This is a genomic window from Novosphingobium aquiterrae (assembly GCF_042434435.1).
Classification (GTDB): Bacteria; Pseudomonadota; Alphaproteobacteria; order Sphingomonadales; family Sphingomonadaceae; genus Novosphingobium; species Novosphingobium aquiterrae.
Genome location: NZ_JBHLTL010000001.1, coordinates 560,327 through 614,073 on the forward strand (window position 1 = coordinate 560,327; position 53,747 = coordinate 614,073).

Sequence of the window (53,747 nt, forward strand, 5' to 3'; positions counted from 1 at the left end):
GAACAGCCGTTTTACCACCTGCTCGCCGAAAACGGCGATAACAGCTATGTCGCCTACGTCAGCCAGCAGAACCTGCTGTCAGACGGCGATGGCGGTCCGGTTGACCATCCTTCGCTTGCCGAACTGTTCGAGGATTTCAAGAACGGGCGTTACCGTCTGCGCCGCTCGATGACGCATTGATGTTTTGTCCGGCTGGCGCCGGAAGCAACACCGGCCCGCTCCCCCGGCCCGACCACCCATAGGGTACCATAAACGGGTGGTCGGGCCGGGGGAGCGGGCCGGTGCTGCGTCAAGCCGTCAGGCTTGCAAACAAAGCCTAGCTCTTCAGCTTCCAGCCGCTGCGCAGCAGCAAGTACAGCGCACCGCACAGCACGACGTTCAGCAATCCCAGATAGAGCGCCCCGTTGAACACGGCGGCGTTGGTCGCGCCGATATCGCTTTGCCCCAGGAAGCCATAGCGGAACCCGCTGATCACATAGAAGAACGGATTGACCCGGCTGATGGCCTGGAATGCCGGATGCAGGTTGTGGATCACGTAGAACGTGCCCGACAGCATGGTCAGCGGGGTGATCACGAAATTGGTGATCAGCGCCGCGTGATCGAACTTTTCCGCCCACAGCGATGTGACCAGCCCGACCACCGATAGCAGGATCGAGCCCATCAGCCCGAACCAGACGATCGCCCAGGGGTGCCGCGCGGTCAGCGTGACGCCCGGCCAGAATGCCATGGCCAGGCTTATCGCCAGCCCGACCAGCACCGCCCGCGTCACCGCCGCGCCGATCAGGCCCAGCATCAACTCGCCTTCGGACAGCGGCGGCATCAGGTAGTCGACGATCGTCCCCTGGATCTTGCCGGCAAGGAAATTGAAGCTGGTATTGGCGAATGCGTTGTTGATCATCCCCATCACGATCAGCCCGGGCGCAATGAAGCTGGCGAAGGGCACGCCCAGCACCTGGCGCCCGCCCTGCCCCATGGCGACGGTGAAAATCATCAGGTAAAGCAGTGTCGTCACCGCCGGGGCCCAGATGGTTTGGGTCTGGACCTTGAAAAAGCGGCGCACTTCCTTCATATAGAGGGTCCACAACCCCATCCGGTTGACCCGGTGGATCGTGGGCACTCCCTGGGCCGGAAACGCTGCACGCCCCTTGCTCCTTGCGGGCAGTGGGTCTTGAGCGCTGACGTTTGCAGGAATAGGGTGTTCGGCCATACCGCGGCGACTATCCGCACGCCGCGGACAAGGCAAGTTTGCGGACACACAAAACGGCTCCTATCGTGGGAGCGACAAAGGATTTGGCAACGGCATGAGCTGGACCGACGAACGCATCGAAAAGCTGACCAAGATGTGGGAAGGCGGCGCAACGGCCAGCCAGATCGCCGACGAACTGGGCGGAGTCAGCCGCAATGCCGTAATCGGCAAGGCCCACCGTCTTGGCCTGAAGGCACGCCCCAGCCCGGTGAAGCCCAACGACAAGGACAGCGCCCCGGCTGCGCCCTCGGCTGCCAAGGTGGCCAAGACCGAGGCACCGCCGCGCGCCGCCCCTCCCCCCCGTCCGGCACCGGCTGCACCGGCCGCGCCGCGTCCCGCCGCCGCAGCGCCGGCTGCTGCGGCACCAACCACTCCTTCGGGAACGCCGCAGCCACGCATCGTCTCGGTTGGCCCGGGCGGATTCCTGCGTCAGGGCCCCGGTGATCAGCAGGCACCTATCCCGCCGGCACCGCCGCGCCGCCTTGTTCCGGCCAAGCCTAGCCCGGAAATGGCCGAAAAGACCAGCCTGCTCGAGCTGAACGACCGGATCTGCCGCTGGCCGATGGGTCACCCGGGTGAACCCGATTTCCACTTCTGCGGCGTCGCGGTGAACCCAGGGTTCCCCTATTGCGTCGAGCACTGCGGCCGCGCCTATCAGGCACAGCTGCCGCGCGGTCATCGCCGTCCCCCGCCCCCGTTGCCGTTTGGCGGTCCGCGGGTGCGCTGATACCGAAATCCGGGGCCGCCAGCGCGCGGGCCCCGGCTTAAGCTCTGCATTGCCATGCCGTTAACCATGGCATGACCGTGCACAATCAATCACAATTTCGTTCGGCCGGCCTGCTCGGCTGGCTTGGCCTGGGCCAGCGTCCGAGCGCGGACGCCGCGGACGAGGAGGCTTCGCCGCCCGATCGCCGCGCGGCGGGCCGGATGCGGCAGTTCGACGAGATCGCCTCGTTCCTAGCCTACCACCAGCTCGAGATCAGCGTGCGTTCGCTGACGATCGTGTTCCAGTACCTGTCGGGCGAAGAACCGCACCTGGTCCGCCTGATCGACGGCCGCATGCAGCAACGCCTGCCCCTGACGCTCGACTGGCTCGACGCGGCGCTCGACGCGGTCGGCCACGGCAGCGAGGTGGCGCAGATGGCCAAACTGATGGAGCGGCTGGAAAGCAGCATCGACGAGTTCGGCAAGACCAGCCGCGATGCGCACCGCGCCACGAGCGATTACAATTCCGCACTTGAGGCCCACGTGACCGAGCTTGAGCAGGTAACCAAGGCCGGCGACGTGATCAGCGACCTGGCGACGATCGCCAAGGTCATGCTGAACCGCACCCGCGACATCGAAAAGCAGATGCTACGCAGCGAGGCCCAGACCCGCGCCTTGCGCAAGCGGCTGGAGGAAGCCCGGCGCAGCGCTGACGAGGATCATCTGACCGGCCTGCCCAACCGGCGCGCCTTCGAAGCACGCTTTGAAGAGGAATACCGCGCGGCATTCGCCGCAGCCGAACCGATGTCACTGGCGTTCTGCGACATCGATCACTTCAAGAAGGTCAACGATCTGCATGGTCACGAGGCCGGGGACCGTGTGCTCAAGCTGGTAGCCGACAGCCTGGCCCGGCTAACCGATGACAACTGTCACGTTGCCCGCCACGGCGGCGAAGAGTTCGTCATGCTGTTTCGCGGAACGAAACTGACCGAGGCATTCGAACGGCTCGAAGCCTTGCGCGAACAGCTTGCCGATCGCCGCCTGGTCAATCGCGCCACCGAAATGCCGTTCGGACAGATCACCTTCTCCGCCGGGATCGCCGATGTCTTTGCCTATCCCGATCGCCGCAGTGCCCTGAAAGCGGCCGACGAGGCTTTGTACCGGGCCAAGCAGGAAGGCCGCAACCGCATCGTCGCTGCCTCGGTCGAGGACGGCAAGTGCGCGGCCTAGCGGGCGAGCAGGAACACTACATAGCCGCGGAACAAGGGATCGCGGCGCAGCGCGGCCGGTTCGCGCCATTCGCCGCCTTCGACCAGGGCGACCTTGTGCGGCACCGGGACGCGGGCGAGCCGATCGAGGTAGCGGGCATAGCCGGGGATCGTGCTGCGGCCCTGATAGCTTTGCACCACGACCTCATCGACCACGCCTTTGAGCGATGCCAGCGCCGCCGGATCGGCATTGGCGCTCCAGTCCATCAGACCGGTGACGGAAAGCCGCCAGGCGGGCGGCAGGCGCTGGCGCAGGGCGGCCAGAAATGCCGCGTAGCGATCCAGACCCCTAGTCGAAGCATCGAAGTCGATCTGCAATCCAGCCACACGGTTGCCCGCTTCACGCCACCGCGCGAGATCGGCGATGATCCGCGCCTCGACCGGCGGCGGCCAGTCCAGCGTCTGGCTGCGCACGACCAGCCAGACCTCGTGCTGCGGCGCACGGGGCACTGCGCGCAGCGCAATGTAGCGGCCATCGCGGCGCACTTCTCCGGCCAGCAGATAGACGGTTTCAGCGCTTTGCAGCGCCGCCGGGGCGCGTACTCCGGCCCACAGGTAGAACGCGGTGTAATCTTCGGCCCGGACGCGCTCGGGCGCGGCCGCCCGGCAGGCGGACAGCAGCACGAGGATCAGAAGCAGCGCAGCGCGGTTCACCAGTAATAGCGCAGCTTCTTGGCCCATGCGCTGGCCGGATATTCGCGCTTGAGCTGGTCGTACCACGCCTTGCGCTGGGCCTTGGGCGCTTCTGCACCGCATTCGCTGACCCCGCTGGGGGCATAGCACATGACCGCGCGGTATAGGGCATAGGCCTTGTCATCGGCGCGTGCTGCCGGGCTGGCGATGACCTTCGTGTAGAAGTCGGCCCGCGCCAGCTGCTTGCCGACAAAGCCCTTGGTGAAGCCGCCAAGCTCATCTTTGGCCGGGCCGAAATCGGGATAGCCGGTATCGCCGATCCCGTGGAGACGGAAGAAATCGCCCAGGCACAGCAGCGCTGCATTGTCCTGCGGGTTGGCGGCCAGTGCGCGGGCGCTGACTGCAATCGACGCGCAGGGGTAGGCACCGTCGCCGAACGGACCCTTGCTGAAGATCTTCGCACTGGGCATTTCGCCGCTCAGCGGCAGGGCGGTATCGGCGGCAAATACGGCAAACTGCCCGCGAGAAAGCTCGCCAGACAGCAGATTGTACAGCGCCTTGTCCCGCTCGTCGGACTTGATTGCGCGGTCCTGGGCGACGCGGCGCAGCAATGCCGGCGCCGCCGAATTATCGAGCAGCAGCGCGCGCAGCGTCGGGTCGGTGACGGGTGAGCCCGGTGCGAACACCGCATCGACGCGGCCGCTGCGTTCCCAGCTCATCGCCAGTCCGAGCTCGACCAGCGGGCGCTGCCACAGCCCCGTGCTGCCACCCAGCAGCTCCTGCCAAAAGCCGGCCTCATTGCGGTCCTTCAGCGCCGCCAGCGCCATGCCGCGCAGAACCTGCCGGCTGAATTCCAGGTTGGAAAAGGACGGCCGCTTTGCCTCATCCGGGATCAGTTGCAGCACGCGGGCGTAGTCGCGCGCGACATAGAACGCCTGGCTGGCCTGGAGATAGCCGAACAGACGCGGCGCCCCGGCAAAGCGCGGCGCTTGGGCTTCAAGCGCGGCAGCGGTCAATTCGCTGCCACCGTCACGCAGCGCGATGAGATCCTGTGTTGCCAGCAGCAGCGCGCCCTGGGAGGTCGCGGCAGCGGATTCCGGATTGAACAGGAACTTTGTATCGACCTCCTCGACCAGCAGCGCTGCCGCCTCCTGTTGCGGCGAGACTGCATCGGTCATCCGCGCATAGGTTGCGGCTAGTGCCTGATAGTCGCCCGCCAGCCACAGCCCGCGGCGCAGCAGGCCCTGCGCTGATGCGGCATAGCGGCCCTGCGGCCAGGCTTTGAGATAGCCCGCCAGCGCCTCCAGCCCGCGCTTGACCGCCGCGCGGTCCACCTTCGCGCCGCCGGCATAGCTACCGTATTCATCGAAGGCCGGGGCCTGGGCCGCGGCGAACTCGACCCGGATCGTCAGATAAGCCGCCGTTTCGCGCAGCCACGGATCATTGGCCCGGGCAAGTCCGGCAAAGCCCGAACGCGCTACATCGAAACGCTCGCCATAAAAAGCGTCGGCGGCTTGCAGATAGGCCAGAAAATCGCGTCCCGCCGCGCTGCTCACCGTTGGCCACTGGCCAAAGCTGGGCAAGGGTCCCAGCTTGGCGGCATCGCCATAGCGGCGTTCCCATGACACGCTTTGCTTGCAGGCGTCCTGGGCCGCGCCGCGCGCGGTCAGCAGCGCGTCACGTTCGGCAGGTGGCAAGGCCCGGTTGGCCTGCATCGCTGCGCTCAGCGCCGCGCTGCCAGCGGCAAAGCCGGCGCAGCGCGATCCGGCATAGTCCTGCCCGGTGGCGGCCGTTTCCTCATCGGCCTTGGGAAACAGCGCCTGGCGGTACATCCGCCAATCGACAAAGACCTGGCCGAGATTGTTGTAGTCCGATCCGGCGTCGGGATAGGTCAGCCCCGCGGTGGACCGTCCGCCGCGATCGGCCAGCATCTGCATCAGGTTGAGCCGACTGTCATTGCCGGGTGCAAGCATTGCCCGGCCGCGGCAGCTATAGCTTTTGCCGACCAGACTGAACCCGCCCTCGCAGCCGCCATCCGCGCAGGCGAACGCAGCGGTTGCGGCCAATACCGCGATCACGCTTGCACCTTTGGCCAGCCACCGCGCTTTCATCCCCGCCTCCACCTGTGCCGCTGCAACGATCTGAAAATCGGTCAGCTTCGCAGTCGAGGCAAGCGAAATCGCGCGCTGCTGCGCGGCCGATTGGCCATGGAAAAAGGGCCGCGCTTGCGCACGGCCCTTTTCCGTTCGTCAGATCGGTGTGGCTCAGTCGTCGGACTTGAGGAACGCCGGGATGTGATCGGGAGCCGGACCATCGTCGCGGTCGCGGCGGGGACCACGGTCACCACCTTCACGACGCGGGCCGCGATCGCCACCATCACGGCGCGGACCACGGTCACGGTCGCCGCCGCCCGAACGCGGACCACGGCGGTCGCCGCGATCGCCGCCGGGACGATCACCGCGCGGTTCGCGCGGCGGGCGGGTGTCTTCCAGCGCTTCGCCGGTTTCCTGATCGACGACGCGCATCGACAGGCGAACCTTGCCGCGCGGATCGATCTCGAGCACCTTGACCTTCACGGCCTGGCCTTCGGAGACGACATCGGTCGGCTTCTCGACGCGCTCGTTGCGCATTTCCGAAACGTGGACCAGGCCGTCCTTGCCGCCCATGAAGTTCACGAAGGCGCCGAAATCGACGATGGTTACGACCTTGCCGTCATAGACCTTGCCGACTTCCGGTTCCTCGACGATGCCCAGGATCCAGTTCTTGGCAGCTTCGATCTGCGAGAGATCCGACGAGCTGATCTTGATCAGGCCTTCGTCGTCGATGTCGACCTTGGCACCGGTTTCGGCAACGATCTCGCGGATCACCTTGCCGCCGGTACCGATCACTTCGCGGATCTTCGACTTGTCGATCTGGATCGTCTCGATGCGCGGCGCATGGGCCGACAGTTCGGTGCGGGCAGTACCCAGCGCCTTGGTCATTTCACCCAGGATGTGCGCGCGGCCTTCCTTGGCCTGGTTGAGCGCGGCCGAGAAGATTTCCTTGGTGATCCCGGCAACCTTGATGTCCATCTGCATCGTGGTGATGCCTTCGGAGGTGCCGGCCACCTTGAAGTCCATGTCGCCCAGGTGATCTTCGTCACCCAGGATGTCGGACAGCACGGTGAATTCGTCACCTTCCAGGATCAGGCCCATCGCGATGCCCGAGACCGGGCGCTTGATCGGCACGCCGGCGTCCATCATCGACAGCGCGCCGCCGCAGACGGTGGCCATCGAGGACGAGCCGTTGGACTCGGTGATGTCCGAGACCACGCGGATCGTGTAGGGGAACTCTTCCTTGCTAGGCAGCACCGCCTGCAGCGCGCGCCAGGCGAGCTTGCCGTGGCCGGTGTCGCGGCGCGACGGAGCGCCAAAGCGGCCGACTTCGCCGACCGAATAGGGCGGGAAGTTGTAGTGCAGCATGAAGCTGGAATACGAGAGCCCTTCCAGCCCGTCGATCATCTGCTCGGCGTCCTTGGTGCCCAGCGTGGTGGTGCAGATCGCCTGCGTTTCCCCGCGGGTGAACAGCGCCGAACCGTGGGTGCGCGGCAGGAAGCCGACCATCGATTCGATCGGCCGGACCTGGTTGACCTTGCGCCCGTCGATGCGGGTGCCATCCTTCAGGATCGCGCCGCGGACGATATCGCCTTCGACCTTCTTGACCGACTTCATCGCGACCATCTGGGTCTGCGCGTCTTCGCTGGCGAAGGCTTCCTTGGCCTTGGCGCGGGCGGCGTTGAGCGCGTTCGAACGCTCGGACTTGTCGGTCAGCTTGTAGGCTGCCGCAATGTCCTTGCCGATCAGGTCCTTGAGCTTGGCCTTGATCGCCGAATTGTCCGAAACGGCAACGTCCCACGGATCCTTCGCGGCCTTTTCAGCCAGGTCGATAATCAGATTGACGACCTTCTTGCACTCGTCGTGAGCAAACATGACGGCGCCCAGCATGATCTCTTCCGAAAGCTCGCGGGCCTGCGATTCGACCATCATCACGGCATTGCCGGTAGCGGCAACGACCAGGTCGAGCGCGCCGGCGGCGGCGGCGTCCTGCTTGGGGTTGAGGGTGTAGGCACCGTCTTCGTAACCGACGCGCACGGCGCCGATCGGGCCCATGAAGGGCACGCCCGAGATGGTCAGCGCGGCCGAGGCGGCGATCATCGCCAGCACGTCGGGCTCGCACTCGCCGTCATAGGACAGGACGTGCGCGATCACGTTGATCTCGTTGTAGAACCCTTCGGGGAACAGCGGACGGACCGGACGGTCGATCAGGCGGGAAACCAGCGTTTCCTTTTCGGTCGCGCCGCGTTCGCGCTTGAAGAAGCCGCCCGGGATGCGCCCGGCGGCGAAATACTTTTCCTGGTAGTGGACGGTCAGCGGGAAAAAGTCCTGGCCTTCCTTGACGCTCTTGGCAGCGGTGACCGCGCAGAGCACGACAGTTTCGCCATAAGTGGCGAGGACCGCGCCGTCAGCCTGACGGGCAACACGGCCGGTTTCCAGAGTGAGGGTCTTTCCGCCCCACTCCATCGATACGGTTTTGACGTCGAACATGTGATTTCCTTCAGCCCGCAGGCCCTATTGCGTGCGGGTTTTTCTGCCGGGGATTCCGTCCCGGTCCGGTGTGGGGCACTTTTGGCCCCGTGGCGCCCCGCACCGAATTGCGCGGGAGCCCCAAAGCAAAAGCGGCCCACTGGGGGGCCGCTCCGCTGGATTACTTGCGCAGACCAAGCTTCTGGATCAGCGCGTTGTAGCGGTCCACATCCTTGCGCTTGAGATAGTCAAGCAGGCTGCGGCGCTTGTTGACCATCATCAGCAGGCCCCGGCGCGAGTGGTTGTCCTTGTGGTGATCCTTGAAGTGACCCTGCAGCGTGTTGATGCGGCTGGTCAGGATCGCGACCTGGACTTCCGGCGAACCGGTGTCACCCTTGGCGCGGGCGTTGTCTTCGATGATTTCGGTCTTCTTCTCGGCGGTAACCGACATAGTATCTACTCCGCGACATCGGGAAGGTTGAAACCCCTGACAACGGTGGCGCTGCCACCCGAAAGCTCCACCAGCGCGACGGGAACAGGTCCCAGTCTCGCCCAGTACAGCCCATCGTCCTGGGTCAGTCCGGTCAGAACCCGGCCCTGGCGGACCATGCTTGCCTGTTCCGGACCGAGGTTGAGAGCCGGGATGTCGACCAGCCCTGCCTCCAGCGGCAAGAGTACGTTCTCAAGCGCCGCGCCCTTACCCACTTCGTTCAATTTGTCCAGCGAAATCGCCTGGATTTCGGCGAACGGCCCCGCGCGCAGGCGGTGCAGCATGGTGACGTGGCCGACCGTGCCCAGCGCATGGGCAATGTCGCGCGCCAGGCTGCGGATATAGGTGCCCTTGGAGACGTGGGCGACGAGGGTGGCGGCATCGCCCAGCACACTCTCGATAGTCAGGGAGTGGATGGTCACTGCGCGCGGCTTGAGCTCCACCGCCTCGCCCTTGCGCGCCAGATCATAGGCCCGCTGTCCATCCACCTTGATCGCCGAATAGGCCGGTGGAACCTGCTCGATCGGCCCGGTGAAGCGGGGCAGCACTGCTGCGATTTCGGCCAGCGTCGGGCGGACATCGCTTTGCGCGATCACCGCGCCCTCCAGATCGAGCGAGTCGGTTTCCGTCCCGAACCGGACCGTGAAGGCATATTCCTTGCTGGCATCGAGCATCCGCCCGCACAGTTTGGTCGCCTCGCCCAGTGCAATCGGCAGCACCCCGCTGGCGAGCGGATCGAGCGTGCCGCCGTGGCCGACCTTGACCTTGCCCAGGCCAGCCTCGCGGCAGACCCGCTTGACCGCGCCGACCGCCTGGGTGCTGCCCAGCCCGACCGGCTTGTCGAGAATGATCCAGCCGTCGGGCATCGGTCAGCCGCCCGCGATCGCCCCGGCGATGTCGAGATAGCGCTGGGTCAGCCAGTTCACCGGCGCACCGATCAGCTGGCCGACCGGATTGAACCCGGGAATAACCTGCGGCAGCACCACGATCAGCACGATCACCAGCAGGAAGCCGACCTTGCGCAACTGGCCATAGGCCGCCGCCGCCCGCTCGGGCAGCAGCCCCTCCATGATGTGCGAGCCGTCGAACGGCGGGATCGGGATCAGGTTGAACAGCGCCAGGAAGATGTTGATCTGGATGAACAGCAACAGGCTGAGCCCGACGAAATGCGGCACGGTGTGGACGGCAGGCGCAGGCACGGCCAGCGCCAGCAGCCCAAGCAGCACGGACGACAACAGCGCCATCAGCAGGTTCATTCCCGGCCCCGCCGCGGCCACCAGGATCATGTCGCGGCGCGGGTTGTTCAAGCGGCGGAAATCGACCGGCACCGGCTTGGCCCAGCCGAATACCGGCAGCCCCAGCAGCTTGAGCGCGCCGGGCAGCAGGATCGTCCCCACCGGATCGACATGGCGCAGCGGATTGAGGCTGAGCCGGTTGAGCTGCGACGCGGTCGGATCGCCCAGCGCGCGGGCGACCCAGCCGTGGGCGACCTCGTGAAAGACGATGGCGAAGATCAGCGGCACGATCAGCGCCGCCGCCTGATAGATGGTATCGTTCATAGTCCCAGCCTTTCCCGGTCGCGTTCAACGACCGAGAAGATCGCGCTGTCGCGCTCAAAGCCGGTCCAGGTAATCATGTGGTTGCGCAGCACGCCCTCGAAGGTCGCGCCGTTCTTCTCGCAGGCCGCCATCGAGCGCGTGTTGCGGGTATCGACCGAGAAGAACATCCGCTTGAGCCCGCAGGCGAAACCGTGGGCCTGCATCAGCCGCTTGAGCGGCCCGTTGACCTGCCCGCCGCGAAAGCGCGGGCGCAGATAGGTGTTGCCGATCTCGGATGTGCGCCAGCCGACATTGGTGCCGATCCAGGCGGTCATCCCGGCCATGTCCCCGCCGACCAGAATGGCGAAAGGCAACCGGTCGGGATTGGCCAGCAGTCTGCTGAAGCTCTCGTCGAAATGGTCGGTGTCGTATGAGATGCCGTACATCTCCCAGATCGCCTGATCCTCGCCGCAGGCCTCGCGCAGCGGTTCGCGGTGGCGCTCCTCCAGCGGTTCGAGGCACAGGTCGCCCGCTTCGATCACGACCCAGAGGCCCAGCGGATCGGTGCTCATCGTCCCATCGCCTCGGTGAAATGCTTGCGGCACAGCGCGACATAGCGGTCGTTGCCACCGATCTCGGTCTGGGCGCCGTGGCGCACCGCCGCGCCGTCGGCATCGACCCGCAGGTTCATCGTCGACTTGCGGCCGCAGTGGCACACCGCCTTCAATTCGACCAGACTGTCGGCAATGCCCAGCAACACCTTCGACCCGGGGAACAGCTCGCCCTGGAAATCGGTGCGCAGGCCATAGCAGAGCACCGGGATATTGGCCTCGTCGGCCAGCCGGGCGAGCTGCCAGACCTGGGCTTCGGACAGGAACTGCGCCTCATCGATCAGCACACAGGCCAGCGGCTCGACCTTGTGCGCCGCGGTGACACGCGCCCACAGATCGGTATCGGCGGCATAGCGGTGTGCGTCCGCCCCCAGCCCGATCCGGCTTTCGATCGCCTGCTCGTCACTGCGGTGGTCGAGCGCCGCGGTCCACAACATGGTCGCCATGCCGCGCTCGCGGTAATTGAAATCAGCCTGCAGCAGCGTGGTCGATTTCCCCGCGTTCATGCTGGCATAGTAGAAATAGAGCTTGGCCATCGCCGACCAGATAGGGTGTCTGGCGGCAAAGGCCAGTGCGATTGACAGCGCGGCCGCGAAAGCGCACCTGCGCCCGATAACATGCGGGGCGCTGGAGTATCGGATATGCGGGCCTTGATCGCCCTGCCGCTGGCGCTGCTGTGCCTGGGCGCGGCCGAACCGACCTACCACTATCACCTCGATCCGGCGCATAGCGATGTCGCGGCCAAGGTCGCGTTCTTCGGCCTCGCCAGCAAGACCGCGCATTTTCCGAAGATGACCGGCGCGATCACACTGCAGCCCGGACGGCTGGATGCGATCGATCTGGACGTCGATCTGGATGCCAGGGCGCTGACCGCGGGCGACAGCGTCACTCTTGGCCGCCTGCGCGGGCCCAAATTCTTCGATGCCGAGCGCTATCCCACCGTCCATTTCGAAGGCCGGCGGATGACCATGACCGGCCAGGTTACTGCCAGGGTCGACGGATCGATCACCGCGCGCGGGGTGACCCGTCCCGCGGTTCTCGACGTTGCCTTCCGCCAGCCGCCGTCACGCGCGACCGGGCGCGAGGCGGTCCAGCTTTCCGCCCGCACCACGATCGACCGACGCACGTTCGGGATGACCGCCTACAGCTTCATTGTCGGCAGGAACGTCGCGATAACCATCGATGCGCGCATGGTCCCGGCCCCGCCCGGCGCACGCGACTGAGCACGGGTAAAGCGCCATGGTATGCGACGAACCGCGCCGCGTTAATTTTCGTCGTTAGGGATTTCGAAAGGATGCTTGGCGATCCTGGGTTAACAAACTGACCGGGGGGTCGCCTGATGCGTGCACTGCTAGCTTTCCTGCCCTTGCTGGCCATCGGCGCCGCGCCGCCGGCCTACCGCTACCAGCTCGACAGCAGCCGCAGCGCGATCGACGCCAAGGTGACCGTGCTTGGTTTCGTCAAGAAATCGGCCGCCTTCCCGCGGATGAGCGGCGGCGTGGTACTTTCGCCTGGCCAGCTCGGTTCGATCGATCTGGAAGTTGCGGTCGATGCGCGAATGCTTTCGACCAAGGACCGCACCGTCGGTGAGCAGCTGAAAAGTCCCGAATTCCTCGACGTCGCGCGCCATCCCACAGTCAGCTTTTCAGGCCAGCGCATGACCATGACCGGGCCGAGCACCGCGCAGGTCGCCGGCCTGTTGACCGCCCGTGGCACCACCCGCCCCGCAGTTCTCAGCGTTGCCTTTGCCAGCCCGCCCTCCGAAGTGACAGGCCGCGATCCGGTGCAGATCGTCGCCAAGACCACCATCGACCGCCGCCAATTCGGCATGAACGGCTACGCCGGGCTGGTGGGCAAGGACGTGACGATCACGATCAACGCCCGGATGGTGCCGAACTAGGCTTCGCCCAGGTCCCGCTGGACCTTGGGATCGCGCAGCAGGGTCTCGATCTTCTCCGCCACGTCGAAGCTTTCGTCGGGCAGGAACTTGATCTTGGCCGCGTATTTCAGCCGCAGCTTGCCCGCGACTTCCTTCTGGAAGAACGCGGTGTTGGTGCGCAGCGCTTTCAGCACGACATCCTCGTCCTGGCCCAGCAGCGGCTTCACGAAGACCGTGGCGTGGCGCAGGTCCGGGCTCATCCGCACTTCGGTGACGCTAACCGCGTGGGCGGTCAGGACATCGTCATGGACCATCTGCCGGGTCAGCAGATCGCTGATCACATGGCGCACCTGTTCCCCCACCTTGAGCAGGCGGACCGAGCGGGTTTCAGGCGTGGCGGGTTGGCGGGACATTATCAGATCTGCGGCGGAACGGGCGTGGGGATGGCGGTCGAAGTGGCCCTGGCCATGAGCGTAGCCCCGGCCTCGTCGAACAGTTCGCCCTCTAGGAAGATCGCCCGCTTCCCGCGTCGGATCACCCGACCCTTGCCCATGATCGGTCCTGGCGGAATGAGCTTCAACAATGTCATCGCGATCTCGAGATTGAGCGGAGCTTCAGCCCCGCTCGTTGCCTCGACATGGGCCCGACCCATGACCTCGTCGAGAAATCCCGCGACCAATCCACCCTGCACACCGCCGCGGCCAGTGACGAAGCAATCGGGCACGACGAAGCGCATGGTGATCGTCTCGGTGGCGGGATCGAAGGCCAGCACCTCCGACCCCATCAACTCGGAATAGCTGCACTGCGGCATGGTAGCCGGCATCACAGCGTCCGTTCGCGCTCTTCCACCTCAAACACTTCGAGCATGTCGCCCGCCTTGATGTCGTTGGTGTCCTGCAGCACGACGCCGCACTCCAGGCCCGCGCGGACTTCCGGCACGTCGTCCTTGAAGCGGCGCAGGCTGGCGATGGTGGTCTTCGAAACGATGACGTCGTCACGGGTAAGGCGGGCGAACAGGCCCTTCTTGATCCCGCCTTCGAGCACCAGCAGACCCGCCGCCTTGTCGCGCTTGCCGGCCGGGAACACTTCCTTGACCTCGGCGCGGCCAACGACGTGCTCGATCCGCTCCGGACCCCAGATTCCGGCCATTTCCTTGGCGATCTCGTCGGTCAGATGATAGATGACGTCGAAGTACTTCATCTTGACCTTCTGCCGCTCGATCAGCTCGCGCGCCTTGGCGTTGGGGCGGACGTGGAAGCCGATGATCGGCGCGCCCGATGCCGCCGCAAGGCTGACGTCGCTTTCGGTAATCGCGCCGACGCCCGATTGCAGCACCTTGACCTTGATTTCGTCGTTGGAGAGCTTGTTGAGCGCATTGACGATCGCTTCGGTCGAGCCCTGCACGTCGCTGCGCACCACGACCGGATATTCGATCACATCGGTCTTGGCCTTCAGTGCCGAGAACATGTTCTCGATCGTGGCAGGCGCAGTGGTGGTGCGCTTGGCGGTGGCCTTTTCCTGGCGATAGCCCGCCACTTCACGGGCGCGCACTTCGCTTTCGACCACGGTCAGCGTGTCGCCGGCCATCGGCACTCCGCCGATCCCCAGCACTTCGACAGGGAGCGAGGGCGGCGCGGTCTTCACCTGGCGGCCCTTGTCATCCAGCATGGCGCGGACGCGGCCCGAATGGGTGCCCACGACCAGGATGTCGCCGACCTTAAGCGTGCCGCGGTTGATCAGCACGGTGGCCAGCGGGCCCTTGCCCTTGTCGAGCTTGGCCTCGATCACGGTCGCATCGGCGGCGCGGTCGGGGTTGGCCTTCAGTTCCATCAGTTCGGCCTGGAGCAGGATTTTCTCGATCAGCTGATCGAGGCCCGCACCGGTCTTGGCCGAAACTTCGACGTCCTGGACATCGCCCGACATCGCCTCGACGATGATCTCGTGCTCAAGCAGGCGTTCGCGGATCTTCTGCGGGGTGAACTCAGGCTTGTCGGCCTTGGTGATCGCCACGATCATCGGCACGCCGGCCGCCTTGGTGTGGTTGATCGCCTCGATCGTCTGCGGCATCAGCCCGTCGTCGCCGGCCACCACCAGGATCACGATGTCGGTCACGTTGGCGCCGCGCTGGCGCATTTCGGTGAAGGCTTCGTGGCCCGGAGTATCCAGGAAGGTGATCAGCTCACCGCCCTTGGTCTTGATCTGGTACGCGCCGATATGCTGGGTGATCCCGCCGGCTTCGCCGCGCACCACGTCAGTGCCGCGCAGTGCGTCGAGCAGGCTGGTCTTGCCGTGGTCGACGTGGCCCATGATCGTCACGACCGGCGGACGGGTCTGCAGCGTCTCGGGCGCATCGACGTCCTCGGCAGTGTCGATATCGACATCGCTTTCCGAGACACGGTTGATGTTGTGGCCGAATTCTTCGACCAGCAGTTCCGCGGTATCCTGGTCGATCGTCTGGTTGACGGTGACCATCATGCCCATCTTGAACAGCGCCTTGACCAGATCGGCGCCCTTTTCCGCCATGCGGTTGGCCAATTCCTGGACCGTGATGGCTTCGGGCACGATCACGTCGCGGACCTGCTTTTCACGCGGCTGGCTCTGCCCGGCGAAGTGCGCGCGCTTTTCCTTTTCGCGGGCACGCTTCAATGCGGCGAGCGAACGGGCGCGCGCGCCTTCGTCCTCGTTGAGCGCGCGGCTGACCGTCAGTTTGCCGGCGTGGCGGCGCTGATCGCCGCCGCTCTTGTCGCGCGGATGGGCGGGCTTCTTGGGCGCAGCAGCCGGCTCGGGCCGCTTGGGCGCGGCGACCGGGGTGAACCGTCGCGGTGCCGGGGCAACCGAGGCGCCTTCCTGTTCGGCAGGCTCTTCCGCTTCGGGTTCGGACGCAGGTGCCGCGGCTTCGACTGGCGGGGCTGCCGCTGCTTCGGCTTCGGCCTTGCGGTTGTCTTCGGCGCGGCGGCGCTCTTCCTCAAGCGAGCGGGCGCGTTGTTCCTGCTCGCGCTCGGTCTGCGAGGCCAGCATCTCCAGGCGGGCCTCTTCGGCCTCGCGCTGCATCCGGGCGACGCGCTCCTGCGGGGTCTCGTTCGACACCGCGGGCTTGGGCGCAGCCGGCTTGGGCGCGGCGGCAACAGGGGCCGGCGGCGGCGGGGGCGGCGGCGGCGGAGCGGCCACTTCGGGCGCACCGGGCTTGCCGATCAGCTTGCGGCGCTTGACCTCGACCACAACCTTGTTGGTGCGGCCGTGGCTGAAGGTCTGCTTGACCTCGCCCGCTTCGACCGAACGCTTCAGCCCCAAAGGCTTCCTGCCCAGCGTCGGTTTGTTTTCGCTATCGCTCATTGCTTCGATACGTCCTTCAATCAAAATCGTCGTCAGGCGGGGGCACCGGCAGCATGTGCCGGTCCTTCGCCATTGTTCTGTCCGGTCTTCTCGCCCTGCCCCAGAAAGCGCAGCAGGCGCTGCAGGGGAACGGCCAGCCTTTGCGCGGCATGGGAATCGGTCAGCGCCAGGTGGACGACGTTGTCGCGGCCCAATGCCACAGACAGCGCCGTGCGGTCCAGTGGCAAGGTGACCCCCGCCTTGCCCGTCCCTTCGGCGTCCTCTCCCACCCGCCAGGCCTGGTCGAGCTTGCCGGATCCATCCGTACCCGCATCGGCAGCGTGGGCCAGCCAGGCGACCTTGCCCATCCGGGCATGTTCGCCAATCCGGTCAGAGCCGACCAGCAGCCGGCCGCTTTTCATTTCCAAACCGAGCCGGTCGGTAAAGGCGCGGGTCAGCGCCGCTTCGATCCGACCGGGCAGATCGTTCGGGATGGTCAGCGCCGCACCCTTGTAGGCTCGCGCCAGTGCGCCCTTGAGTTTGCCCTTGGTCAGCGCCGTTTCAAGCTCGACCCGCGACACCGCGATCCATGCCCCGCGCCCCGGCGCCCGCGCCAGGGCATCGGGCAAGACTTCTCCGTCCGGCGAAATCGCCAGGCGGATGAAATCATCGCGCGACCCTGCGACGCCGGAGAGGATGCAGGTCCGCTCCGGCCCGTCGCCGTCAATGTCGGAGCTTAGACGCTCATTGTGAGGAATCCGCATCGGCGGCCTCCTCATCTTCGAACCAGTGGGCGCGGGCAGCCATGATGATCTCGTTGCCCTGCTCTTCGTTCAGGCCGTAATCGCCCAGCACGCCGCCCTTGTCCTCGGCGCGTTCGCTGCGGCGCGGGGCCAGCTTGGGTCCGGTCGGGGCGCTGTCGCGGCGGCGCTGCTCGACGCGCTTCTTGGCGATCAGTTCGTCGGTGGCGAGGTCGGCCAGATCGTCCAGCGTCTTGATCCCGGCCTTGCCCAGCGTGACCAGCATGGCTTCGGTCAGGTGCGGGATTTCGGCCAGGGCATCTTCGACGCCCAGAGCGCGGCGGGCCTCGCGGTTGGCTTCCTCGCGGCGTTCCAGCGCTTCGCTGGCGCGGCTTTGCAGTTCTTCGGCCAGTTCTTCGTCAAAACCTTCGATCGTCGCCAGTTCGCTGATTTCGATATAGGCGACCTCTTCAAGCTCGCTGAAGCCTTCAGCAACCAGCAGCTGCGAGAGGGTTTCGTCGACGTCGAGCTCTTCTTCGAACATCTTGGACCGTTCGGCGAATTCCTTCTGGCGCTTCTCGCTCGATTCGGCCTCGGTCATGATGTCGATCTGGCTGCCGGTCAGCTGGCTGGCGAGACGGACATTCTGGCCGCGGCGGCCGATGGCAAGCGACAGCTGATCGTCAGGCACGACGACTTCGATGCGGCTTTCTTCCTCGTCGATCACCACGCGGCTGACCGTGGCCGGCTGCAGCGCGTTGACCACGAAGGTCGCGGTATCTTCCGACCAGGGGATGATGTCGATCTTTTCGCCCTGCAGTTCCTGCACCACGGCCTGAACGCGGCTGCCCTTCATGCCGACGCAGGCGCCGACCGGGTCAATGCTGCTGTCGCGGCTGATCACGCCAATCTTGGCGCGGCTGCCCGGATCGCGGGCGGCGGCCTTGATCTCGATGATGCCGTCATAGATTTCGGGCACTTCCTGGGCGAACAGCTTCTTCATGAACTCTGGGTGCGAGCGGCTGAGGAAGATCTGCGGACCGCGGTTCTGGCGCTCGACCTTGCTGATATAGGCGCGGACGCGTTCGCCGGTGCGGGCTACTTCGCGCGGGATCTGCTGGTCGCGGCGAATCACACCCTCGGCGCGACCGAGGTTGACGATCACATGGCCGAATTCGACCGACTTGATCACCCCGGTCACGACTTCGCCGGCGCGGTCCTTGAATTCTTCGTACTGGCGGTCACGCTCGGCATCGCGGACCTTCTGGAAGATCACCTGCTTGGCCGACTGCGCATCGATCCGGCCCAGATCGACCGGGGGCAGCGGATCGACGATGAAATCGCCCAGCTTGGCATCCTTGTCGAGCTTCTGCGCGGCCTTGAGGTCGACCTGCTTGAAGTAGTCGTCGACTTCCTCGACCACTTCGACGACGCGCCACAGGCGCAGGTCGCCGGTGCGCGGATCAAGCTTGGCGCGGATGTCGTTTTCAGCGCCATAGCGGTTGCGCGCGCTCTTCTGGATCGCTTCTTCCATCGCCTCGATGACGATCGACTTGTCGATCATCTTTTCAGTGGCGACCGCATTGGCGATCGCCAGCAGTTCGGCGCGGTTGGCGGAAATCGGACTGGCCATCTTCAGTCTTCCTGTTCTTCGAGAATGTCATCGACGCCGCTGGCATCCAGCGGGCGGGTTGCGGCGATCAGCCGGTCGGTCAGGACCAGCTTGGCGGAATGAATATCGGACAGCGGGAATTCGACCCGGCCGCTTTTCTTGTCGTCAAGGGCAACGGTGTCACCATCGATCCCGATCAGATCACCTTGCAGCGAGGTGCGATTGCCGTCGACCGGGTTGTCCAGCTGGACGCGGGCTTCATGCCCGGCCCAGTTGGCAAAATCCTGCGGCCGGGTGAGCGGCCGGTCGATCCCGGGCGAGCTGACTTCGAGGCGGTAGGCATCGGAAATCAGCACTTCCCCCTTTTCCTCCAGCGCGTCGATTGCATCAGACACGCGGTGCGACAGCGCGGCGCAGTCCTCGATCACCAGCTGCCCGGTATCGGGGCGCTCGGCCATGATCTGCAGGGTATATTCCTCGGCGTCGGACAGCGGACCGATCTCGCCGCCCTTGAAATAGCGCACGCGCACGAGGTCGAAGCCCAGGGCCTTGGCCTCAGGCTCGACAACTTCGATAATGCGCGCGATATCCGCCATGAAAACTCCGCTAATCCGGCGCTGTGACAACGAGGTTTCGCGCCGGCCCCTTCCGGCGCCAGCCCCTTCGTTGCGTCACAATGTCGGGATGAGCGCCAAATAGGCGCGCCCCCCGGCAAAAGCAAGCCTGTTTGCCAGCGCGATTGCAATTCCGCGCAATTGCCTTATATAGGGTGCCGCTAACGTCGCCTGCGACGGAACTTCTCGGTCTCTTAACCGGCCCCTTCGTTCCCTATCTCGCCACTAATGCTCCTGCGGCCACTCGGGCTCGCGGGGTCACCTGTTTCGTGAAAGGAACATCTCATGCCAGTAGGCACCGTAAAGTTTTTCAATTCGACCAAGGGTTTTGGTTTCATCGCGCCTGATGGCGGCGGGGCGGACAGCTTTGTCCACATCAGCGCCGTCGAAAAGGCCGGCATGGCCACGCTCGACAAGGATCAGCGCATCAAGTTCGAGATCGAGACCGACAACCGCGGCAAGAGCTCGGCCGTCAACCTCGAAGCCGCGTAACGAGATGGCCAAAGAGGATCTTCTGACCCTTGATGGCCAGATCGACGAAATCCTTCCGGACGGACGCTTCGGCGTCATGTTGGAAAACGAACACCGGATAATCGCTTACACCGCCGGGAAGATGCGCAAATTCCGCATCCGCTCGGTGGTGGGCGACCGGGTTCGGGTCGAGATGACCCCTTACGATCTGTCCAAGGGCCGAATCGTCTTCCGGGAAAAAGGTCCCGGCGGCGGCGCTCCGGGCGGACCACGCAAAGGCGTGCGACGTTAGGTTTCTGCAACCTGACTTACCAAGACGGCGCAAAGACTGCGCCGAGGATACACATATGATTGATTTGATTTTCGCCGCAGCCCGCCGGGCTGTTCCGGTCGCACGCGACCATACCCGTTACATTTCACCGCCTGTCCTGCGCCATCCCGGCGTGCTGACTCGCGAGGAACTGCGCCGGGCCGTGGCCGAGGTCATCGGCTGACACTTTCCGCGGCGCTGCCAAAACGGCGCCGCCCACTCACCAAGCGAGGCCACCATGGCGCAATCGGCAGCATATTACCTGCAACAGGCAGACATCTGCGAGGAAGCGGCGGCGAAGACCGTGCTGGAAAACCAGCGCGCCACCCTGCTGCGTTCCAAAGCCGCCTGGCTGGCCCTCGCCGCCCGTGAAATCAGCATTCAGGAAGCGCGCGCCGAACGCGTGGCCCAAGCCGCCAAGGAGACCGACGATGTCCAGTGATGCGTTCCGCCCATTCCTGATCAACAAGGACGGCGAAGGCAATTTCCGCCTGACCGTGCGCGACGTGCGCTACAATTCGCAAGGCTATCCGCTGGTCACCAATGTCATGCAGGCGCAGCTGTTCAAGACCGCGGCAGAGGCGAAGACCTGGGCCCGCGTCAATTTCCAGGCCAAGGCTGGCCAATACGCCAGCAAGTAGGCCGGCTCAGCCCGGCTTTCCGCGCAGCAGCGGATAGGGGTTGAGCGGCACGGCGGGCTGATACCACTGCTGATCGGGCGCGATCGCGCTGATCGCGAAATGCAGGTGCGGCCCGTCCGGCGAAGCATTGCCGCTGAAACCGACCAGGCCCAGCGGCGCGCCCACCGCCAGCACTTGCCCCTCGGCCAGGCCCGGCGCATAGCTGTCGAGGTGGGCATAATAGTATAGCAGCCGGCGGTCGGGCGATCGGACATAGACCGTGATCCCGCCCTGCGCCGAAAAGTGCAGCTTCTCGACTGTTCCCGCCGCCGCCGCGATCACCGGGGTTCCGCGCGGGGCCATGATGTCGATCGCTTCGTGGACGCGGCCCTCGGCGCGGCTTTGCGTAAAGGTATCAACCAATTGCGCGGCGGTAACGCCCTTCACCGGCATGAGCAGTGTTGACGGCATGGCTTGGTTGGCTGCTACCAGGGCGGCGGGGTCAAGCGCTTCATGAGTGGCCGGAGCGACCGGGGAAACCATCGGCACAAGTTGTCCAGCCGCCTCTTGCGGATTTGCCCGGTCCGCCGCAACGTGGCCCGGACCGACGCGGTAGTACCACACCATTCCGGCCGAGGCCCACAGACCCGAGGTGACGACCGCGGTGATCGCGGCGGTCTTGATCAGCGTTGGCCAGCCGAACTGCGCCATGCTTAAGCCTCGAACAGAACCTTGGTGGATCCGCTGACCATCTGCGCCAGCCGGGCGACGTCCCAGTTGGTCAGGCGCACGCAGCCGTGGCTTTCAGCGCGGCCGATGGTCTGCGGCTCGGACGTGCCGTGGATTCCGTAATGCGGTTTGCTGAGGTCGATCCACACCACCCCGACCGGGCCGTTCGGACCCGGCGGCAGCAGCTGCTTGCTGCTCTTGTCGCTGGCATCCCAGAACAGGTCGGGATTGTAATGGAACGGCGGATTGTGCGCCACGCCCAGGATTTTCCAGTTGCCCAAGGGCAGCGGATCGTGGCTTGATCCCATGGTCGCGGTGAACATGCCGACCAGCACGTCGCCGGCATCATAGACCTTGAGCGTGCCCTTGCTTTTGCTGACCACGATCCGCGCCGCTTTGGGCTGGGTCGTGCCCACGCCCAGCATGGCCAGCGTATTGCGCCATTCGGGATCGCTGACCGTACGCGCATCCATGGCATCGGCGCCGACATTGGGCACGCGGATCTGCTGCCCGGCGGCAAACAGATTGGCCGCGGGTGCGTCACTAGCGGAAGGAAGGGTAGGCTTCGGCGGCGGCGCCACGGCGACCGCGGGGTTGAGCGCTTTCAGCGTATCGATCGTGGTGTGAAACCGCTCGGCCAGTTTTTCCTCCAGCGACGTGTAGCCCATCGTGGCCAGCTTGGCCTGGTCTTCCGGCTTTTCGGGAATCGGCTGAAAGGGTCCGGCCGCGAATTCCGCCGGGATCGTCACCATGCGGGTCGCGGGAATAGTGGCCCATTGCGCCAGCTTGGCCTTGGTCGCCTCATCCAGCTTGCCAGTGGCTTCAAGCTGATTGGCCTCCTGAAAACCCAGCAAGGCATTGCGCGTCGACAAGCCATCCTTTCCGTCAACAACCCCTGGCGTAAAGCCCAGCCGGTCTAGCACGACTTGCATCTGCATGACGGGACGCGGCTGATCGTCTGCGACATCGGTCATTGACGCACCCGGCTGCGGATCGTGCGCGGCAAGCGGATCGGCCGTCGCGGTCACTGCTGCACTTGGCTTGGCCTGTGGTTCCTTTGCAGTGCGATCGCAAGCGGCCAGGGAAACCATGGCGGTCAAAACAAAGGGTACGGCAACAAAACGCATCAGCGATCCTTGACAGCAGGCCGCCTATGCCGACCAGTGCAAGGATCAACGCATCAGTGCGCAGATGGCTCCTGCCGGGTGCGAATTCAGGCTTGGCTGGGCGCGATGAACGCCAGACCGATGTATCCGCCGCTGCACCACCGCAGTTCGGCAGGATGAAGCGTGCCGTCTTCCAGTTCGACGATCAGCTGGCGGCTCTTGAACACCTCATCAAGCGCCACGCCGCGCAATCCGCCTTCCGAAATGTCTTCGATCGAGAAAGCACGCGGAGACCCATCGATGTGCAACGTCAAGACGCGCCCATCGGTTGCTTCGCGCGGCGTTTTGCGTCGCTCGCGCCAGGGTTTGCCGCCTTCAACCATGTGCAGCGCAACCTGGCGGTGGCCGACAGGATCCAGGCCCATCTGTGCCGCTTCGGCGAGCGGCAGCGCGGTGCCGCAGCGGGCGCATTCAGCCGTGATCCGCCCAACCAGCCAGTTGGTCCCGGCGCAGCCGGGGCAGCGGTTGACCGTATCGGTGTGGAACAGCACCTGATAGCCCCGCGCGCTCGGGCCGGACGCAGTGCGACGCATCCCGTAAAATGGTGTGCTGGCGTTCACGCCCGTGGGACCTTGGAAGACTTGTCCATGGCCAAAGCCTTGCACAAGGCTGTTGCCAATCACTTAATTCACGAAAAATCACCTAAAATGAAGCACTTGCGCCCTTCTCGCTGAGTCCATGCTTCTTCATGCAGTGGCGCAGCTGGTCATAGGTCAGGCCCAGCGCTTTGGCGGTTTGCCGCTGGTTATAGCGATTGCGGCCCAGGGCGTGTTCCAGGATCGCCCGTTCATGCGCGTCGACGGCGCCTCGCAGGTCAGTGATGCTGTCAAAATGCGCGGCGGCAGGGCGCGGTGCGGTATCGTCCGTTGCTGGCACGGCATCCCGGTGCGCGCGCGGCAGCGCGGCGGGCTTCCACGGGCTGTCGAAGGGATCGAACTGGATATAGCCCACCGGCTCGTCCCACGAATCCCAGCGATAGACTGCCCGCTCCACCACATTGCGCAGCTCTCGGACATTGCCCGGCCAGTGGTATTCCTCCAGCGCGCGGCGGGCATTGGCGGAAAAGCCGGGCCATTGCTCCCAGTGCAGCTCGGTCGCCATGCGCCGGCCGAAATGGTCGGCCAGCACGTCGATATCGCCTTCGCGCGCGCGCAGCGGCGGCAGGGTGATGACGTCGAAACTCAACCGGTCGAGCAGGTCGGCGCGGAACCGCCCCTCCTCGGCCAAGCGCGGCAGATCCTCGTTGGTTGCGGCGACGATGCGGACATCGACCCGGATCGGGCGGGACGAACCGATCCGCGTCACCTCGCCATATTCGACCGCGCGGAGCAGGCGTTCCTGCGCCCCCATCGACAGGGTCGCCAGTTCGTCGAGAAAAAGCGTCCCTTTGTCGGCTTCCTCGAACCGTCCGGCGCGGGCTCTGGTAGCACCGGTGAAGGCACCCTGCTCATGACCGAACAATTCCGCCTCGATCAGCGTTTCCGGCAAGGCCGCGCAATTCAGCGTGACCAGCGGCTCGCCCCACCGCTTGGACAGGCGGTGGAGCCGTTCGGCGACCAGTTCCTTGCCCGTGCCGCGTTCGCCGATCACCAGCACCGGGCGGCGCATCGGCGCGGCCCGGCTGGTGCGGTCGACCGCATCGAGGAAGGCTTCGGACTGGCCGAGAAACTGGACATCGCGATCCATGCCCAACATGTAGCAAATTTCACCAACACCGCGCAACCTTCACCATATGTCGTTGATCAAAATTGGTGGAATTTGGCGAAAATCCGCAGCCCCAGCGATTTGGCACGCAGCTTGCTGATAGGTGAACAAGCACCAATTCCGCGAGGATACCATGTTCACCAAGACCTTCTCCACCCGCAGCACGCTCGACAAGGCCATCGTTGTTTCGATCGCCGCCATGCTGGCGATGAACCTGTTCGTCCTGACCCAGCAGCACGATGCGCCCGGCCTTGCGGCCGCCCCGGTCGCCGCCGCGACCGCCCAGGCCTGAAGGACGCACGGATGATCAACGAACCCTTCGATAAGGACAACCCGCTTGGGCCGGAACGCGCCGACCCCCCTTCAGGTGAGACCCAGTCCCCTCGCCTGACCCGCGTTCCGGTCCATTCCGACCCCGGCTTCGGCTTCGGCCGCCGCCAGTCGCGCATCGACGACGAAGTCGATCGTTTGCGCCGTTCCCCGACCCCGACCCTTGGAGCACCCTTGATGGGCATTTTCAGCCGCACCCGTGATATCATCGCCGCCAATTTCAACGACCTGCTCGACAAGGCCGACGACCCGTCGAAGATGATCCGGATGATCATCCTCGAAATGGAGGAAACCCTGGTCGAAGTGCGCGCCAGCGCGGCGCGGACCATTGCCGACCAGAAGGAAATGCACCGCCACACCGTCAAGCTCGACCAGCTCCAGGCCGACTGGGCGGACAAGGCGCAGCTGGCGCTGTCGAAGGATCGCGAGGATCTGGCCCGCGCCGCGCTGGTCGAAAAGAAGAAGGCGGCCGACATGGCCGACCAGCTCAAGACCGAGATTACCGTGCTCGACGATGCGCTGCGCGCCTACGAGGTCGACATCGAAAAGCTCCAGACCCGCCTGCGCGAGGCGCGCAGCCGCCAGACCGCGATCGCCGCGCGGCTGGAAAGCGCCGAGAACCGGGTCAAGCTGCGCACCCTGCTGGCCAGCGAACGGGTTGACGAGGCGCTGAGCCGCTTCGACCAGCTGGAACGCCGGGTCGACTATGCCGAAGGCCGCGCCGACGCGCTGAGCCTGGCGGACGGCAGCAAGAACCCGCCGAGCCTGGCCGACGAGATCGCAGCCCTGGCCGGGCAGGACAAGATCGATGAAGAGCTCGAGGAAATGAAGCGCGCGCTGTCGGCTTCGTCGGGCACCGAACCCACCGAAAACAAGGACTGATCGATATGGATGACTGGATTGCAATTGTCGCCATCTTCGTCGGGCTGCCCTGGCTGATCCTCCACTACATTACCAAGTGGAAGACTGCTCCGACGCTGACCAACGACGACGAAGCGCTGCTGGAAGAACTTTTTCAGCTGAGCCGCCGACTCGACGACCGAATGGAAACCGTCGAGCGGCTGGTGGCGGCCGACAACCCCGAGTTTACCCCGCGGCGCCTGCCAGCGCGTGACGAACTTCCCGAAACCAAGCTTGCTGATTTCGATCGCGCTCTATCCCGGAGGACTGCCAAGTGACCACCACGCCGCGCACCCGCTTTTATCGCGATAAGCAGAATGGCAAGGTCCTGGGCGTCTGCGCCGGGCTGGCCGACTACACCGGCGTGGACGTGCTGTGGATCCGCCTGGGATTCATCATGTTCACATTGATGATGGGCTGGCCGCTGCTTGCCTATTTTGCGATGGGTTTCCTCGCCGGGAAGAAGCCGCTGGATTTCTACAGCGATCCGCAGGAGCAGAAGTTCTGGCAAGGGGTGCGCCAGTCGCCCGGCCGCTCGGCTCGTGAAGTGCGCGGCCGCCTGCGTGAAATCGACCGCCGCCTGGCCGACATCGAAACCTTCTATGTCACCAGCAACCCGCGCCTGTCCGCCGAAATCGAACGGCTGCGCTGACCCATTCCTGAGGGGGAGTAAAGACTATGGATGCCGCTTCATTGGGGGCGCTGATCCCGATCGCCGCCTTGATGATCCCGATCGTCGCGATCTGGACAAAGCACAAGCAAAAGATCGCGGAAATGCAGCTGCAGACGACCGCAGAGAAGGCCGCGCAGTACGCTGCATCAAACACGCAGCTGGAAGACCGGGTGCGCGTGCTGGAACGCATTGTCACCGACAAGGGCTATGACGTTGCCACGCAGATCGAGGCGCTGCGCGATGCCCGCAAGGTCGACGCGCTGCTTGAACAGCACGACAGGGAGCCAGGCTGATGAGCCCCGGCGATTTCTTGAGCCTGCTTGCAGTCGTTGTCGGCTCGGTGTCGATCGTCGGCATCCTGACCGGCGCCTACAAAAGCAAAATGCGCGTCCGGGAGCGCGAACTTGAACTGCAGATTCTGCGGGCCGGCCAGGCCCCCGCTACGCCGACTGTCGATGATCGCACCGAGCAGCGCCTGCGCGTGCTGGAACGGATCGCCACCGACAAGGGACCGAATCTGGCTGCCGAGATCGAACAGTTGCGCGACGAACGCCTGAAAGAGGTGATTTGAGATGGATGGACAAGTTTTCGTTGTCGTTATTTTGGCAATTAGCGCTGCTGCCGTGGTCAGCGGCGCAGGGATCGCCGGATGGATTCATACCACGCGGCTGCGGATCAAGAACGGCTATCCGCTGAGCGGGGCCTGGGGGCAGAGCGTCTATCCCAAGGCAACTACCGAGGAGGTCGAGCGGATCAAGCTGCTGAGCAATGAAAACGCCCAGCTGCGCGCCGAACTCGGTTCGGTCAAGGACCGGCTGGCAACGGTCGAGCGGATCGTCACCGATGGCGGTTTCGGCCTGACCCACCAGATCGAAGCACTACGCGACCAGCCGAAGAACTGAAGGAGCACGGAAGATGAGCGGAGGCGTTGTTGCCATTGTCATCGTTGCGATCATTGCCAGCATGATCGTGCGCCTGGTCAAGATTTCAAAGGGCATGGATCCTGATCGCAAGCACCGCCGTGGCCAAGGTCAGGCGCTGCTCGACCCAGCCCAAACCAGCCCCCGCGAGCAGGAACTGCAGCGCGAGGTCGAGGACCTGCGTGAGCGGATCCACGTGCTGGAACGCATCGCCACCGACGGCCGCCGCCCCCAGGCTCTGGCCGACGAAATCGAACGCCTGCGCGAGAAATAGGCGCAGAAGACGGGGAGAAGCCGCAATGACCAGCGAATACCTCCTGATTGCCGTGACGGCCCTGGTCGGATTGACCATCCTCGCCGCAGCCGCGCTGCGCGGCTGGCAGGGCTGGCTGACGCTCAAGACCCGCGAGCTCGAGCAGCACGCCGGTCATGCCCGCCCGGAAATCGAGGGCGGCGTCGGCAATGGCATGGCCCGGATCGAGATTGCCGATCTCAAGGAACGCATCCGCAAGCTGGAAGCAATCGCTGCTGGGGTGGATTTGTAGGCGCAGCATGGCTAGGCACGCGCCGATGCGCAGCCTGTCCGACATTCACGAAGAATACGACTTCCTCGACAGCGATGAGCGCTATCGCCTGCTGATCGAGCTGGGCCGCGATCTGGAGCCCATGCCGGATGCGCTCAAGACCGACGCAACGCTGGTCCGTGGCTGTTCGGCCAGCGTCTGGGTCTATCCCACTCGCCGGAATGACGGGACGCTGCACTTCCTGGCCGACAGCAACGCCGCGATCACCAAGGGGATCGTCGCCTTGGTCATCGCCGCGGTGCAGGATCGTCCTGCCGACGAGGTCGCGGCGACCGACATCGGCACAATGCTTGAACGCTTCGATCTGAAGAACCAGTTGTCGTCCAACCGCACCCAGGGCGTTCCCAACATGATCGCGCTGATCCGCGAAACCGCGACGCGGCTGGCTGACCAGAACTAAGCGAACCCCTTGCCAGACTCGCGCCGGGTGCATAGGCGCAATGATCATGGCCAGCAGACCCCGCACATTGTACGAAAAGATCTGGGATGCCCACGTTGTCGAACGGCGTGATGACGGCACCTGCCTGATCTACATCGACCGCCACCTGGTTCACGAAGTAACCAGCCCCCAGGCCTTCGAGGCGCTCCGCCTGACCGGACGCAAGGTCCGCCGCCCCGACCTGACCCTGGCCGTGCCCGATCACAATCTGCCGACCACGGCGCGGCGCGATGCCACCGGCAAGCGCATCCCGATTGCCGACGTCGAAAGCGCGCAGCAACTTGCGGCGCTGGAAGTCAACGCGCCGGAATTCGGCATCCGCCTGATCGGCGACGCCGACGTTGAACAGGGCATCGTCCACGTCGTCGGGCCAGAGCAGGGCTTTTCCCTGCCCGGGGCAACGATCGTCTGCGGTGACAGCCATACCGCTTGCCACGGCGGGCTGGGCGCGCTGGCCTTCGGCATCGGCACCAGCGAGGTCGAGCACGTGCTGGCCACCCAGACCCTGCTGCTGGCCCAGGCGAAAACCATGGAAGTGCGGGTCGAGGGCCAGCTTGGCCCCGGCGTTTCGGCCAAGGACGTGGTCCTGCACATCGGCGGGGTGCTGCGCGCTTCGGGCGGCAGCGGCTATGTCATCGAATATACCGGCTCGGCGATCCGCGACCTGTCGATCGAGGGGCGTCTGACCGTGTCGAACATGGCGATCGAACACGGCGCCCGCGCCGGGCTGATCGCGCCCGATGACAAGACCTTCGCCTATGTGAAAGGTCGGCCTTATGCCCCGAAGAGCGCGGACTGGGACAAGGCCGTGGCATGGTGGCGCAGCCTGGCGAGCGATCCCGGCGCGACCTATGACAAGGTCGTGGTGATCGACGCTGCCGATATCGTTCCCTCGGTCACGTGGGGCACCAGCCCCGAAGATGTCGTGCCGATCACCGCGACGGTTCCCGCGCCAGAGGACTTCGCCGACCCGTCGAAGCAGGACGCCGCGCGCAAATCGCTGGACTATATGGGCCTGACAGCGGGGCAGAAGCTGACCGAGGTTGAAATCCAGAACGTCTTCATCGGCAGCTGTACCAACAGCCGGATCGAAGACCTGCGCGCCGCCGCCGCCGTGCTCAAGGGCCGGACCAAGGCCGCCAACGTCAAGTGGGCGATCGTCGTTCCCGGTTCCGGTCTGGTCAAGCAGCAGGCGGAGGCGGAAGGGCTCGACCAGATCTTCCTTGCTGCCGGGTTCGAATGGCGCGAACCGGGCTGCTCGGCCTGCCTGGGCATGAATCCCGACAAGGTTCCGCCGGGTGAACGCTGCGCGTCTACCTCCAACCGTAACTTCGTCGGCCGTCAGGGGCCGGGCGCGCGCACCCATCTGGTATCGCCGGCGACAGCAGCCGCATCGGCCGTAGCGGGCAAACTGGCCGACGTCAGGACACTGGCCTGAGCGAACGGGCCCAGGCCTTTGCCCCACTGGTTGGCGCGGACTGCCGGGTGCTGATCCTGGGCAGCCTGCCCGGGGTCCAGTCGCTTGCCGCCAGGCAATACTATGCCCACCCGCGCAACCGCTTCTGGGAACTGGTCGGCGCGGCGATCGCGCGGCCCGATCTGCCTGCGCTACCCTATGAAGCCCGGATTGCAGCCCTTAAGGACCGCGGCATCGGCCTGTGGGATGTCTTTGCCTCGGCCCGGCGCACGGGTTCGCTCGACAGCGCGATCCGCGACGCCGCCCACGCAGACTTGCCGGGCCTGATCGACGCGATTCCATTGCTGCGCGCGGTCGCCTTCAACGGCAAGGCGGCATCGCGGGCGAGTCGCCGGGTGCTCGATAGGGTCGAACTACCGCTGCTCGACTTGCCTTCGTCCAGCCCAGCCAACGCGTCCATACCGCTGGCAGCCAAGCGCAGCGCCTGGCTGGACCTGCGCCGTTTCCTCGATTGAGCTCGCGCCTGCCGCGAAAAATCAGCCAAGCCCCTTGAACCCCGCCGCCGCGATGGACATAGGAAGATCATGACCGACCAATCCGACAAGCCCGACAAGTCCAACTGGACCGGCGCCGCTGCGATGGCCGGGGCCGCGATCGGCTCTGCCGCGCTTGCTGCTGCCCTGCTCTATGCCTCGCGCCGCAAGGAGCGCGCCGAAAAGGCCGCCAAGAAGCCCAAGCCCGAACAGGCGCCGGAGACCGATTGATGGACGCCCTGCGCGCGGTCGAAGGTCGGGCGATCCCCTTTGGCCAGAAGAACGTCGACACCGACGTGATCATTCCGGCCAAGTGGCTCAAGACCATCACCCGCGAAGGTCTGGGCAAGGGCGCGTTCGAAGCCCTGCGCGCTGACCCGGACAATCTGTTCGACAGCGCTGAATTCAAAGGCTCGCCAATCCTGATCGCTGGCGACAACTTTGGCTGCGGATCCAGCCGCGAACACGCCGCCTGGGCGCTGCTCGACCTTGGCATCAAGGCAGTCATTGCCCCCAGTTTTTCGGACATCTTTTCGGGCAATGCCTTCAAGAACGGCATTCTGACCGTCGTTCTTCCCCAGGAAGCGGTCGACCGGCTGATCGCGGTCGCCCGGACCGATCCCATCGCCATCGACCTTGAACACCAGACGGTGACCACCCCGTTCCAGGACCGCTTCACGTTCGAAATCGATCCGTTCCGCAAGCATTGCCTGCTGAATGGTCTGGACGAAGTGGGGCTGACCATGGCGCGGGGCGCCGCCATCACTACTTATGAACAACAAGCGGCCGCTGCCATGCCCTGGCTGGCGCGGACCGGACAGACCCTGGGAGAACACACAGCATGAAGGCCTTGCGCAGCCATTCCGTCGGCGGACCCGAAACCCTGACGCTCGACGAACTCGACAGCCCCGTGCCCGGTCCGGGCCAGGTCCGCATCGCGGTCAGGGCCTGCGCGATCAACTATCCCGACGTGCTGATCATCCGCGACATGTACCAGTTCAAGCCGGCGCGGCCGTTCTCGCCGGGCGGTGAGCTTTCGGGCGTGATCGATGCGGTCGGCGAAGGCGTGACCCAGTGGAAAGCCGGCGACCGGGTTATCGCGATGATGGGCAATGGCGGGCTCGCCACCGAAGTGCTCGCCCCGGCGGACAAGCTGTTCCCGCTGCCCGACGGGGTCAGCTTCGAGACCGGCGCGTCGCTGCTGATGACCTATGGCACCAACATGCATGGGCTGCTGGATCGCGGTCACCTGAAGGCCGGGGATACCCTGTTGGTGCTGGGTGCGGCCGGCGGGGTCGGTCTGTCGGCGGTCGAACTGGGCAAGGCCTATGGCGCACGCGTCGTCGCTGCAGTGTCGAGTGAGGAAAAGGCCGCCGTCGCGCGCGAACACGGCGCTGATGACGTAGTGATCTATCCGGTCGCCCCGCTCGACAAGGATCAGTCCAAGGCGCTGGCCGAAGCCTTCAAGGCGGCCTGCGGGCCCGAAGGCGCCAATGTGGTCTATGACATCGTCGGCGGTGACTATTCTGAACCGGCGGTCCGCTCGATCGCCTGGGAAGGCCGGTTCTGCGTGGTCGGCTTCCCTGCCGGGATTGCCAGGCTGCCGCTCAATCTGACGCTGCTGAAAAGCTGCGACGTTTGCGGGGTGTTCTGGGGTGCTTTTGCCGCCCGCGATCCCAAGGCCAATGCGGTGCATATCGCCACGCTGTTCGACCTGCTCAAGGCCGGCAAGATCAATCCGCGCGTCTCTGCGACGTTCCCGCTTGACCGCGGCGGCGAAGCGATCACCATGCTGGCCGACCGCAAGGCGATCGGCAAAGTCGTGGTGACCATGCCCTGAGCGGCCCTGAATGGGAGTCGACGCAATGAAGACAGCACGGATCCTTATTGCCACCGGTTTGGCGCTGACCGGCTGGGCCGCCCTGGCCAAACCCGCTCCCGCGCCTGCTGCGCCCAAACCCGCCGACATAGTCGCCGCGCGCGAAGCGGCGATGGGCATGAGCGCAACGACGCTTAACGCGCTCAAATCCGCCAGCACTGCCGGCACCCCGGTCAAGAACCTTGCCTTTGCCGCGCGCGGCCTGGCCAAGTGGGGTGCGGCCCTGCCCGCCATGTTCGCGCCGTCGACCCGCGCCGTGCCAAGCCGGGCCAAGCCCGAAGTGTGGGGCGACAGCGCTGGCTTCACTGCCAAAGCCAAGGAATTCGGCGCTGCAACCGAAGGCCTTCTGGCCGCCACGCAGGCCGACGACAAGACCGCGTTCGACGCGGCGCTTGCCCGCACGGGCGCAGCGTGCAAGGGCTGCCACGATTCTTTCCAGGTGCCGCCACCAGCTGCCAAACCCGGCTGAGGCGGCCCGGTTATCATTGCCAGGGAGCTGACATGACCGATTTCAACGATCGCGAACGCGCCGAAGAAGCCAAGTTCGCGCATGACGAAGAAATGCACTTTCGCGTGCACGCCCGCCGCAATCGGCTGCTGGGCGAATGGGCGGCACAACGCATGGGCCTGTCCTCGGTCGAGGCTGAATCTTATGCCAAGTCGGTAGTCCAGGCCGATTTCGAAGACGGCGGCGACGAAGACGTGATCCGGAAGGTTCTGGGCGATCTGGTTTCGGCCGGGCAGGATATCAGCGAAGCCGATGTCCGCACCGCGCTTGAGGCAAAGTCGGTCGAAGCCCGCCGCGCACTGATGGGCTGACCCCATGGCAATGTCCGGCGATGAAATCGTGGCGCGGATAAAGGCCGGCCTACCCGATGCCGAAGTGACGCTGACCGACCTGGCCGGCGACGACAATCACTGGGCAGCCCACGTCGTTTCCGCTGCATTTACGGGCAAGCCGCGCGTGGCGCAGCACAAGCTGGTCTATGCAGCGATCGGACCCGAGATGGGCGGCGCCCTGCACGCCTTGCAACTGACCACTGCCGTTCCCACCTGAAGGAACGAGGAGCCATACCGCCATGTCCGATACCACCCAGACTGCCGCCGACGCCCGCATTTCGCAGATCGTCAACGCCAGCGACGTCGTCCTGTTCATGAAGGGCACGCCGCTGTTTCCGCAATGCGGCTTTTCCAGCCGTGCGGTTGCGATCCTTGAACATCTGGGCGTCGCTTATGACAGTGTCGACGTGCTGCAGGACATGGAAGTGCGCCAGGGCATCAAGAGCTATTCGGATTGGCCGACGATTCCCCAGCTTTACGTCAAGGGCGAGTTTGTCGGCGGCAGCGACATCATGATGGAAATGTACGAAGCGGGTGAATTGCAGCAGCTGATGGCCGACAGCGGCGTTACGCCAGCCGCCTGATCTCTGACGGCATTTGCGCAGGCTGGGCGATTTCTTCGCCCATATCTTCACCGACCAGACCAACCAGTTCGCGAAGCCCCATCGGCATTCCGGTCAGGTGGCCCTGGAATTCCCGGCAACCGCAGCCCAGCAGTCGGTCTCTTTGCTGCTCGGTTTCAACGCCCTCGGCAATGACGTCCAGATTGAGCGCGCGGGCAAGTTTGACCATGGCATCGACCAGCGCTTCGGATTCGTCGCCAACGCCAAGGTTGCTGACGAACGAGCGGTCGATCTTGATCTTGTCGACAGCAAAGCGCTGAAGCACGCTGAGGCTTGAATAGCCGGTTCCGAAATCGTCGAGCGCAATCGAAAAGCCCAGCCGTTTGAGCGCTTCGACATTGCTGGCGGTGATGGCGTCGTCACCCAGCAAGGCCGTTTCGGTCACTTCGATTTCATAGCGCGACGGATTGATTGCCGCGGCGGCGGCCAGCCGGGTGACCAGGGCGGCAAACCCGGGTGCGCGCATCTGGACGGCCGATACGTTGATGGCAACCCGGGTATGGGTCCAATGGCCGGTCTCGGCGAATACCCGGCGCAAGACGAACTCTCCCAGCGCAAGGATCAGGCCGCCCTCTTCTGCAAGGGGCACGAACATCCCCGGCGCGATGCTGCCCCGCAGCGGATGATGCCAGCGGACCAGCGCCTCGACCGCGACGATATTTCCCAACCGGTCGACTTGCGGCTGATAAACCATTTCAAGCCCGTCGTTGAGCAGCGCGTCGCGCAGGTCGGCCTCCAGCGAACGGCGATTGCGCAACGCCGCGTCCATTTCCGGTTCGAAGAAGGTCACGCGCTGGCGGCCCAGCTCTTTTGAGCGATAGAGGGCAAGATCCGCCCACCGCAGCACTTCGGAAGGGTCAAGCCCGGCCTGGTCGAGCATGACGATGCCGATCGAGCAGCCCACTTCGAGGCGGCCATATTCGCATTCGATCGGCTTGCAGATTGCAGCGATGACGCTGTCGGCAAGATTACTGGCGCAGGCAGGTTTGAGGCATTCGCCAAGGACGACAAATTCGTCGCCGCCCAGGCGTGCGATCAGACCCACTTCCGTGCATACGTTGCGCAGCCGCCGCCCGACTTCCTCGATCACCAGATCCCCGGCGTGGTGGCCCAGCGAATCGTTCACTTCCTTGAACCGATCGAGATCGACGCACATCACCGCCAGCGGTTTGCCGCCCTCGCCCAGCTTCGCCAGTTCGGGGCGCAGCCGTTCAAACAGCATCGCCCGATTAGGAAGCCCTGTCAGGGTATCGTGATATGCCAAGTGCTTGGCTCGCTTTTCGCTGGCAACAAGCTCGCTGACCACCGAGCTGCCGCGCTTGAGTATGCTGGTTGCGGCGTACCAGAGCAGAACCAGCGCCACGATCAGCGGCACTGCAATCTGGCGCAGAACCATCGTTCCGGGCTGCTGCGGCGTCCAGGTCAGCGCAGCGACGGGTTTGCCGTCATAGTCGCGCAGGATCAGGCTGCCAGGTCCGTCGCTACGTCCGGTTGCATCCCAGACGTGCGCGTCGTTGAGCAGATAACGTTCGGCGAAACCGCCAAGCATTGATGTGCTGATCGGAATAGCGGTTATAGTAACCGGTGCACGCGGCCCTTTTGGCAGCACCCTTCCGAAATCCGGCTGAACCAGGGTTGCCGTCACCAGATAGATGGTTCCGTCGACATTGGCGACGCTGTTGGCCTGGATCGGCGGAATCTGGATGTTATCCTTGCCCGGCCGCACCTTGATCGGCGGCCTGGCGCGTTCTGCGGCACGTATGTGCGGAAGCAATTGCATGCCGGTAGCCGCAAACGGTGCATAGCTTTCAAGCTCGGAACGCTGGCCAACAACGGCCGCGTAAATTGGCTTAGCGTCAGGATCCACCACGAAAACGTGGGAAAACCCGTTGAAGGTGTGAAGGTAGTTGCCGATGTTGAAATCGGCCCACTTGGCGTCAAGCTTGTGATCAAGCTTCAGGATCGCATCGTCCCAATCCACCTGCGTGGCAACAACGGCATTCAGTTCCCGCGTCTGCCGCGCAAAGCCGTTCTGGACGACGTGATGTTCGCGCTGCGATGCGGATGTGTCGAACCGATGAATCAGATAACCAGAGGTGATGACAAGCAGAAGCAGCGCGCCGAACGTGAGCGCGACAATGGGGCCGAACAGGCGGGCGTCGCCCCAGTCCCGATCCAGAAACGCAAGACGCTTCAAATTGCCGCATCCCCCTTGCGACGGACAATTCGTCGCAAACCGGGTGCTAGCGGGCAAGCTTCAAGGAAGTATTAGCACAGGACTAAGCCAGTATTTACCAAACCAATCGGCCAAGGCTATCAGCCGTGCCAAAAGTAATCATCAGCGATTTGGGAAGAGCAGAGCGGGGAGGCGGGGCCGCGGGAGACCAGGGGGGTGCGGCCCCGCCTCTACGAGACTGCTTGGGGGTGCAGCCTACTATGCAGAGGCCGTGCCAGTTTCGAAAAAGTCCCGAAATTGCGTCAAATTCGTGACGACAAGCCAAGCGAGCCAAGTGCGGATTGTAAATCCTGCCGACAGTTGCAGAATGACACCAATTGGCACTTGGCAAAGGCCTTGATGCTTGCCACGCTGGCGGCATGGACATCGAACAGGAATATGCCGAGCACGACGAGGCTCCGCCCGCGACACCCGCCGCAACGCTGGTAATCTTCCGCAATGCCCCGGCCGGCGGCGCCCCGCAGATCCTGATGGTCGAACGCGCCGCCAGCATGTCGTTCGCGGGCGGTGCGGCAGTATTTCCCGGCGGCCGCGTCGACGATGCCGATCGCGACTTCGCTGCGATGCTGGGCGCAGCGGACGAAGAGGCACGCGACGAGCTGGCCGCGCGCATCGCCGCGGTCCGCGAAACGCTGGAGGAAACCGGCCTGGTGGTCGGCGTGGCGCAGCGGCCGACGCTGGACGATGCGCGCAGGGCGCGCGAACGCTTGCTGGCCGGCAAGGAGCTGGCCCCGGTGCTGGAGGAAATGGGTTGGACCCTGGCAACCGACAGCCTGCTGCCCTTCGCGCGCTGGCGGCCCAAGCACCGCCACATGCGCATTTTCGACACGCGCTTCTACCTGGCTGACCTGGGCACCGGCGCAGTCGACCTGCTGGTCGACCAGACCGAGAATACCCATCTGTTTTGGGCCAGCGCTTCTGAAGCATTGGAGCTGGCCGATCAGGAGAGGATCAAGATCATCTTCCCGACCCGGCGAAACCTGGAACGGCTGGCGCAGTTCTCGTCTTTCGACGATGCGGTGGCGCATATCGAACGCTATCCCAGCCGGATGATCACACCGTTCATGGAAACGCGGGACGGGGTGCCATGGCTCGCGATCCCCGACGATGCCGGTTATCCGGTGACCGGAGAAATGCTGGACAGCGCCGCCCGAAGCTAGAAAAGAGCCCCCGCACGCGGATGCGCACGGGGGCTTGAGGTTGGCCGGTAGGAAGGGCCCACCGGTCGGGTCGCAAGGATGCCCTAACCCCGACGCAGCGATTCGACCGTGATGGCGGTCACACCCCTAGGAATAAATGCGCAGCTCCGAAGCTGCGTTACAGCGCAAGCCTGGCACGTCGTGGCAATGGGAAATGGCGCGCCCGGCAGGGGTCGAACCTGCGGCCTCAAGATTAGAAGTCTCGCGCTCTATCCAGCTGAGCTACGGGCGCGCACCGGGCCTCCCCATAGGGCGGGATTGCACGCCGCGCAAATGCGTCTAGCCTATGCAGTAATGACCACGCACCTCAACACGCTCGACGGCCAGGCCAGTGCGCGCCGCCATTTTCGTTACTTCGACTATGTGATGGCGGCCTTCGTCGCGATCCTGCTGCTGTCGAACCTGATTGGCGCAGCCAAACTGGCCACACTGGGGGGGTACACCTTTGGCGCCGGGATCATGTTCTTCCCGATCAGTTACGTTCTGGGTGATGTCCTGACCGAGGTCTATGGCTATGCCAATGCGCGGCGCTGCGTCTGGGCCGGCTTTGCCGCGCTGTTGTTCATGGCGTTCATGAGCTGGGTGGTGGTGGCCTTGCCCCCGGCAGCAGGCTGGGGCGGCCAGGCGGCCTATGAAAGCGTGTTCGGCAGCACCTGGCGGATCGTCGCCGCATCGGTAATCGCATTCTGGGCGGGCGAGTTCGTCAACAGCTTCGTGCTGGCCAAGATGAAAATCTGGACGGCGGGAAAAATGCTGTGGACGCGGACCATCGGTTCGACCGTGTTCGGCCAGGCGATTGACAGCCTGCTGTTCTATCCGATCGCATTCCTGGGAACCTGGACGACGCAGCAGGTCGTCACGGTCATGGTCACCAACTGGCTGCTAAAGGTGCTGTGGGAGGCTTTGCTCACTCCGGTCACCTATGCCGTAGTCGGCTGGCTCAAGCGGCGCGAAGGGGTCGAAGTGTTCGACCAGGGCACCGACTTTTCGCCTTTTGCCAAGGCGGATGCGGTCTAGGCCCTGCCCGCAAGCAGGGCCTCACCGCTGTGCCTCAGTTGGCGATGAGGCCGATCGCGAGGTAGATCAGGATCGGCGATCCAAAGCCGAGCAGGACGGCCAGCGCCCAGGCAACGCGGACAACGGTGGCATCCCAGCCGAAGTAGTTGGCAATGCCCGAGCAGACGCCCATGAACTTGCCGTTGAGCTTGTCGAGGTGAAAACCGCCGCGCTGGGGCATGATCGGGTCCGTTTGGTTCAGCGCGCTCATGCGACGGCTCCGACGTAAGCGACCGATGCCTGGGCGGGGGTCGGGGTGGAAACGGTGCCGGTCAGGGTCAGCAGCGAAATCGCGAGGGCACAGACGGCGGCGGCGACGCGGTTGGCGGTATTGGACTGGGTCATTTTAAGTCTCCTTGGACAAATTGTGTTGCGCGGCTTGCGCATGCCACAATGATTGCAGGGACCGTGCCAAACTGCACAAAGCGCGGAAAACCGACCTTTCCGCAGAATGAACCAAAACTTTCTCGGGGATGAATGCGCAGTGTTGGTGAATTTTCCCAACAATCGGCATCGCCCTTTTGCGTGACCTTGCAGACGCCGCGTTCTATCGCCCGGCCATGGCGCTCGACCATCTTGCCCTGACTGCATTTCGCAATCACCGTGCCACACGTTTCGACGCGACGGCGCAGTTCAATCTGCTGATCGGAGAGAATGGCGCGGGCAAGACCAACGTGCTTGAAGCGCTGTCGTTGCTGTCGCCGGGACGCGGCCTGCGCCGCGCCGCGCTGGCCGAAATGGCCGGGCAGCATGGTGATGGCAGTTTCGCAATCAGCGCGGCGCTGGGCGAGGCTGTCCAACTGGGCACCGGCATCCGGCCCGATCGCCCCGGGCGACGGATCGTTCAGGCCAATGGTGCGGATATTGCGGCGGTCCAGCTGGGCGAATGGCTGAGCATCGGTTGGCTGACCCCGGCGATGGACCGACTGTTCGCCGAAGGCGCCGGGGCGCGGCGGCGTTTCGTCGACCGGCTGGTGCTCGCGCTGGAGCCAGGCCATGCGCGTCAGGCTGCACGGCTCGACAATGCCTTGCGCGAACGCAACCGTCTGCTGGCCGAACCCGCCGAACCCGATCCGCGCTGGCTCGAGGCTATCGAAGGACAACTGGCCGAGGCCGGTGCTGCAGTGGCCCAGGCCCGCGCGCGGCTGATCGAAAGGCTTAGCGCGGCGCTTTCCGCCCTGCCCGATGCGCCTTTCGCGCGCCCTCACCTGGCCTATCAGCCGGGCGGTCCGCTCGAGGCTGCTGCATTGGCCGCGGCGCTGGGCGAAGGACGCCGCCGCGACCGCGCTGCGCAGCGTACCTTGACCGGCCCCCACCGGGATGAGCTGGCTGTGACCATGGCCGGCAAGGACCAGCCCGCCGCCGAATGCTCGACCGGCGAGCAGAAAGCCATGCTGATCGCCATCACCCTGGCCCATGCCGGACTGGTCGAAGGCGCGCGCCCGTCGCTGCTCCTGCTCGACGAGGTGGCCGCCCATCTCGATCCGCTGCGCCGCACCGCCCTGTTCGACCGGCTGCGCGAAGGCGCCGCGCAGGTCTGGCTGACCGGGACCGAGCTTGCCCCGTTCGAAGCGATTGCGGGCGAGGCAGCGGTGTGGCGGGTCAGCGAAGGGACGGTGGAGCGTTTGTAAGGCGCGCGCAATTACGACGCGCGTGCTATTTCGTTTGCGGCAATGCCTCTGCGACCTGCGCCGCCGTATCCGCGACCAGCAGTTCCACCCCCGGCGCGGTCGGGTGAATGTGATCAGCCTGAACCAGCTCAGGTTTGCCGATCAGCGGCTGAAGGAAGAACGGCACCAGTTTGGCGTCATACTTTTTCGCCAGCGCCGGATAGATCGGATTGAATTTGCCGGAATAGTCCGCGCCCAGATTGGGCGCGGCGATCATGCCCAACAGCATGACCGGCACCTTGCGCGCTTTCAGCTTGCCCAGGATCGCGTCGAGATTGGCCCGGGTCTGCTCGGGCGGCAGGCCGCGCAGCATGTCGTTGCCACCCAGACTGACGATCACCAGCGCCGGCGGCTGCGTCAGGCTGTTCAGCGTGAAGTCGAGCCGCTGCAGCCCGCCCGCGGTGGTATCGCCCGACACGCCGGCGTTCATGATCCGCGCATTGATCCTGCGCCCGCGCAGTGCGGCCTCGAGACGGGCCGGATAGCTCTGCCCCGGTTCCAGTCCATAGCCGGCAAACAGGCTGTCCCCCAGCGCGACGATGCGCTTTTCCGCCCCCATAACTGGCGGCAGTGGTGGTTCGGTCTCGATCGCGACAGCACTGGGTGCAGCTTCCGGTGTACCCTTCCCGCAACCCGAAAGCGCCATTGCCAGCAGCACAGGACTTGCAACCGCGAGCAGCCAATTCCATTTCATTATGCAACGTCCTTTGTCTTTCCTCCTGACTATGGCATCCCGCTGACGTGACAAGCCCCCTTTCGGCGCCGCTACCCGCTATCGCCGCCTCGAACCTTACTTTGACCCTGGGCCAGGACGGCAGCGCGGTGGAGATCCTGCGCGGGATCGACCTGACAGTGCCGCTGGGCCAGACCCTCGCCCTGCTCGGCCCTTCGGGTTCGGGCAAAAGCTCGCTGATGGCGGTGCTCTCCGGGCTGGAGCGGGCCAGCGGCGGCGGCCTGTCTGTCGCCGGGGCCGATTTCGCCGCGCTGGGCGAAGACGGCCTGGCCACTGCACGGCGCGGACGCATCGGCATCGTGCTCCAGGCGTTTCACCTGCTGCCGACGATGACCGCGCTGGAAAACGTCATGACCCCGCTCGAACTGGCCGGGATCGCCGATGCTCGCGACCGCGCCGCTGCCGAGCTGACTGCGGTCGGGCTGGGCCACCGCCTCAACCACTATCCGACACAGCTGTCCGGCGGCGAGCAGCAACGCGTCGCCATCGCCCGCGCTCTCGCCCCGCGCCCCGCGCTGGTCTTCGCTGACGAGCCGACCGGCAACCTCGATGCCGCGACCGGCGAGGCGATCATGGACCTGCTGTTCACCCGCCGCGCGGAGGCTGGAGCGACCCTGGTGGTGATCACCCACGACGCGGCACTGGCGGCGCGCTGCGAGCGCGTGGTTACCCTCGCCGACGGGCGTATTGTCAGCGACATCCTGTCGGCGTGAGTAACGTCCTCACCTGGTCCACCGCCTGGACGATTGCCCGGCGCGATCTGTCGGCGCGGTTCCGCGGCCTGCGGTTGCTACTGGTCTGCCTGTTCCTGGGGGTCGGCGCGCTAGCCGCGATCGGCACCCTGACCGGCGCGATCGAGCGCGAGCTGGCCAGCCGCGGGCGCACTATACTGGGCGGCGACCTTGAACTGGCGGTGTGGCAACGCAGCCCGACGCCGCAAGAACGTGCGGCCTTTGCCCGCCTCGGTACGCTATCCAGCGGGATCCGCCTGCAGGCCATGGCCACTGCCGGCGATCTTGCCGCCCCGGTCGAACTGAAGGCGGTCGATGCCGCCTGGCCGCTGGTCGGGCGGTTGGCGCTGCAGGATGGCCGCCGCGTCGGCGCTCCTGCAGCTGGTGAGGCCTGGATCGCCCCCGGCGCGGCCGAACGGCTCGATGCCCGGCCGGGCAGCACGATCACCGTCGGCGGCCAGCCGCTGCGGGTCGGCGGAATCATCGCCGATGAGCCCGACCGTCTCGGCGAAGGCTTCACCCTGGGCCCGGTGGTGATCACCGCAGCAGACTTTCCCGCGAGGGCCGGCCTGACCAGCCCGGGGGCGATGTACCGCAGCAAGACCCGCATCGCGCTTCCAACCGGACGTGATCCGGTGAAGGCGGGCGAAGCGCTCAAACGGCAGTTTCCCTCCGCCGGGTTCGAAGTCCGCACCCGCGACAAGGCCAGCCCCGGAGCAGAGCGCTTCGTCAGCCGGATGGGCGAATTCCTCGTCCTGGTCGGCCTGGCCGCATTGGTCATAGCCGGGATCGGGATCGGCGGCGGGGTCTCATCCTACCTCGAAGCGCGGCGCGGGAGTATCGCAACGCTCAAGGTACTGGGCGCGACCAGCCGCGACATCGCCCGGATCTATCTGCTGCAGATCGCCGTGGCGGCGCTGGCGGGCAGCTTTGCCGGGCTGGTCGGCGGGGTGCTAGTCACCCCGCTGCTCGGCCGGGTGCTGGGCAGCCTGCTGCCGGTGACGCCGGGATTCGTTTTCGATCCTGCCGCGCTGGGCCGGGCGGCGCTCTATGGCTTGCTCGTCGCGCTGATCTTTGCCGCGCCGCCGCTGCTGGCCGCGCGGCGCTTTCCGGCAATGGCGCTGATGCGTGCGCGGGTCTCGCCGCTCGCGCGGCACTGGCGCGATGGCGCGCTGCCGGTCGGCCTGGGCATGAGTGCAATTGCCGCCTTGGCCCTGGCCACAGCCGCGCAGCCACGGGTAACCGCCTACTTCCTCGCCGGATCGGTCGGCCTGCTGGGCCTGCTAGCCCTGCTCGGCTGGGCGATCCGCTGGAGCGCGGCGCGGTTACCGCGGCCCCGGCGCCCGCTGGTGCGGATCGCGCTGGCCAACCTCCACCGCCCCGGCGCACAGACCGGCGCGCTGGTTACCGCGCTGGGCTTCGGCCTGTCCGCCTTCGTGACCCTGGCCGCGGTACAGACCAGCCTCGACGCCAACATCGCCGCCCGCGTGCCGCAGCGCGCGCCCGACTACTTCGTGCTTGACGTGCCGCGCGACCGCGCCGCAGCGTTCAGCCAGACGGTGCTGGCCGAAAGCCCGCAGGCCCGGGTCCGCATGGTCCCGTCGCTGCGCGGCGCGATCCTGGCCTATGGTCCGGCCGACCGGATGACCCGCGTGGCCGACCTGAAGACCATCCCGGACGAGGCCTGGCCGCTGCGCGGCGAGCGCGGGCTGACCTATGCCGACACCCTCCCCGAAGGCAATTCTCTGACCGCTGGAACGTGGTGGCCTGCGGGTTACTCGGGCGAACCGCTGGTATCGGTCGACGAGAAGCTGGCCAGCGCCCTGAACCTCAGGATCGGCGACCGCCTGACCATCGGGCTGCTGGGGGTCGAGCGCACCGCGAAGATCGCCTCGCTGCGGCGGATCGACTGGGATTCGATGGGCTTCAACTATGTCCTGGTGTTTAGCCCCAACGCCATCGCCGACGCGCCGCACAACCTGGCGGCGACGGTCGACCTGCCCCAGGGCAGCGCCAAGGGCCCGCTGCTGCGCGCACTGGTCAAGGGCTTCCCCTCAAGTTCGGTGATCGAAGTCGGCGGGGTGCTGGCCCAGGCGCGCGACCTGCTCGGCCAGGTCAGCCTGGCGATCCTCTCCGCCGCGTCGGTCGCGGTGCTGGCGGGGATCGCCGTGCTGCTCGGCGCGATCGCCGCGGCGCGGGCGGCGCGGACCTATGACAATGTCGTGCTGCGGGTGCTGGGGGCCAGCCGAGGCCAGCTGCTCGGCCTGCAACTGGCCGAATACGGCCTGCTCGCCGCAGTGCTGGCCGGGGTGGCACTGGCGCTCGGTTCAGGCCTCGCCTGGCTGATCATCGTCGAGTTGTTCGATTTCGACTGGCTGCCCAACTGGCCGCGCGTCTTCGCCGTGCTCGGTGCCGGATTGGTGCTGGTCATCGGCTTTGCGCTCGCAGCGTCACTGCCCCTGCTGCGCGCCAAGCCGGCCCAGGCCCTGCGCGAACTTTAGCCGCGCTTGCCCAAAGCGTCGCAGTGGGCTAGGGGCGCGCGCAATGTTGCGGCGCAGCACGCGCTGCCCTTCCCCTGTCCAGAGAGTTCGTTCATGTCCGCCCCGCTGCCGCTGCGCAATATCGCCATCATCGCCCACGTCGACCACGGCAAGACCACGCTGGTCGACCAGCTGTTCCGCCAGTCGGGTACCTTCCGCGACAACCAGCGCATCGAAGAGCGCGCGATGGATTCGAACGACCTGGAAAAGGAACGCGGGATCACCATCCTGGCCAAGTGCACCTCGGTCGAATGGAACGGGACCCATATCAACATCGTCGACACCCCCGGCCACGCCGATTTCGGCGGCGAGGTGGAGCGCATCCTCAGCATGGTCGACGGCGTTATCCTGCTGGTCGACAGCTCGGAAGGGGCGATGCCGCAGACCAAGTTCGTCACCGGCAAGGCGCTGGCGCTGGGCCTGCGTCCGATCGTGGTGGTCAACAAGGTCGACCGCCCGGACGAGCGTATCCAGGAAGTGCTGGATGAGGTCTTCGACCTGTTCGTCAGCCTGGATGCCACCGACGAGCAGCTCGATTTCCCGGTGCTCTATGCCTCGGGCCGCAACGGCTATGCCAATGAGGATCCGAGCCTGCGTGAGGGCACCCTGACCCCGCTGTTCGAGAAGATCGTCGATCACGTTCCGCCGCCGGCCGCCGACGTAGACGGGCCGTTCAAGTTCCTGGTCACCCTGCTCGATCGCGACAACTTCCTTGGCCGCATCCTGACCGGCAAGGTCCAGTCGGGCACGGTCAAGGTCAATTCGCCGATCCATGCGCTCGACCGCGACGGCAAGGTGGTCGAGACCGGCCGCGCATCGAAGCTGATGGCCTTCCGCGGGCTGGAACGCGTGCCCGTGGACGAAGCCCGCGCCGGCGATATCATCTCCATTGCGGGTTTGACCGAAGCAACCGTGGCCAACACCATCGCCGATCCGTCGGTGACCGAGCCGCTCTATGCCCAGCCGATCGACCCGCCGACCCTGTCGATGCGCTTTGCCGTCAACGACAGCCCGATGGCCGGGCGCGAAGGCAGCAAGGTGACTAGCCGCATGATCCGCGACCGGCTGGAGCGCGAGGCTGAAAGCAACGTCGCGATCCGCGTCACCGAATCGGCCGACAAGGACAGCTTCGAAGTGGCCGGGCGCGGCGAACTGCAGCTGGGCGTGCTGATCGAAACGATGCGCCGCGAAGGCTTTGAACTGGGCATCAGCCGTCCCCGCGTACTCTATGGCGAGGACGAGAACGGCCAGCGGACCGAACCGTATGAAAGCGTGGTGATCGACGTTGATGACGAACACGCTGGTACGGTTGTTGAAAAGATGGCGACCCGCAAGGGCGAGATGACCGACATGCGCCCCTCGGGCGGCGGCAAGACCCGCATCACCTTCTCGGCCCCGTCGCGCGGCCTGATCGGCTATCACGGCGAATTCCTGTCTGACACCCGCGGCACCGGGATCATGAACCGGCTGTTCGAGAAGTACGGGCCGTACAAGGGCAAGATCGAGGGCCGCAAGAACGGCGTGCTGATTTCCAACGGCGCCGGCGAAGCGGTCGGCTATGCGCTGGGCCCGCTTGAAGAGCGCGGCATCCTGTTTGTCGGCGTCGGCACCCCGCTGTACGAAGGCATGATCATCGGCGAGAATGCCAAGCCCGACGATCTCGAAGTCAATCCGATGAAGTCGAAGCAGCTGACCAACTTCCGCTCGACCGGCAAGGACGACGCGATCCGGCTGACCCCGCCCAAGATCATGACGCTGGAACAGGCGATCGCCTATATCGACGACGACGAAATGGTCGAAGTCACGCCCAAGTCGATCCGCCTGCGCAAGGCCCTGCTCGACCCGCACGAGCGCAAGAAGGCCGGTCGCAAGAAGAACGACTGAGCCACCGTTCACCGGCAAGGTTGTCCTTGTGGCGGCCCAGGATTCACTTTAACTCTCCGTTACTTGACGGGCAGCAGGGGTGAACCATGCCGATTGCGGACTTTGTGCTGGGCGAAAAGTTCGTGGTCGATGGGCCCACGTCAAGCGCACGCGGGCCGGGCCGAATCGTAGAATTGAGCGGTGGCCGTTTCGTCATCGGCTATGACACAACCTGGAGCGCGGGCGGCCCGATCGGCACCTCGGCGGGACAGATCCTCAGCGCGACCGGGCTCGACTTCGGCAGCGACTTCCGCTTTTCGGCGTTCAACTTCGACCAGCAGAGCCTGGCCGCGATGCGCGCCCTGCCCGGTGGCGGTTTCATCGCGGTGTGGGATGGGATAACCGAAGGCAGCCAGGTCACCGCCGCCCAGCGGTTCGACGACAATGGGGCCGCGGTGGGCGAGGCCACGGTCCTGCGCGTCTTGCCGCCCGGCTCAAGCTGGTATCAGACCGCCGACCTGGTTCCGCTGAGCAACGGCAACTTCCTGCTGGTCAGCAACGGAGGGCCGACGGGCGCGTCGATAACCGGGCAGATTTGCGGGCCCGACGGTTCCTTTGAAGGCGTGCCGATCGACTTGGACGGTGGCGCAGCGGGGGCCAGTCATGCCCACATCGACCAGCGCGCCAATGGCGGTTTCGTCGTGTCATGGGTCGGTGCCGGAGCCAGCAACGACACCGATTGTTCGGCGCGGCTATTCGGCGCCGACGGCACGCCACAGGGCGCAGCTTTCACCGTCAATACCGCCACCGCGGGCGACCAGCGCGCCGCCGACGTGGCGTTCTTCGCCGATGGCAGCTTCGTCGCGGTGTGGACCTCGTCGCTGGGCGGACGGCAGGACGTCTATGGCCAGCTGTTCACCGCCAGCGGCGCGAAGGTGGGTGCGGGGTTCCTCGTCAACGTCAGCGACAATACCTTTAACGACTATCCGGCGGTGGCCGTGCTGGCCGACCAGAGCTTCGTGGTGACCTGGCAGCGGCCGTCGTTCTTCATCAACGCACAGGGCTTCGTCGTCGATCGCGGCTATGGCATCACCGCCCAAGCCTTTGCCGCCGATGGGACCAAGACCGGCGGCCAGTTCTGGATCGATGACTCCAACGGCAACCGCTATTCCGGCCCGTCGATCGAAGCGCTAAACAATGGCGGCTATGCGGTGACCTGGTACGATCAGAAATTCAACGTCGCCGATCCCGAAACCAGCGGCCTGAAGGCGCGGATATTCGGCCCCAATTCGCCGCCGTCGCTGACATCGCCAGATCATGCCGCGATCCCCGAGAACACCGTGGCAGTAATGTCGCTGCTGGGCACCGACCTCGACGTCAACGCGCGGTTGACCTATGCGATCAGCGGCGGCTTTGATGCATCGCTGTTCCGGGTCAACGCGCAGACCGGTGCGCTCAGTTTCGCTTATGCTCCCGATTTCGAAGCCACAGCCTTTCACCCCAACACCTACACCGTCCAGGTGTCGGTCAGCGACGGTCACGCCACCGCTTACCAGACCCTGACGATCAACGTCACCGACGTGCGTGAGGCGGTCAACCTGACTGGCACTCCGGACGCCGATACCCTGACCGGGACCGAGTTTTCCGACAGCCTTGCGGGCCTGGGCGGCAACGACGTGCTGATCGGTAACGAGCAGGACGATTACCTCGACGGCGGCACCGGTACCGACCTGCTCTATGGCGGGGCGGGCAGCGACACCTATGTCGTCGATGGCGGTGATCTGGTGTTCGAAGGTGCCGGCGAGGGCGATCTCGACCGGGTGTTCGCCGACAGCAGTTTCTATCTGTTCGCCAATGTCGAGTATCTGTTCCTGAACGAGGCCGCGGGTGACGGTTTTGGCGTCGGCAACGAACTCGACAACACCATTTTCGGCAATTCCGGCCACAATCTGCTTATCGGGCTGGGCGGGGGAGACTTCATTTCGGGCGGCGATGGCAACGACGCGCTGTTCGGCATGGACGGGGCCGACACGCTCTATGGCGATGGCGGCATCGATTATCTTGCCGGAGGTGCAGGCAACGATACGATCGACGGCGGAAGCGAAGCCGATGCGCTATATGGAGAAGGCGGGGACGATGTCATCTGGGCAGGAGCGGGTTTCGTCACCGATATCCTGACCGGTGGCGCGGGCAATGACGAACTGCACGCCGACAGCGGCGAGGCCGACTACGATTTGATCGACGGCGGCAGCGGCAACGACACGTACTGGGTCGATACCGGCGACGATCTGACTTTCGAGGCCGTGGACGGCGGGATCGACACCGTCATCGCCAATGTTCCCGGAGAGAACAACGGGGTTTACCTCTATGCCAACGTCGAAAACCTGATCCTGGAAGGCACCACAAAGTTCGGCGTGGGCAATGAACTCACCAACCATCTGACCGGAAGCTATGCGGCCAACTGGCTGCTCGGCGGCGCGGGCAACGACACGATCGAAGGTGGCGCCGGCGACGATGTGCTTTTCGGCGAGGCCGGGGCCGACCGCTTCGTGTTCGCCCCCGGCAGCGGTGCCGACCTGATCGGCGATTTTGCGCCAGGCGTCGATACCATCGATGTCGCCGCCTATGGCTATGATTGGGCGGGGCTGCAGGCGGCGATGGGACAGGTCGGAGGCGATACCTTCATCAATCTGCTCAATGGCGACCTTCTGGTCCTGAGCGGGGTCAGCATGAACCAGCTTCAGGAAAGCAGCTTCATCGTGTGAGGTGCTGAGCCACAGCGGCACTTTCGTTCAGCTTGGCGTTAAACAAGCTGAACGGCGACTGCATAGTCGCAGTTGGATCCGTTCAGATGGAAGGGTGCAAAAGCGCAGCCATACGGCGAATCGCACGGGGGGCATGGGCCAACCGCGAGGCCGCGGAGTCCATGCCATGACCGGCATTTTCAAGAAGTCCGTGCTTGCTGCGGCGCTAGCCGCCACCACCCTTGCTACCGCCACCCCGGCGATGGCCGATCCCTATGGCAATTACCGCCACCGCGGCAACGGCGACACCGCCGGGGCGGCGATCCTGGGCGGGATCATCGGGCTGACCATCGGCGTGATTGCCGCATCGGCCGGCAAGAAGCACGACCGCTGCGACTATAACCGCGACCATGACGGCTACCGCGACGGCTATCGCCATGACAATCGCGGCCGCTACTGCGACCGCGACGGGCGTTACCGCGACTATCCGCAGCAGGGCGGCTACTACGGCAACGATCCCCGCCAAGGCGGCTATTACGACCGCCAGGGCGACGACTATGCCCAGCGCGGCTACCGTGAAGGCGATGACGACCGCGGCTATGACGAGCGCGGCGACCGCCAGGGTTACTGAGTTCACCGGCCACCGAGAGAGGGCGCGGGGGGCAATCCTCGCGCCCTCGATTTTGCGTGCGGCGGCGCAATCGGCTAGGGGCTCTTGCGATGCAGATGTCCGACCTTCGCATTGCCCTGTTCAGCGGCAACTACAACATGACCACCGACGGCGCGAACCGCGCGCTCAACCGGCTGGTCGAATACCTGCTGCGCCAGGGCGCGGAGGTCCGCGTCTATTCGCCGACCAATGCCGAGCCCGCCTTTCCGCCGACCGGCGATCTGGTCAGCCTGCCCTCGTTCGCCATTCCCGGGCGCAGTGAATACCGTCTGCCGATGGCGCTGAATGGCCGGGTGCGGCGCGATCTGGCGGCTTTCAAGCCCAATGTCGTCCATGTCTCATCGCCCGATGTCAGCGCCCACCGCGCGGTTACCTGGGCGCGGCACCGCCGCCTGCCGGTGCTGGCTTCGGTCCACACGCGGTTCGACACCTATCCGCGCTATTACAACATGGCCTGGGCCGAACCGGCGCTGACCGCGCTGCTGCGCCGCTTCTATCGCCGCTGCGATGCGCTGGTGACGCCGTCGGAATCGATGGCCCAGGTGCTGCGCGATCAGCGGATGAACTATGACATCGGGATCTGGTCGCGCGGGGTCGACCGCACGGTGTTCAATCCCGGCCGCCGCGATCCGGCCTGGCGTCAGCAACTCGGCCTGGCCGATAACGAGGTTGCCGTGGGCTTCCTCGGCCGGCTGGTCATGGAAAAGGGCCTCGACGTGTTTTCCGACACGATCGACGAGTTGCGCGCCCGCGAAATCCCGCACCGCGTGCTGGTGGTGGGCGAAGGCCCGGCGCGCGAATGGTTCGAAGCGCGGCTGCCCGACGCAGTCTTTGCCGGCTTCCAGGGCGGCGCCGACCTGGGCCGCGCGGTGGCCAGCATGGACGTGCTGTTCAATCCTTCGATCACCGAAACCTTCGGCAACGTGACGCTGGAAGCGATGGCCTGCGGCCTGCCGGTGGTCGCCGCGGCGGCGACCGGCAGCGAAAGCCTGGTCGACGATGGCCGTTCCGGCCGGCTGGTCCGCCCCGGCGCGATCCACCATTTTGCCGAGGCGCTGCGCGGCTATATCGAGGATCCGGCACTGCGCGCAAAGCACGGCGCCGCGGGCGAAGCGCGGTCCAAGGACTTCAGCTGGGACCGGATCAACCAGGCGGTGGCCGACACCTATCTGCGGCTGATCCGGCAAAAGCCGAAAGCGCAGCCCTAACGCTGGATGCCCTGCGCAGCCGACTTGCGCGAATAGTGCCACAGAAACAGGACGATGCCGCAGATCACCAGCGGCATCACCTTGCTCGCAGTGGAAGCGAGCGCGGCCGGCGTGTTGGTCAGCTGATAGCCAAAGCTGACCACAGCGCCCACCAGCGAGACGAGAAACGCGGTCGCGGCATGGCGCGAGCGCAGCAGCATCAGCACCGATCCGGCGACCGACCCCCAGACCCCCAGGCCCCAGCCGATCTGCGCCCACAGCGGGAAGCTGTCGATCCAGTCGAGGATGACCTGCGGATCGCCCGCCGCCTTCAGATAGTCGACATTGCGGGTCCGGGTCATCACATAGTCCCAGGCGCCGAAGCTGTTCCACAGCGCGCCGAGCACGGAAACCACCCAATAGCTTGTCGGCACGCGGGCCGCATTTGCCTGTTCCATCCGATCCCTCCCCCAGGTTGCGATGTTGGCTGCAGCCAAGCTAACACAACCCGGGGCAGGGCCAAAATCGCGCCTTACAGGCGCTCGATCTTGCGCGCCGCCTCGTCAAGGATATCGGCAACCTGATGCATCGTTTCGCGGTCGAAATCGCCGCTGGCGGCACGCTGGCGCACCGCGGTGAACAGGTTACCCATCGCCCGGCGCAGCGGCGGGGCGCCGTGGCGCTGCTCGTCGTCGGCAAGGCCGCGCAACCGCTCCTTGAGGCGCGCGACCTCTTCGGCGCGATCGGCGACTTCCTGCTGTCCGGCAGCCGTTGCGGCATAGGATTTGCGCGAACCGTCACCGGCCTGCTCGGCGATCACGCCTTCGTCGGTCAGCAGATTGAGCGTGGGATAGACCACCCCCGGGCTGGGCGCATAGTTGCCGCCGGTCAGTTCCTCGATCGCCTTGATCAGCTCATAGCCGTGGCGCGGCTGTTCGCTCAGCAAGTCAAGCAGGACCAGGCGCAATTCGCCCGTGCCGAACACCCGGCCGCGTCCGCCCGGGCCGCGGCGATGCCGCCCGCCCCAGTCGCCGCCTTCGGCCCCGTCGCCAAAGCTGCCGCCCCAGCGGCCGCGCCGCCCGGTCATCATGGCCATCATCGGCCACATTCCGCGGCCACGCGGGCCGCATCCATAGTGATTCATGTATCTATGTCCTTTCATGATGCGTCTAAGATATATCTTATAACGATCGATGCAAGCCCCCGATGACAATTTTCTGCCGCGCGCCTATCGTGGCGCGGATGGCCGACCTTTTTGCCGACGACCTGCCTCCGCCCCCGGTGGACGAACCCGCAGCCGACGCTCCCTTGGCCGACCGGCTGCGGCCGCGCGGGCTGGACCAGATCATCGGCCAGGACCACCTGACCGGGCCCGAAGGCGCGATCGGGCGGATGGTCGCGGCCGGGCGCCTGTCCAGCATGATCCTGTGGGGTCCGCCCGGCACCGGCAAGACCAGCATGGCGCGCCTGCTGGCCGACGCTGTGGGGATGCGTTTCGTCGCGATCAGCGCGGTGTTTTCGGGTGTGGCCGATCTCAAGAAGGCCTTTGCCGAAGCTGAGCTGGCGGCCAGGGCCGGACAGCGCACCCTGCTGTTCGTGGACGAGATCCACCGCTTCAACCGCGCCCAGCAGGACGGTTTCCTGCCCTTTGTCGAAAAGGGCACTGTCACGCTGGTCGGGGCAACAACCGAAAACCCCAGTTTCGCGCTAAACGCCGCGCTGCTCAGCCGGGCGCAGGTGCTGATCCTGCACCGGCTCGATGCCGCAGCACTCGATACCCTGCTGGCGCGTGCCGAGACGCTGGAAGGGCCCTTGCCCCTGACCGCACAGGCACGTGAGGCGCTAGTTGCCAGCGCCGACGGCGACGGCCGGTTTCTGCTCAACCAGGCCGAAACGCTCTACAATGCCAGGATCCCGGAGCCACTCGATCCCGCCGCGCTCGGCGCATTCCTGCAGCGCCGGGTGGCGGTTTACGACAAGGACCGCGACGGCCACTACAACCTGATTTCGGCTCTGCACAAGGCGCTGCGCGGCTCCGATCCGCAGGCCTCGCTCTACTACATGGCGCGGATGCTGACCGCCGGGGAGGAGCCGCTCTACGTGCTGCGCCGGCTGGTCCGCTTCGCATCCGAGGACGTCGGCCTGGCCGATCCGCAGGCGCTGGTGCAGTGCCTCGCGGCCAAGGACGCCTACCAGTTCCTCGGCAGCCCCGAAGGCGAGCTGGCTATCGTCCAGGCCTGCCTCTATCTCGCCACCGCGCCCAAATCGAACGCCGCCTACCTGGCACAGAAGGAAGCCTGGACCAGCGCGCGCGAGACCGGCAGCCTGGCCCCGCCGCCGAATATCCTCAATGCCCCGACCAAGCTGATGAAGGACATCGGCTATGGGGCGGGCTATGCCTATGATCACGACGCCGAGGACGGCTTTTCAGGCGACAACTACTGGCCCGAGGAATTGGCGCCGCAGACCTATTACCGCCCAGTTGAACGCGGGTTTGAGCGCGAGGTGACGAGGCGCCTCGAATGGTGGAACAAGCGGCGGGCCGAGCTGCGCGGCGCATGACGCCGGACCGCTTTCGCAATTTCGCCGCAGTAGACTGGTCGGGTGCGGCCGGGGAACGGCACCGCGGGATCGCTGTGGCGCTGATGCGCGAAGGTGAACCTGTACCACAACTGGTGCGCCCCGAGCACCGCTGGTCGCGCGCCGAGGTGCTGGCCTGGCTGATAGCGGAAATGCCCGCCAACACCCTGGTCGGGTTCGACATGGGGATCAGTCTGGCCCATGCCGATGCCGGTACCTATTTTCCCGGCTGGGCCGAGAGCCCCTCCGACGCCAGGGCTCTTTGGGCTCTGGTCGAAGCCGTGTGTGCAGCCGATCCGCACTTGTCGGTCACCAGATTCGTCGATCACAGCGAAGCCGCGCGCCATTTCCGCCGTCATGGCGGGCGCGAGGGCGATCTGTTCGGCGGCGGCCGCGGCCGCTTCCGCGTGACCGAACGCGCGCAGGAGCTGCTGGGCTGCAAGCCCTATTCCAATTTCAACCTGGTCGGTGCGGCGCAGGTCGGCAAGTCGAGTCTTTCGGGCATGCGCCTGCTGCACCGCTTGCACGGCCAAATACCGGTGTGGCCGGTCGATCCCCTGCCCGGCAGCGGATCGGTCGTGGTCGAGATCTATACCACCATCGCCGCCATGGCCGCGGGGCGCACCGCGGGCAGATCGAAGATTCGGACCTACGAAGACCTGAACGATGCGCTGACCGCCCTGAAGTGCGACGCAATCGCTGGCACTGGCGCGATTGCCGACCACGCCAGCGATGCACTGATCACCGCTGCCTGGCTGCGCGGCGCGGCGCGCGATCCGGCCCTGTGGCAGCCATCGGCGCTGACCGATCAGATTGCCCGAACAGAGGGGTGGACCTTCGGCGCCCGATAGTTCTAAGGACGCCCTGCACATATGGCCACGTTGCCGGCTTAGCTCAGTTGGTAGAGCACCTGATTTGTAATCAGGGGGCCACGGGTTCGAATCCTGTAGCCGGCACCATTTTTCAAACAAGGGGCGGGCGGCAACACATGCTTGCAGAGATGATCCAGCGCCTGTTCGAGCGATCGCTCGACGATGCGGCGCAAGCGCAGGCGCGTGAGGGCCAGTGGCTCCCCGCACTGTGGGCCGAGGTCGAGGAGATGGGTCTGCCGCTGGCGCTGCTCGGCGAAGACCAGGGCGGGTTCGGCCTCGCCGCCGACGAACAGGGCGAAGCACTACGCCTGCTGGGCA

Annotated in this window: 66 protein-coding genes and 2 tRNA genes (2 of these 68 running past the window's edge); 42 read left to right on the top strand and 26 right to left on the bottom strand. The window is 65.3% G+C overall.

Annotation, left to right across the window (positions count from 1 at the left end):
• Positions 1–180, top strand: partial view of a heat shock protein HspQ gene (hspQ, locus tag ACFFF7_RS02630; protein WP_379479807.1) — the 3' portion only. It extends 201 nt beyond the left edge of the window; only the last 180 of its 381 coding nucleotides appear in the window; its start codon lies beyond the left edge, outside the window; it ends in the stop codon at positions 178–180.
• A 136-nt stretch (positions 181–316) separates the two neighbouring features.
• On the opposite strand, the gene ACFFF7_RS02635 is transcribed toward hspQ, so the two are convergent.
• Positions 317–1,207, bottom strand: coding sequence for an ABC transporter permease (locus ACFFF7_RS02635; protein ID WP_379479808.1), 891 nt, complete (start codon positions 1,205–1,207; stop codon positions 317–319).
• Positions 1,208–1,301: 94 nt separating this feature from the next.
• Between ACFFF7_RS02635 and ACFFF7_RS02640 the strand changes: the two genes are divergently transcribed.
• Positions 1,302–1,973, top strand: coding sequence for a GcrA family cell cycle regulator (locus ACFFF7_RS02640; protein ID WP_379479809.1), 672 nt, complete (start codon positions 1,302–1,304; stop codon positions 1,971–1,973).
• 71 nt (positions 1,974–2,044) lie between these two features.
• Complete coding sequence (locus tag ACFFF7_RS02645; protein ID WP_379479810.1) at positions 2,045–3,181, top strand: GGDEF domain-containing protein; 1,137 nt, start codon at positions 2,045–2,047, stop codon at positions 3,179–3,181.
• On the opposite strand, the gene ACFFF7_RS02650 is transcribed toward ACFFF7_RS02645, so the two are convergent.
• From ACFFF7_RS02650 to ACFFF7_RS02685, 8 genes are all read right to left on the bottom strand, one after another.
• The gene (locus ACFFF7_RS02650) at positions 3,178–3,873 is read right to left on the bottom strand and encodes a DUF3142 domain-containing protein (protein ID WP_379479811.1); all 696 of its coding nucleotides are present in this window, start codon (positions 3,871–3,873) and stop codon (positions 3,178–3,180) included. The genes ACFFF7_RS02645 and ACFFF7_RS02650 overlap by 4 nt on opposite strands.
• Positions 3,870–5,963 (bottom strand): PA5441 family protein, encoded by a 2,094-nt coding sequence (locus ACFFF7_RS02655; protein WP_379479812.1) that lies wholly within the window; start codon positions 5,961–5,963, stop codon positions 3,870–3,872. The genes ACFFF7_RS02650 and ACFFF7_RS02655 overlap by 4 nt, the downstream gene beginning before the upstream one ends.
• A gap of 153 nt (positions 5,964–6,116) precedes the next feature.
• Positions 6,117–8,435, bottom strand: coding sequence for a polyribonucleotide nucleotidyltransferase (gene pnp / locus ACFFF7_RS02660; RefSeq protein ID WP_379479813.1), 2,319 nt, complete (start codon positions 8,433–8,435; stop codon positions 6,117–6,119).
• Positions 8,436–8,595: 160 nt separating this feature from the next.
• Positions 8,596–8,865, bottom strand: a complete 270-nt coding sequence (rpsO, locus tag ACFFF7_RS02665; protein ID WP_349031203.1) for a 30S ribosomal protein S15 — start codon at positions 8,863–8,865, stop codon at positions 8,596–8,598.
• Positions 8,866–8,870: 5 nt separating this feature from the next.
• A complete protein-coding gene (gene truB, locus ACFFF7_RS02670; protein WP_379479814.1) occupies positions 8,871–9,770 on the bottom strand; it encodes a tRNA pseudouridine(55) synthase TruB in 900 nt (299 codons plus the stop codon).
• A 3-nt stretch (positions 9,771–9,773) separates the two neighbouring features.
• On the bottom strand, positions 9,774–10,463 hold the full coding sequence (locus ACFFF7_RS02675; RefSeq protein ID WP_379479815.1) for a site-2 protease family protein: 690 nt from the start codon (positions 10,461–10,463) through the stop codon (positions 9,774–9,776).
• Positions 10,460–11,014: a GNAT family N-acetyltransferase gene (locus ACFFF7_RS02680; RefSeq protein ID WP_379479816.1), complete on the bottom strand. Its 555-nt coding sequence runs from the start codon at positions 11,012–11,014 to the stop codon at positions 10,460–10,462. Before ACFFF7_RS02680 ends, ACFFF7_RS02675 begins: the two co-directional genes overlap by 4 nt.
• Positions 11,011–11,589, bottom strand: a complete 579-nt coding sequence (locus ACFFF7_RS02685) for a thymidine kinase (RefSeq protein ID WP_379479817.1) — start codon at positions 11,587–11,589, stop codon at positions 11,011–11,013. The genes ACFFF7_RS02680 and ACFFF7_RS02685 overlap by 4 nt, the downstream gene beginning before the upstream one ends.
• Positions 11,590–11,694: 105 nt before the next feature.
• Here ACFFF7_RS02685 and ACFFF7_RS02690 point away from each other — a divergent pair, with 105 nt between their 5' ends.
• On the top strand, positions 11,695–12,276 hold the full coding sequence (locus tag ACFFF7_RS02690; RefSeq protein WP_379479818.1) for a YceI family protein: 582 nt from the start codon (positions 11,695–11,697) through the stop codon (positions 12,274–12,276).
• A gap of 116 nt (positions 12,277–12,392) precedes the next feature.
• On the top strand, positions 12,393–12,953 hold the full coding sequence (locus ACFFF7_RS02695) for a YceI family protein (RefSeq protein ID WP_379479819.1): 561 nt from the start codon (positions 12,393–12,395) through the stop codon (positions 12,951–12,953).
• Here the strand turns inward: ACFFF7_RS02695 and rbfA are convergent.
• From rbfA to rimP, 6 genes are read right to left on the bottom strand one after another with little or no spacing between them, the layout of a single operon-like run.
• On the bottom strand, positions 12,950–13,345 hold the full coding sequence (gene rbfA, locus ACFFF7_RS02700; RefSeq protein WP_379479820.1) for a 30S ribosome-binding factor RbfA: 396 nt from the start codon (positions 13,343–13,345) through the stop codon (positions 12,950–12,952). The genes ACFFF7_RS02695 and rbfA overlap by 4 nt on opposite strands.
• Positions 13,346–13,347: 2 nt before the next feature.
• Positions 13,348–13,755 (bottom strand): PaaI family thioesterase, encoded by a 408-nt coding sequence (locus ACFFF7_RS02705; RefSeq protein WP_379479821.1) that lies wholly within the window; start codon positions 13,753–13,755, stop codon positions 13,348–13,350.
• Entirely contained in the window at positions 13,755–16,265 is a 2,511-nt protein-coding gene (gene infB / locus ACFFF7_RS02710) for a translation initiation factor IF-2 (RefSeq protein ID WP_379479822.1), read from the bottom strand. Before infB ends, ACFFF7_RS02705 begins: the two co-directional genes overlap by 1 nt.
• Before the next feature lie 32 nt (positions 16,266–16,297).
• Positions 16,298–17,008: a DUF448 domain-containing protein gene (locus tag ACFFF7_RS02715; RefSeq protein ID WP_379479823.1), complete on the bottom strand. Its 711-nt coding sequence runs from the start codon at positions 17,006–17,008 to the stop codon at positions 16,298–16,300.
• A complete protein-coding gene (gene nusA, locus ACFFF7_RS02720) occupies positions 16,989–18,617 on the bottom strand; it encodes a transcription termination factor NusA (RefSeq protein WP_379479824.1) in 1,629 nt (542 codons plus the stop codon). Before nusA ends, ACFFF7_RS02715 begins: the two co-directional genes overlap by 20 nt.
• Before the next feature lie 2 nt (positions 18,618–18,619).
• On the bottom strand, positions 18,620–19,192 hold the full coding sequence (gene rimP / locus ACFFF7_RS02725; RefSeq protein ID WP_379479825.1) for a ribosome maturation protein RimP: 573 nt from the start codon (positions 19,190–19,192) through the stop codon (positions 18,620–18,622).
• A 303-nt stretch (positions 19,193–19,495) separates the two neighbouring features.
• Here rimP and ACFFF7_RS02730 point away from each other — a divergent pair, with 303 nt between their 5' ends.
• From ACFFF7_RS02730 to ACFFF7_RS02750, 5 genes are read left to right on the top strand one after another with little or no spacing between them, the layout of a single operon-like run.
• Positions 19,496–19,702, top strand: a complete 207-nt coding sequence (locus ACFFF7_RS02730; protein WP_379479826.1) for a cold-shock protein — start codon at positions 19,496–19,498, stop codon at positions 19,700–19,702.
• A gap of 4 nt (positions 19,703–19,706) precedes the next feature.
• Positions 19,707–19,973: a translation initiation factor IF-1 gene (gene infA / locus ACFFF7_RS02735; protein ID WP_379479827.1), complete on the top strand. Its 267-nt coding sequence runs from the start codon at positions 19,707–19,709 to the stop codon at positions 19,971–19,973.
• Positions 19,974–20,028: 55 nt separating this feature from the next.
• A complete protein-coding gene (locus ACFFF7_RS02740) occupies positions 20,029–20,175 on the top strand; it encodes a hypothetical protein (RefSeq protein ID WP_379479828.1) in 147 nt (48 codons plus the stop codon).
• Between the two features lie 54 nt (positions 20,176–20,229).
• Positions 20,230–20,433, top strand: coding sequence for a hypothetical protein (locus tag ACFFF7_RS02745; protein ID WP_379479829.1), 204 nt, complete (start codon positions 20,230–20,232; stop codon positions 20,431–20,433).
• Positions 20,423–20,632, top strand: coding sequence for a hypothetical protein (locus tag ACFFF7_RS02750; RefSeq protein ID WP_379479830.1), 210 nt, complete (start codon positions 20,423–20,425; stop codon positions 20,630–20,632). Before ACFFF7_RS02745 ends, ACFFF7_RS02750 begins: the two co-directional genes overlap by 11 nt.
• A gap of 6 nt (positions 20,633–20,638) precedes the next feature.
• On the opposite strand, the gene ACFFF7_RS02755 is transcribed toward ACFFF7_RS02750, so the two are convergent.
• From ACFFF7_RS02755 to pspF, 4 genes are all read right to left on the bottom strand, one after another.
• Complete coding sequence (locus tag ACFFF7_RS02755) at positions 20,639–21,322, bottom strand: M23 family metallopeptidase (protein ID WP_379479831.1); 684 nt, start codon at positions 21,320–21,322, stop codon at positions 20,639–20,641.
• Between the two features lie 2 nt (positions 21,323–21,324).
• Complete coding sequence (locus ACFFF7_RS02760) at positions 21,325–22,467, bottom strand: L,D-transpeptidase family protein (RefSeq protein ID WP_379479832.1); 1,143 nt, start codon at positions 22,465–22,467, stop codon at positions 21,325–21,327.
• 86 nt (positions 22,468–22,553) lie between these two features.
• Positions 22,554–23,066, bottom strand: coding sequence for a PilZ domain-containing protein (locus ACFFF7_RS02765; RefSeq protein WP_379479833.1), 513 nt, complete (start codon positions 23,064–23,066; stop codon positions 22,554–22,556).
• Between the two features lie 82 nt (positions 23,067–23,148).
• Positions 23,149–24,192, bottom strand: coding sequence for a phage shock protein operon transcriptional activator (gene pspF / locus ACFFF7_RS02770; protein WP_379479834.1), 1,044 nt, complete (start codon positions 24,190–24,192; stop codon positions 23,149–23,151).
• Positions 24,193–24,313: 121 nt separating this feature from the next.
• Between pspF and ACFFF7_RS02775 the strand changes: the two genes are divergently transcribed.
• From ACFFF7_RS02775 to grxD, 19 genes are all read left to right on the top strand, one after another.
• On the top strand, positions 24,314–24,502 hold the full coding sequence (locus ACFFF7_RS02775; protein WP_379479835.1) for a hypothetical protein: 189 nt from the start codon (positions 24,314–24,316) through the stop codon (positions 24,500–24,502).
• 11 nt (positions 24,503–24,513) lie between these two features.
• The gene (pspA, locus tag ACFFF7_RS02780; RefSeq protein WP_379479836.1) at positions 24,514–25,422 is read left to right on the top strand and encodes a phage shock protein PspA; all 909 of its coding nucleotides are present in this window, start codon (positions 24,514–24,516) and stop codon (positions 25,420–25,422) included.
• Between the two features lie 5 nt (positions 25,423–25,427).
• Positions 25,428–25,718: an envelope stress response membrane protein PspB gene (gene pspB / locus ACFFF7_RS02785; RefSeq protein ID WP_379479837.1), complete on the top strand. Its 291-nt coding sequence runs from the start codon at positions 25,428–25,430 to the stop codon at positions 25,716–25,718.
• A complete protein-coding gene (pspC, locus tag ACFFF7_RS02790; protein ID WP_379479838.1) occupies positions 25,715–26,092 on the top strand; it encodes an envelope stress response membrane protein PspC in 378 nt (125 codons plus the stop codon). The genes pspB and pspC overlap by 4 nt, the downstream gene beginning before the upstream one ends.
• A gap of 26 nt (positions 26,093–26,118) precedes the next feature.
• Positions 26,119–26,406 carry a hypothetical protein gene (locus ACFFF7_RS02795; protein WP_379479839.1) on the top strand — a complete coding sequence of 96 codons (288 nt, stop codon included), beginning with the start codon at positions 26,119–26,121 and terminating at the stop codon, positions 26,404–26,406.
• Positions 26,406–26,684, top strand: a complete 279-nt coding sequence (locus ACFFF7_RS02800) for a hypothetical protein (RefSeq protein ID WP_379479840.1) — start codon at positions 26,406–26,408, stop codon at positions 26,682–26,684. Before ACFFF7_RS02795 ends, ACFFF7_RS02800 begins: the two co-directional genes overlap by 1 nt.
• A 1-nt stretch (position 26,685) precedes the next feature.
• Complete coding sequence (locus tag ACFFF7_RS02805; RefSeq protein WP_379479841.1) at positions 26,686–27,015, top strand: hypothetical protein; 330 nt, start codon at positions 26,686–26,688, stop codon at positions 27,013–27,015.
• A gap of 13 nt (positions 27,016–27,028) precedes the next feature.
• The gene (locus ACFFF7_RS02810) at positions 27,029–27,307 is read left to right on the top strand and encodes a hypothetical protein (RefSeq protein WP_379479842.1); all 279 of its coding nucleotides are present in this window, start codon (positions 27,029–27,031) and stop codon (positions 27,305–27,307) included.
• Between the two features lie 25 nt (positions 27,308–27,332).
• Positions 27,333–27,578, top strand: coding sequence for a hypothetical protein (locus tag ACFFF7_RS02815; RefSeq protein WP_379479843.1), 246 nt, complete (start codon positions 27,333–27,335; stop codon positions 27,576–27,578).
• Positions 27,579–27,603: 25 nt separating this feature from the next.
• Complete coding sequence (locus ACFFF7_RS02820; protein ID WP_379480453.1) at positions 27,604–28,017, top strand: SufE family protein; 414 nt, start codon at positions 27,604–27,606, stop codon at positions 28,015–28,017.
• Positions 28,018–28,063: 46 nt separating this feature from the next.
• Positions 28,064–29,494, top strand: a complete 1,431-nt coding sequence (leuC, locus tag ACFFF7_RS02825) for a 3-isopropylmalate dehydratase large subunit (protein WP_379479844.1) — start codon at positions 28,064–28,066, stop codon at positions 29,492–29,494.
• Positions 29,495–29,520: 26 nt separating this feature from the next.
• Positions 29,521–29,988, top strand: coding sequence for a DNA-deoxyinosine glycosylase (locus ACFFF7_RS02830; protein ID WP_379480454.1), 468 nt, complete (start codon positions 29,521–29,523; stop codon positions 29,986–29,988).
• A 69-nt stretch (positions 29,989–30,057) separates the two neighbouring features.
• Positions 30,058–30,237 carry a hypothetical protein gene (locus tag ACFFF7_RS02835; protein WP_379479845.1) on the top strand — a complete coding sequence of 60 codons (180 nt, stop codon included), beginning with the start codon at positions 30,058–30,060 and terminating at the stop codon, positions 30,235–30,237.
• On the top strand, positions 30,237–30,851 hold the full coding sequence (gene leuD, locus ACFFF7_RS02840; RefSeq protein ID WP_379479846.1) for a 3-isopropylmalate dehydratase small subunit: 615 nt from the start codon (positions 30,237–30,239) through the stop codon (positions 30,849–30,851). Before ACFFF7_RS02835 ends, leuD begins: the two co-directional genes overlap by 1 nt.
• Complete coding sequence (locus tag ACFFF7_RS02845) at positions 30,848–31,846, top strand: NADPH:quinone oxidoreductase family protein (protein ID WP_379479847.1); 999 nt, start codon at positions 30,848–30,850, stop codon at positions 31,844–31,846. Before leuD ends, ACFFF7_RS02845 begins: the two co-directional genes overlap by 4 nt.
• Before the next feature lie 25 nt (positions 31,847–31,871).
• Entirely contained in the window at positions 31,872–32,354 is a 483-nt protein-coding gene (locus ACFFF7_RS02850) for a cytochrome c (RefSeq protein ID WP_379479848.1), read from the top strand.
• Between the two features lie 32 nt (positions 32,355–32,386).
• Positions 32,387–32,704, top strand: a complete 318-nt coding sequence (locus ACFFF7_RS02855) for a DUF1476 domain-containing protein (RefSeq protein ID WP_379479849.1) — start codon at positions 32,387–32,389, stop codon at positions 32,702–32,704.
• A gap of 4 nt (positions 32,705–32,708) precedes the next feature.
• Positions 32,709–32,942 (top strand): BolA/IbaG family iron-sulfur metabolism protein, encoded by a 234-nt coding sequence (locus tag ACFFF7_RS02860; protein ID WP_379479850.1) that lies wholly within the window; start codon positions 32,709–32,711, stop codon positions 32,940–32,942.
• Between the two features lie 22 nt (positions 32,943–32,964).
• Positions 32,965–33,309: a Grx4 family monothiol glutaredoxin gene (grxD, locus tag ACFFF7_RS02865; protein WP_379479851.1), complete on the top strand. Its 345-nt coding sequence runs from the start codon at positions 32,965–32,967 to the stop codon at positions 33,307–33,309.
• Here the strand turns inward: grxD and ACFFF7_RS02870 are convergent.
• Entirely contained in the window at positions 33,293–35,545 is a 2,253-nt protein-coding gene (locus ACFFF7_RS02870; RefSeq protein WP_379479852.1) for a bifunctional diguanylate cyclase/phosphodiesterase, read from the bottom strand. The two genes, grxD and ACFFF7_RS02870, sit on opposite strands and share 17 nt — an antisense overlap.
• 398 nt (positions 35,546–35,943) lie before the next feature.
• Between ACFFF7_RS02870 and ACFFF7_RS02875 the strand changes: the two genes are divergently transcribed.
• Positions 35,944–36,744, top strand: a complete 801-nt coding sequence (locus ACFFF7_RS02875; RefSeq protein ID WP_379479853.1) for an NUDIX hydrolase — start codon at positions 35,944–35,946, stop codon at positions 36,742–36,744.
• A gap of 194 nt (positions 36,745–36,938) precedes the next feature.
• Here the strand turns inward: ACFFF7_RS02875 and ACFFF7_RS02880 are convergent.
• Positions 36,939–37,015 (bottom strand) — tRNA-Arg (locus ACFFF7_RS02880).
• Between the two features lie 62 nt (positions 37,016–37,077).
• Here ACFFF7_RS02880 and ACFFF7_RS02885 point away from each other — a divergent pair.
• Positions 37,078–37,800: a queuosine precursor transporter gene (locus ACFFF7_RS02885; RefSeq protein ID WP_379479854.1), complete on the top strand. Its 723-nt coding sequence runs from the start codon at positions 37,078–37,080 to the stop codon at positions 37,798–37,800.
• Between the two features lie 34 nt (positions 37,801–37,834).
• On the opposite strand, the gene ACFFF7_RS02890 is transcribed toward ACFFF7_RS02885, so the two are convergent.
• On the bottom strand, positions 37,835–38,050 hold the full coding sequence (locus ACFFF7_RS02890; protein WP_379479855.1) for a PspC domain-containing protein: 216 nt from the start codon (positions 38,048–38,050) through the stop codon (positions 37,835–37,837).
• Positions 38,047–38,184, bottom strand: coding sequence for a hypothetical protein (locus ACFFF7_RS02895; RefSeq protein WP_379479856.1), 138 nt, complete (start codon positions 38,182–38,184; stop codon positions 38,047–38,049). Before ACFFF7_RS02895 ends, ACFFF7_RS02890 begins: the two co-directional genes overlap by 4 nt.
• A gap of 215 nt (positions 38,185–38,399) precedes the next feature.
• Here ACFFF7_RS02895 and recF point away from each other — a divergent pair, with 215 nt between their 5' ends.
• Positions 38,400–39,470, top strand: a complete 1,071-nt coding sequence (recF, locus tag ACFFF7_RS02900; RefSeq protein ID WP_379480455.1) for a DNA replication/repair protein RecF — start codon at positions 38,400–38,402, stop codon at positions 39,468–39,470.
• Positions 39,471–39,495: 25 nt separating this feature from the next.
• Here recF and ACFFF7_RS02905 read toward each other — a convergent pair whose 3' ends face one another.
• Positions 39,496–40,203 carry an arylesterase gene (locus ACFFF7_RS02905; RefSeq protein WP_379479857.1) on the bottom strand — a complete coding sequence of 236 codons (708 nt, stop codon included), beginning with the start codon at positions 40,201–40,203 and terminating at the stop codon, positions 39,496–39,498.
• 47 nt (positions 40,204–40,250) lie between these two features.
• Between ACFFF7_RS02905 and ACFFF7_RS02910 the strand changes: the two genes are divergently transcribed.
• From ACFFF7_RS02910 to ACFFF7_RS02935, 6 genes are all read left to right on the top strand, one after another.
• The gene (locus tag ACFFF7_RS02910; protein ID WP_379479858.1) at positions 40,251–40,955 is read left to right on the top strand and encodes an ABC transporter ATP-binding protein; all 705 of its coding nucleotides are present in this window, start codon (positions 40,251–40,253) and stop codon (positions 40,953–40,955) included.
• Positions 40,952–43,474 (top strand): ABC transporter permease, encoded by a 2,523-nt coding sequence (locus ACFFF7_RS02915; protein ID WP_379479859.1) that lies wholly within the window; start codon positions 40,952–40,954, stop codon positions 43,472–43,474. Before ACFFF7_RS02910 ends, ACFFF7_RS02915 begins: the two co-directional genes overlap by 4 nt.
• Before the next feature lie 105 nt (positions 43,475–43,579).
• A complete protein-coding gene (gene typA, locus ACFFF7_RS02920; protein ID WP_379480456.1) occupies positions 43,580–45,397 on the top strand; it encodes a translational GTPase TypA in 1,818 nt (605 codons plus the stop codon).
• Between the two features lie 86 nt (positions 45,398–45,483).
• Positions 45,484–48,141: a cadherin domain-containing protein gene (locus ACFFF7_RS02925; RefSeq protein WP_379479860.1), complete on the top strand. Its 2,658-nt coding sequence runs from the start codon at positions 45,484–45,486 to the stop codon at positions 48,139–48,141.
• 166 nt (positions 48,142–48,307) lie between these two features.
• On the top strand, positions 48,308–48,751 hold the full coding sequence (locus ACFFF7_RS02930; protein WP_379479861.1) for a hypothetical protein: 444 nt from the start codon (positions 48,308–48,310) through the stop codon (positions 48,749–48,751).
• An 89-nt stretch (positions 48,752–48,840) separates the two neighbouring features.
• Positions 48,841–49,998 carry a glycosyltransferase family 4 protein gene (locus ACFFF7_RS02935; RefSeq protein ID WP_379479862.1) on the top strand — a complete coding sequence of 386 codons (1,158 nt, stop codon included), beginning with the start codon at positions 48,841–48,843 and terminating at the stop codon, positions 49,996–49,998.
• On the opposite strand, the gene ACFFF7_RS02940 is transcribed toward ACFFF7_RS02935, so the two are convergent.
• Entirely contained in the window at positions 49,995–50,435 is a 441-nt protein-coding gene (locus tag ACFFF7_RS02940) for a hypothetical protein (protein WP_379479863.1), read from the bottom strand. The genes ACFFF7_RS02935 and ACFFF7_RS02940 overlap by 4 nt on opposite strands.
• Before the next feature lie 74 nt (positions 50,436–50,509).
• The gene (locus ACFFF7_RS02945) at positions 50,510–51,121 is read right to left on the bottom strand and encodes a PadR family transcriptional regulator (protein WP_379479864.1); all 612 of its coding nucleotides are present in this window, start codon (positions 51,119–51,121) and stop codon (positions 50,510–50,512) included.
• A gap of 98 nt (positions 51,122–51,219) precedes the next feature.
• On the opposite strand from ACFFF7_RS02945, the gene ACFFF7_RS02950 reads away from it, so the two are divergent.
• The 4 genes from ACFFF7_RS02950 to ACFFF7_RS02965 all read left to right on the top strand — a co-directional run.
• Positions 51,220–52,539: a replication-associated recombination protein A gene (locus tag ACFFF7_RS02950; protein ID WP_379479865.1), complete on the top strand. Its 1,320-nt coding sequence runs from the start codon at positions 51,220–51,222 to the stop codon at positions 52,537–52,539.
• Positions 52,536–53,408: a hypothetical protein gene (locus ACFFF7_RS02955; protein WP_379479866.1), complete on the top strand. Its 873-nt coding sequence runs from the start codon at positions 52,536–52,538 to the stop codon at positions 53,406–53,408. The genes ACFFF7_RS02950 and ACFFF7_RS02955 overlap by 4 nt, the downstream gene beginning before the upstream one ends.
• Positions 53,409–53,440: 32 nt before the next feature.
• Positions 53,441–53,516: transfer RNA gene (locus ACFFF7_RS02960), tRNA-Thr, on the top strand.
• Between the two features lie 29 nt (positions 53,517–53,545).
• Positions 53,546–53,747: the beginning of an acyl-CoA dehydrogenase family protein gene (locus ACFFF7_RS02965; protein WP_379479867.1), read on the top strand. It continues 788 nt past the right edge of the window; 202 of the gene's 990 nt are visible here — the first part of the coding sequence; the start codon lies at positions 53,546–53,548; the stop codon falls past the right edge of the window.

Coding starts and splice junctions, on each gene's coding strand:
- ACFFF7_RS02635 (WP_379479808.1), bottom strand. CDS start 1,207: ATGGCCGAACACCCTATTCCTGCAAACGTCAGCGCTCAAGACCCACTG.
- ACFFF7_RS02640 (WP_379479809.1), top strand. CDS start 1,302: ATGAGCTGGACCGACGAACGCATCGAAAAGCTGACCAAGATGTGGGAA.
- ACFFF7_RS02645 (WP_379479810.1), top strand. CDS start 2,045: ATGACCGTGCACAATCAATCACAATTTCGTTCGGCCGGCCTGCTCGGC.
- ACFFF7_RS02655 (WP_379479812.1), bottom strand. CDS start 5,963: ATGAAAGCGCGGTGGCTGGCCAAAGGTGCAAGCGTGATCGCGGTATTG.
- pnp (WP_379479813.1), bottom strand. CDS start 8,435: ATGTTCGACGTCAAAACCGTATCGATGGAGTGGGGCGGAAAGACCCTC.
- rpsO (WP_349031203.1), bottom strand. CDS start 8,865: ATGTCGGTTACCGCCGAGAAGAAGACCGAAATCATCGAAGACAACGCC.
- truB (WP_379479814.1), bottom strand. CDS start 9,770: ATGCCCGACGGCTGGATCATTCTCGACAAGCCGGTCGGGCTGGGCAGC.
- ACFFF7_RS02675 (WP_379479815.1), bottom strand. CDS start 10,463: ATGAACGATACCATCTATCAGGCGGCGGCGCTGATCGTGCCGCTGATC.
- ACFFF7_RS02680 (WP_379479816.1), bottom strand. CDS start 11,014: ATGAGCACCGATCCGCTGGGCCTCTGGGTCGTGATCGAAGCGGGCGAC.
- ACFFF7_RS02685 (WP_379479817.1), bottom strand. CDS start 11,589: ATGGCCAAGCTCTATTTCTACTATGCCAGCATGAACGCGGGGAAATCG.
- ACFFF7_RS02690 (WP_379479818.1), top strand. CDS start 11,695: ATGCGGGCCTTGATCGCCCTGCCGCTGGCGCTGCTGTGCCTGGGCGCG.
- ACFFF7_RS02695 (WP_379479819.1), top strand. CDS start 12,393: ATGCGTGCACTGCTAGCTTTCCTGCCCTTGCTGGCCATCGGCGCCGCG.
- rbfA (WP_379479820.1), bottom strand. CDS start 13,345: ATGTCCCGCCAACCCGCCACGCCTGAAACCCGCTCGGTCCGCCTGCTC.
- ACFFF7_RS02705 (WP_379479821.1), bottom strand. CDS start 13,755: ATGCCGGCTACCATGCCGCAGTGCAGCTATTCCGAGTTGATGGGGTCG.
- infB (WP_379479822.1), bottom strand. CDS start 16,265: ATGAGCGATAGCGAAAACAAACCGACGCTGGGCAGGAAGCCTTTGGGG.
- ACFFF7_RS02715 (WP_379479823.1), bottom strand. CDS start 17,008: ATGCGGATTCCTCACAATGAGCGTCTAAGCTCCGACATTGACGGCGAC.
- nusA (WP_379479824.1), bottom strand. CDS start 18,617: ATGGCCAGTCCGATTTCCGCCAACCGCGCCGAACTGCTGGCGATCGCC.
- rimP (WP_379479825.1), bottom strand. CDS start 19,192: ATGGCGGATATCGCGCGCATTATCGAAGTTGTCGAGCCTGAGGCCAAG.
- ACFFF7_RS02730 (WP_379479826.1), top strand. CDS start 19,496: ATGCCAGTAGGCACCGTAAAGTTTTTCAATTCGACCAAGGGTTTTGGT.
- infA (WP_379479827.1), top strand. CDS start 19,707: ATGGCCAAAGAGGATCTTCTGACCCTTGATGGCCAGATCGACGAAATC.
- ACFFF7_RS02740 (WP_379479828.1), top strand. CDS start 20,029: ATGATTGATTTGATTTTCGCCGCAGCCCGCCGGGCTGTTCCGGTCGCA.
- ACFFF7_RS02745 (WP_379479829.1), top strand. CDS start 20,230: ATGGCGCAATCGGCAGCATATTACCTGCAACAGGCAGACATCTGCGAG.
- ACFFF7_RS02750 (WP_379479830.1), top strand. CDS start 20,423: ATGTCCAGTGATGCGTTCCGCCCATTCCTGATCAACAAGGACGGCGAA.
- ACFFF7_RS02755 (WP_379479831.1), bottom strand. CDS start 21,322: ATGGCGCAGTTCGGCTGGCCAACGCTGATCAAGACCGCCGCGATCACC.
- ACFFF7_RS02760 (WP_379479832.1), bottom strand. CDS start 22,467: ATGCGTTTTGTTGCCGTACCCTTTGTTTTGACCGCCATGGTTTCCCTG.
- pspF (WP_379479834.1), bottom strand. CDS start 24,192: ATGGATCGCGATGTCCAGTTTCTCGGCCAGTCCGAAGCCTTCCTCGAT.
- pspA (WP_379479836.1), top strand. CDS start 24,514: ATGATCAACGAACCCTTCGATAAGGACAACCCGCTTGGGCCGGAACGC.
- pspB (WP_379479837.1), top strand. CDS start 25,428: ATGGATGACTGGATTGCAATTGTCGCCATCTTCGTCGGGCTGCCCTGG.
- ACFFF7_RS02795 (WP_379479839.1), top strand. CDS start 26,119: ATGGATGCCGCTTCATTGGGGGCGCTGATCCCGATCGCCGCCTTGATG.
- ACFFF7_RS02800 (WP_379479840.1), top strand. CDS start 26,406: ATGAGCCCCGGCGATTTCTTGAGCCTGCTTGCAGTCGTTGTCGGCTCG.
- ACFFF7_RS02805 (WP_379479841.1), top strand. CDS start 26,686: ATGGATGGACAAGTTTTCGTTGTCGTTATTTTGGCAATTAGCGCTGCT.
- ACFFF7_RS02810 (WP_379479842.1), top strand. CDS start 27,029: ATGAGCGGAGGCGTTGTTGCCATTGTCATCGTTGCGATCATTGCCAGC.
- ACFFF7_RS02815 (WP_379479843.1), top strand. CDS start 27,333: ATGACCAGCGAATACCTCCTGATTGCCGTGACGGCCCTGGTCGGATTG.
- ACFFF7_RS02820 (WP_379480453.1), top strand. CDS start 27,604: ATGCGCAGCCTGTCCGACATTCACGAAGAATACGACTTCCTCGACAGC.
- leuC (WP_379479844.1), top strand. CDS start 28,064: ATGGCCAGCAGACCCCGCACATTGTACGAAAAGATCTGGGATGCCCAC.
- ACFFF7_RS02835 (WP_379479845.1), top strand. CDS start 30,058: ATGACCGACCAATCCGACAAGCCCGACAAGTCCAACTGGACCGGCGCC.
- leuD (WP_379479846.1), top strand. CDS start 30,237: ATGGACGCCCTGCGCGCGGTCGAAGGTCGGGCGATCCCCTTTGGCCAG.
- ACFFF7_RS02845 (WP_379479847.1), top strand. CDS start 30,848: ATGAAGGCCTTGCGCAGCCATTCCGTCGGCGGACCCGAAACCCTGACG.
- ACFFF7_RS02850 (WP_379479848.1), top strand. CDS start 31,872: ATGAAGACAGCACGGATCCTTATTGCCACCGGTTTGGCGCTGACCGGC.
- ACFFF7_RS02855 (WP_379479849.1), top strand. CDS start 32,387: ATGACCGATTTCAACGATCGCGAACGCGCCGAAGAAGCCAAGTTCGCG.
- ACFFF7_RS02860 (WP_379479850.1), top strand. CDS start 32,709: ATGGCAATGTCCGGCGATGAAATCGTGGCGCGGATAAAGGCCGGCCTA.
- grxD (WP_379479851.1), top strand. CDS start 32,965: ATGTCCGATACCACCCAGACTGCCGCCGACGCCCGCATTTCGCAGATC.
- ACFFF7_RS02875 (WP_379479853.1), top strand. CDS start 35,944: ATGGACATCGAACAGGAATATGCCGAGCACGACGAGGCTCCGCCCGCG.
- ACFFF7_RS02885 (WP_379479854.1), top strand. CDS start 37,078: ATGACCACGCACCTCAACACGCTCGACGGCCAGGCCAGTGCGCGCCGC.
- ACFFF7_RS02890 (WP_379479855.1), bottom strand. CDS start 38,050: ATGAGCGCGCTGAACCAAACGGACCCGATCATGCCCCAGCGCGGCGGT.
- ACFFF7_RS02895 (WP_379479856.1), bottom strand. CDS start 38,184: ATGACCCAGTCCAATACCGCCAACCGCGTCGCCGCCGCCGTCTGTGCC.
- recF (WP_379480455.1), top strand. CDS start 38,400: ATGGCGCTCGACCATCTTGCCCTGACTGCATTTCGCAATCACCGTGCC.
- ACFFF7_RS02905 (WP_379479857.1), bottom strand. CDS start 40,203: ATGAAATGGAATTGGCTGCTCGCGGTTGCAAGTCCTGTGCTGCTGGCA.
- ACFFF7_RS02925 (WP_379479860.1), top strand. CDS start 45,484: ATGCCGATTGCGGACTTTGTGCTGGGCGAAAAGTTCGTGGTCGATGGG.
- ACFFF7_RS02930 (WP_379479861.1), top strand. CDS start 48,308: ATGACCGGCATTTTCAAGAAGTCCGTGCTTGCTGCGGCGCTAGCCGCC.
- ACFFF7_RS02935 (WP_379479862.1), top strand. CDS start 48,841: ATGCAGATGTCCGACCTTCGCATTGCCCTGTTCAGCGGCAACTACAAC.
- ACFFF7_RS02940 (WP_379479863.1), bottom strand. CDS start 50,435: ATGGAACAGGCAAATGCGGCCCGCGTGCCGACAAGCTATTGGGTGGTT.
- ACFFF7_RS02945 (WP_379479864.1), bottom strand. CDS start 51,121: ATGAATCACTATGGATGCGGCCCGCGTGGCCGCGGAATGTGGCCGATG.
- ACFFF7_RS02950 (WP_379479865.1), top strand. CDS start 51,220: ATGGCCGACCTTTTTGCCGACGACCTGCCTCCGCCCCCGGTGGACGAA.
- ACFFF7_RS02955 (WP_379479866.1), top strand. CDS start 52,536: ATGACGCCGGACCGCTTTCGCAATTTCGCCGCAGTAGACTGGTCGGGT.